Here is a 42825-nt window from a genome sequence, read left to right on the forward strand (position 1 = left end):
GGCCGCGCGGGCGCGCCCGCCGCCCGCGGCTCCGCTCTTCCTGCCCCCGCGGCGGGGCCGCCCCCCCCGCGGCCGCCCCCGCGCCCCCCCCCCGCCCCCCCCGGCGACGGGCCGCCCGCCCCGGAAGTCCCGGGGTGGACGGCCCGTCGCCGTGCGTGGAGCGTGGATCAGCCGGTCAGACCGGGGAGCGCCGGGAGGGTGCTGGTCAGCCCGCCGATCGGGGTCTTGTCCAGGCCGGGGACGGTCGGGAGGGCACCGCGCTGCTGGGTGACGCCGGCCAGCGGGGTGTCGCCGGCCGGGACGGCCTGGCCGACGGTCGGGGCGAGGGTGCCCAGCGTCTCGGTCACCTTGCCGGTCGCGGGCAGCTTGGCGGCGGTGTCGGTGACCGCACCGGTCACGGCCGGGTTCGTCAACGCGCCGGTGGGCAGCCCGAGGCCGCCGGCCGCCTGGCCGTCGACCGCGGAGGCGGTACCGGCGCCGACCGCCGCGATGGCGATGCCGAGCGCGGCGGTGCCGGCGGCCTTGAGAGCCTGCTTCATGGTTGGTCCCCTTTGGGTCCTCGTCGGTGGCCGAGTTTCACGCACGGGACCGGCGCACGGGCGACCGCCGCCGCGACGTGTCGGCAATGACGGGCACACCGTAGTGAGCCGGTCGCGCGGGGACCAAAGGGCGTTCACTCACCCGAGTGAGTAGTCGGATGAACGCCAACTCTCTTGCAGGAGAGCGGTGTTCATCCGACCGGAAGGACCGGAAGGAGCGGCCGCGCCGCCCCGGCGGCTCAGTTCGCGCCGGCGGCCCCGCTGAACAGCCACTCCGCCTTCAGCTCGGCGTAGCCCGGCTTGATCACGTCGTTGATCATCGCCAGCCGCTCGTCGAAGGGCAGGAACGCCGACTTCATCGCGTTCACCGTGAACCACTCCAGGTCACCCAGGGTGTAGCCGAAGGCGTCCACCACGTGGCCGAACTCCCGGCTCATGCTGGTGCCGCTCATCAGCCGGTTGTCGGTGTTCACGGTGACCCGGAACTTCAGCCGGCTGAGCAGGCCGATCGGGTGCTCGGCGTACGAGGAGGCGGCGCCGGTCTGGATGTTGGAGGTCGGGCACATCTCCAGCGGGACGCGCTTGTCGCGCACGTACGCGGCCAGTCGGCCGAGCTCGACCGTGCCGTCCTCGCCCACCGTGATGTCGTCGACGATCCGCACGCCGTGGCCGAGCCGGTCGGCGCCGCAGCACTGCAGGGCCTCCCAGATCGACGGCAGGCCGAAGGCCTCGCCCGCGTGGATGGTGAAGTGGTTGTTCTCGCCCTTGAGGTAGTCGAAGGCGGCCTGGTGGCGGGTGGGCGGGAAGCCGGCCTCGGCGCCGGCGATGTCGAAGCCGACCACGCCGCGGTCCCGGTAGCGGTTGGCCAGCTCGGCGATCTCGGTGGAACGGGCGGCGTGCCGCATCGCGGTCAGCAGGGTGCCGACGCGGATCCGGTGGCCGGCCTCGCGGGCGTTGGCCTCTCCGAGCCGGAAGCCCTCCTGGACGGCCTCGACGACCTCGTCCAGGCTCAGCCCGGCCTCCAGGTGCTGCTCGGGGGCGTAGCGGACCTCGGCGTACACCACGCCGTCGGCGGCCAGGTCCTCGGCGCAGTCCGCGGCGACCTTGATCAGCGCGTCACGGGTCTGCATCACGGCGCAGGTGTGCGCGAAGGTCTCCAGGTAGCGGACCAGCGAGCCGGAGTCGGCGGCCTCGCGGAACCACTCGCCGAGCTCCTTGGCGTCGGTGGTGGGCAGGCCCTGGTAGCCGCAGGCGGCGGCCAGCTCGACCACGGTCTCGGGGCGCAGCCCGCCGTCCAGGTGGTCGTGCAGGAGGACCTTCGGCGCGCGGCGGATCTGGTCGGCGGTGGGGATGCGCGGGCCCGTGCCCGCGGTGGTGACGGGGATCTGCTGTTCCATTGCGGAAATATAGCCCCTACGCGCGTAGACCCACCACCGCGGACAACACCTGATGGTCCAAACTCCACCCGGAATTCCACCGACCGGTCCATACGATCCGCCAAAGCGCCGACCGGCCGCCGCGAAGCCGTCAGTCGTGCTGCACCAACCGCCCCCGCCGGGACAGCACGAAGTCCCGGAAGGCCCGCGCCGGCGGGGTCAGCGGCCGCCCCGCCGCCCAGGCCAGCCCGATCGCCCGCCGGGTGCGCGGCGCCGTCACCTCCAGCTCCACCACCCCCGGCCTCGGCACCAGGGCCGGCGGCAGCAGCGCCACCCCCAGCCCGGCCGCCACCAGCCCGCGCAGCGTCTCCGCCTCCTCCCCCTCGAACGCCAGCCGGGGGACGAACCCGGCCTGCGCGCAGAACCCCTCCGTGATCGCGCGCAGCCCGTACCCCTGCTCCAGGCCGACGAACGGATCCTCCGCCACCTCCGCCAGCCGGATCCGCCGCCGCCCCGCCAGCCGGTGGTCCCCCGGGACGACCAGGTGCAGCCGCTGCTCGTCCAGCGGACGGGCGACGAACGCCGGATCGTCCGGCAGCGGCGCGACCAGGCACAGGTCCAACTCCCCCGCCCGCAACCGCTCCAGCATCGCCGCGCCGTAGTCCTGCACCAGCTGGAACCGCACCCGCGGGTGCTCCGCGCGAAAGCCCCGCAGCAGCGCCGGCACCGTGTCCGGCCCCATCGTGTGCAGGAAACCGAAGGCCACCAGGCCCACCTCCGGGTCCGCCTCGGCCCGGGCCGCCGCCGCACCGCGCTCCACCTCGGCCAGTGCCCGCTCCACCGAGGCCAGCAGCAGCCGGCCCGCCCGGGTCAGCCGGACGGTGCGACCCTGACGGGCCAGCAGGTCCACCCCCAGCTCCTCCTCCAGCCGGGCCACCGCGCGCGACAGCGTCGGCTGCGGCACCCCGAGCAGCGCCGCCGCCTGGGTCACATGCTCCAGCCGCGCCACCGCCGCGAACTGCGCGAGCCGGGGCGCCAGCAGCACGGCCGGCTCCTGCGGCCCCAACTCGGCCGCCCGGTACCGCTGCTCGCCACCGTCCACCGCCTCCGGACCGGACATCCCCGCACCACCTCGACTCATACGCCAGTGCATCGATCATCCACTGTTCATGCATTGGACGCATCAAAGGCGGCGGGCCTACCGTCGACGCCATGCAGCCCTCCGATACCGGGGCATCCGTGACCACCCCGGATGCCGCCGCCCCCGCCACCCCCCGCACCACCGCGGACGACCGCCACCGCCCCGGCCAGCGCGCCTTCCGCCGCGCCAACCTCGCACTGTTCGCCGCCGGGGTCGCGACCTTCGTCCTGCTCTACTCCACCCAGGGCCTGCTGCCGATCCTCTCGGCCGACCTCGACCTCACCCCCGGCCAGGCCAGCTGGACGGCCTCCGCCGCCACCCTCGGCCTCGCCCTCGGACTGCTCCCGGCCAGCGCGCTCTCCGACAGGTACGGCCGCACCGCGGTGATGACGGCCTCCACCCTCGCCGCCTCCGCCTTCGCCCTCGCACTGCCCTTCGCGCCGGACCTCACCACCCTCGTCACCCTGCGGGTCCTCCAGGGCGCCGTGCTGGCCGGGCTCCCCGCCACCGCCATGGCCTACCTCGCCGAGGAGGTCCACCCCAGCGCCCTGCCCTCCGCGATGGGCCTGTACGTGGCCGGCAACAGCATCGGCGGAATGGGCGGCCGGCTGCTTTCCGGCTGGACCGCCGCCGGACTCGGCTGGCGCTGGGGCCTCGCCGCCTCCGCCGTCCTCGCCCTGCTCGCCACCCTCGCCTTCCGGCTGCTGATCCCCGCCGCCCGGCACTTCACCCCCGCCCCGGTGGACGCCCGCGCGCTCGCCCGGACCGTCGGACGGCACCTGCGCAACCCCCTGCTGGTGCGGCTGTACGCGCTCGGCCTGCTGTTCATGGCGGTGTTCGGCGCGGTCTACAACACCGTCGGCTACCGGCTGATCGCCGCGCCGTTCCACCTCCCCGAGTCGATCGCCGCCTCGATCTTCGTGGTCTACCTGGTCGGCACCGGCACCTCCGCCGCCGCCGGACGGCTCTCCGGCCGACTCGGCCGGCGCGGCGCCCTCTACGTCTCCATCGGCGTGACCACCGCCGGCCTGCTGCTCTCCCTCGCCGACTCCCTGGTCTGCGCCCTGCTCGGCCTGGTCCTGATCACCGCCGGCTTCTTCGCCGGCCACGCGACCGCCTCCTCCTCGGTCGGCCGCACCGCCACCGAGGGCCGCGCCCAGGCCTCCGCCCTGTACCTGATCGCCTACTACCTCGGCAACAGCCTCGGCGGCACCCTCGGCGCCGACGCCTACCACTCCACCGGCTGGCCCGGCGCCGCCACCGTCGGCCTCGCCGCCATGGCCCTCGCCGCCGCCGTCACCCTCTACGCCACCCGCCGGGCCCACCTGGCCGGCCGGCGTTCGAGTCGGCTGGGCGGACTTTCCGCCAGGTAGACTTTCCCTATGGCAGACCTCAAGCGCCGCCGTCGCCCCCACCTGGTGTCCACGCCCGTGCGGAAGAAGGGCGTGGTCACCATTCCCCAGGAGATAAGAGAGCAGCTGGACCTCCAGGAGGGCGACCAGCTGGTGGTCGCGGTGGAGGACGGCCGCATCGTCCTGACCCCCGCCTCCGTCGTCCCGGACGACCAGGCGTGGTTCTGGAGCGGCGCCTGGCAGGAGAAGGAGCAGGAGGTCGACGAGGCGGTCGCCGCGGGCGAGCGGGGCGAGGTGTTCGAGGACGGGGACGCCTTCCTGCAGTCGCTCGCCGACGAGGCCGGCCTCGACCTGGGGGAGATCAAGCGCCGTGCCGACGTATGAGTCACTGGCCCACTTCCTGCGCGACTGGAAGGGCCTGACCGCCGCCCAGAAGACCGCGTTCCTGGTCGCGGTGGCCCAGTTCGTCGCCGACCTCCGAGCCGGCCAGGGCTTCCGCCGCGGCCTGCGGGTGAAGAAGATGCAGGGCCTCCCGGACATCTGGGAGATGACCTGGGCCCCGGACGGCCGGGCGACCTTCAGCTACGGAACCCCGCTCCAGGACGGCGAGCCCCACATCGTCTGGCGCCGGATCGGCACCCATGACATCTTCGGCCGCCCCTGAGCGGTGAGAAACGTCGAGCCGCCCGCCGGTGCACCGGTGGGCGGCTCGTTCACGACCGCGCTCAGGCGATGCGGTCGAGGACGATCGGGTTCGGGGTGAAGGCCGTGCCCGCCGGGGCGACCTCGATGCCGCCGGCCAGGGCCTCGACGGCGTAGTCGAAGCGCTCCGGAGTGTCGGTGTGCAGGGTCAGCAGGGGCCGGCCGGCCACCACGGTGTCGCCGGGCTTGGCGTGCATCTCGACGCCGGCTCCGGCCTGGACCGGGTCCTCCTTGCGGGCGCGGCCGGCGCCGAGGCGCCAGGCGCAGACGCCGATCGCGTAGGCGTCCAGCGTGGTGAGCACGCCGGAGGCGGGCGCCGGGATGACGTGCTGCTCGCGGGCGACCGGGAGCGGGGCGTCGACGTCGCCGCCCTGGGCGGAGATCATGCGGCGCCAGTGGTCCATGGCGGAGCCGTCGCGCAGCGCGTCCGCCGGGTCCTTGCCCCGGACGCCGGCCGCGGCGAGCATCTCGCGGGCGAGCGCGAGGGTGAGCTCCACGACGTCGGCCGGGCCGCCGCCCGCGAGGACCTCCAGGGACTCCCGGACCTCCAGCGCGTTGCCCGCGGTGAGGCCGAGCGGGGTGGACATGTCGGTGAGCAGGGCGACGGTGTTGACCCCTGCGGTGGTGCCCAGGCCGACCATGGTGCGGGCGAGTTCGCGGGCGTCGTCCAGGTTCTTCATGAACGCCCCGGAGCCGACCTTGACGTCGAGGACCAGTGCGCCGGTGCCCTCGGCGATCTTCTTCGACATGATCGAGGAGGCGATCAGCGGGATGGCCTCGACGGTGCCGGTGACGTCGCGCAGCGCGTACAGCTTCTTGTCGGCCGGGGCGAGGCCGTCGCCCGCCGCGCAGATCACCGCGCCGACGGAGCGCAGCACGTCCATCATCTCCTCGTTGGAGAGCAGGGCGCGCCAGCCGGGGATGGACTCCAGCTTGTCGAGGGTGCCGCCGGTGTGGCCGAGGCCGCGGCCGGACAGCTGCGGGACGGCGGCGCCGCAGGCGGCGACCAGCGGGGCGAGCGGCAGGGTGATCTTGTCGCCGACGCCGCCGGTGGAGTGCTTGTCGCTGGTGGGCAGCGGCAGCGAGGAGAAGTCCATCCGGACGCCGGAGCGGATCATGGCGTCGGTCCAGCGGCTGATCTCGCGCGGCCGCATCCCGTTCAGCAGGATCGCCATGGCCAGCGCGGACATCTGCTCGTCGGCGACCTCGCCTCGGGTGTAGGCGTCGATGACCCAGTCGATCTGAGCGTCGCTCAGCTCTTCGCGGTCGCGCTTGGTCCTGATGACGGAGATGGCGTCCATGCGTGCTCCAAGAGGGGTTTCAAAAGCGAAGAGTGTCGCGAGATGACCGGGTTCCGGCCCACTCGCGACACTCTACGCGCGTAACAGAAAGGGAGGCCAGAGCCTTCCAGGCGGAGTTGCGGAAGCTAGAGCCGCTCCGGCCCGAAGGCGTCGGGCAGGACCTCGCTCATCGGCTTCACGCCCGAGGCCAGCTCGACGAGCAGCTCCGGTCCGCCGTGCTCGTACAGCAGTTGGCGGCAGCGTCCGCACGGCATCAGCAGTTCGCCGGCGCCGTCCACGCAGGTGAAGGCGACCAGCCGGCCGCCGCCGGTGGAGTGCAGCGCGGACACCAGCCCGCACTCGGCGCACAGCCCCAGCCCGTACGAGGCGTTCTCGACGTTGCAGCCGGTGACCACCCGGCCGTCGTCCACCAGCGCGGCCGCGCCGACCGGGAACCTGCTGTACGGCGCGTACGCGCGGCCCATGGCCTCGCGCGCCGCCGCGCGCAGCAGCTCCCAGTCGATCGCGGACGACGCCGCGGAGGCCGCGGCCGTCACTTGCCCTGGCCCTTGCGGTAGATCTGGCCGTCCGCCTTGGGCATCCGCAGCCGCTGCGAGGCCAGCGCGAGCACCACCAGGGTGATCACGTACGGCGTGGCGACGATCAGCGGGCGCTGCACCGCGTCGGTGAGCGAGTACCAGGCGATCAGGCCGCCGGCCACCACGAAGGACACCACCGTCGCGGTGTACTTGCGGCGGTACAGGTGCCAGAGCGCGAGCAGGATCATCGCGATGCCCACGATCAGGATCAGCACGTGCACCGACTCCGGGTCGCGCAGCTGGAGGCTGTCGGTGAAGCCGAACAGGCCGGCGCCCATGGCGAGGCCGCCGGGCATCCAGTTCCCGAAGATCATCGCGGCGAGGCCGATGAAGCCGCGGCCGAGGGTCTGGCCGTCCTTGTAGAAGTGCGCCGCGACCAGCGAGAGGTACGCCCCGCCGAGGCCGGCGAAGGCGCCGGAGGCGATGACCGCGAGGTACTTGTACTTGTAGACGTTGACTCCCAGCGACTCGGCGGCGGTCGGGTTCTCGCCGCAGGAGCGCAGCCGCAGGCCGAACACCGTGCGCCAGAGCGCGAAGTAGCTGACCACGATCAGCGCACCGGCCAGCAGCACGACCACCGAGATGTTGGTGACCAGGCCGCCGAGCACGCCCGCGAGGTCCGAGACGAGGAACCAGTGGTGGCCCTCGATGCTCTTCAGGCCGGAGGACAGGCCCGGGACGGTGATGTACGGCAGCGGGTCCGCCGGCGGGGACTGGTTCTGGCCGGCACCGGCCGAGACGTAGTCCTTGTAGTAGATCCGGTTGACGTACGCGCAGATGCCCGGGATCAGCAGGTTGATGCCGACGCCGGAGACGATGTGGTCGACGCCGAAGGTGACGGTGACGACCGCGTGCAGCAGGCCGCCGAGCGCCCCGCCCAGCATGCCGGCCAGCAGGCCGACCCACGGGTTGACCAGGTAGCCCGCCCAGGCACCGCAGAAGGTGCCGGCGACCATCATGCCTTCGAGGCCGATGTTGACCACACCGGCCCGCTCGGACCAGAGACCGCCCAGACCGGCCATGCCGATCGGCACGGCGGCGCCGAGCGCGGCGGTGACCTGCCCGGAGGAGGTCAGCGAGTGGTTGCCGGTGGCCATGCCCACGGCGGAGAACAGCACCAGGGCGCCCGCGATCAGCAGCAGGACGACCGGCCAGGACAGCTTGCGCTTCTTCGCGGGTGCGCCCGGAGCCTTCGGACGCGCAGCGGTCGCCGTGCTCATGCGGAGACCTCCTTCTTCTCGCTGTTCGCGGCGGCCTGGGCGGCGAGCTGGGCGCCGACCTTCTGCTGCTGGCGCTTCAGGCCGTAGCGGCGCACCAGCTCGTAGGCGACGACGACGCAGATGACGATGGTGCCCTTCATGACGTCGACGATCTCGAAGGGGAAGCCGCCCTGGAGCGGCAGCACCGAGCCGGTGACGTCCAGGAAGGCGAACAGCAGCGCCGCGAAGGCGATGCCGATCGGGCTGTTCCGGCCGAGCAGGGCGATCGAGATGCCCAGGAAGCCCAGACCGGGCTGGAAGCTCTGGCCGAAGTAGTACGAGTTCTGCAGGAGCTCCGGCAGGCCGATCAGACCGGCGATGGCACCGGAGACCACCATCGAGATGACCACCATGCGCTTGACGTTCACGCCGGAGGCGGTGGCCGCGGACTCCGAGCGCCCGGTGGCGCGCAGGTCGAAGCCGAAGCGGGTGCGGGTCAGCACGAACTGGAAGACCACACCGACCAGGGCGGCGACGAAGATGAAGCCCCAGAGCGTTCCGCCGGCCGTCTCCATCGAGAAGAAGTGGCTGGACTGCGAGATCCGCTCGGTCTGGATGGAGTTGGTGGTGCCGCTGGTCTTCGGCGCGAAGACGCCGGGGACGAGCAGCAGGCCGATGATCGCGGTCGCGATCGAGTTCAGCATGATGGTCGAGATGACCTCGCTGACCCCGCGGTAGACCTTCAGCAGACCGGCGACGCTCGCGTACAGACCGCCGACCAGCATGGCGGTGATCAGCAGCAGCGGGATCTGGACGAAGGACGGCAGGTCCAGCTTGGCACCGACGAAGGCCGCGAACAGCGCCGCGACCTTGTACTGGCCCTCGACGCCGATGTTGAACAGGTTCATCCGGAACCCGAACGCGGCGGCCGCGGCGGCCAGGTAGTAGGTGGTGGACCGGTTGAGGATGCCCACCTGGCCGTCCGACTTGCCGGCGTACGTGATCATCACGTTCCAGGCGTCGAACGGGTTCTTGCCCGAGGTCGCCAGCAGGACGGAGCAGATCGCGATGGAGAGCAGCACCGCGAGCACCGGCGCGGCCAGTGCGAGCACGATCCGCTCGCCGCTGAACCGCTGGGCCAGGCCGGGCTTCGCGGCGGCGGGGTTGGGACTGGTCATGGGTTACTCCCCCGCCTGCGGGTCGTCGGCGGTGTCGGTGGGCTGGTGCCCGGCCTCGGCCTCGGTGCCCTCGGCCGCGGCGGTCTGCGCCTCGGCGACGGCCTCCGGCTCGGACTCCAGGTGGCCGCTGGCGGCACCGGTCATCGCGGTGCCGAGGTCCTCGGCGGTGACGGTGGCCGGGTCGGCGTCGGCGACCAGGCGGCCGCGGTAGATGACCCGGATGGTGTCGGACAGGCCGATCAGCTCGTCCAGGTCCGCGGAGATCAGCAGGACGGCCAGGCCGGCCCGCTGGGCGACCCGGATGTGCTCCCAGATCTGCGCCTGCGCGCCGACGTCCACACCGCGGGTGGGGTGGGCGGCGATCAGCAGCTTGGGCTGGTGGCTCATCTCGCGGCCGATGATCAGCTTCTGCTGGTTGCCGCCGGAGAGCGAGGAGGAGGTGACCTCGATGCCGGGGGTGCGGACGTCGTACTGCTCGACGATCCGCCAGGTGTCCGCCCGGGCGGCGGCCGGGTCCAGCAGCACGCCCTTGGAGTTGGGCGCCTCGGTGACGTGGCCGAGGATGCGGTTCTCCCAGAGCGGGGCGTCCAGCAGCAGGCCGTGCTTGTGGCGGTCCTCGGGGATGTACCCGATGCCGGCCTCGCGGCGGGCCCGGGTCTGGCTGCCGGAGAGGTCCGTGCCGTCCAGGGTGACGACGCCGGCGTTCAGCGGCAGCATGCCCATGACGGCCTCGACCAGCTCGGCCTGGCCGTTGCCCTCGACACCGGCGATGCCGAGGATCTCACCCTTGTGGATGCGCAGCGAGATGTCGTCCAGGACGACGCGCTCGATGCCCTCGGCGTCGGTCTTGGCGATCCGCAGGCCCTCGACGTCGAGCATCACGGTGTCGGTGACGGTCGACTCGCGGCTCTCCGGGGAGGGCAGCTCGGCGCCGACCATCAGCTCGGCGAGCTGGCGGGCGGTGACGGCCTTCGGGTCGGCGTCGCCGACCGTGGTGCCGCGCCGGATGACGCTGATCGCGTCGGCCACCGCGAGCACCTCGTGCAGCTTGTGCGAGATGAAGATGACGGTGACGCCCTCGGCCTTCAGCTCCCGCAGGTTGTCGAACAGCGCGTCGACCTCCTGCGGGACGAGCACGGCGGTGGGCTCGTCGAGGATCAGGATCTTGGCGCCGCGGTACAGCACCTTGAGGATCTCGACGCGCTGGCGGTCGGCGACGCCGAGGTCCTCGACCAGGGCGTCCGGGCGCACGCCCAGGCCGTACTGGTCGGAGATCTCCTTGATCTTCGCCTTCGCCCTGGCCCCGATGCCGTGGAGCTTCTCGCCGCCGAGGACGACGTTCTCCCACACCGTGAGGTTGTCGGCGAGCATGAAGTGCTGGTGCACCATGCCGACGCCGCGGGAGATGGCGTCACCGGGGGTGTTGAACTCGCACAGCTCGCCGTTGATCGCGATGGTGCCCTCGTCCGGCTTCTGCATGCCGTAGAGGATCTTCATCAGCGTCGACTTGCCGGCGCCGTTCTCACCCATCAGGGCGTGCACGGTGCCGGTGCGGACGGTGAGGTTGATGTCGTGGTTGGCCACGACACCCGGGAAGCGCTTGGTGATGCCGCGCAGCTCGACGGCCGGTGTCGCCGTCCCCGCGCTGGGGATGCCGTCCTCGCGCGGGGGGACGGGGTCGGATGCGGTGATGGCGATCTCCTGGTGGTCTGGAGGCGCGTCGTCGCGCACGGAGGGCCAAGGGGGCTACGTGAGGGGACGGAACGGGGCCCGGGGGTACGCGTTGAGCGCACCCTGCCGGGCCCCTCCCGTGAACTGTGTCGTGTTGCGTCGCGCTGCCGGGCAGGCGGCAGGCGCTGCGGCGTCCGCGGACGCGCGGTCCTTACTGGCCCGGCGCGGTCGGGATCGTGGTGGCGCCGGACTTGATCGCGTCGGCGGCGGCCTTCAGCTTGTCCTGGATGTCGTCGATCTTGCCGCCGGTGGTGGCGAGCGAGACGCCGTCGGCCTTCAGGTCGAACAGCTTGATGCCGGTCGGGTTCTGGCCCTGCTTGACCGACTGGATGTACGAGAACACCGCGGTGTCGACGTTCTTGACCATCGAGGTCAGGATGCTGTTCTTGTACTTCGCCAGGGCCGGCTGGCTGGCCTGGTCGGAGTCGACACCGATGGCCAGGGCGCCCGCCTTGTTGGCGACGGCCTCGATGGCGCCGTTGCCGGAGGAGCCGGCGGCGGTGTAGATGACGTCCGCGCCCTTGTCGAGCTGGCCCTGCGCGGACTCCTTGCCCTTGTCGGGCGCGGCGAAGCCGGTGAAGTCCGGCGGGGTGGACAGGTAGGTGGTCTCGACCGTGATGTTCGGGTCGACGGACTTCACACCCGCCTTGTAGCCGGCCTCGAACTTCTTGATCAGCTCGGACTCGACACCGCCGATGAAGCCGACGTGCTTGGCCTTCGACTTGTTCGCGGCGGCGACACCGGCCAGGTACGAACCCTCCTGCTCGGCGAAGAGCAGCGAGGTGACGTTGGACGGCTGGTCCTTGTCGTTCGAGTCGATGATCGCGAACTTGACGTTCGGGTTGTCCTTGGCGATCTTGTTGACCGCCGGCTGGTACACGAAGCCGACCGCGACGATCGTCTTGTAGCCCGCGTCGATCAGGTTCTTGAGGCGGGTCTCCTTGTCGGCCTCGGCCTCGCCCTGCTTGGCCTCGGCCTCGGTCACGGAGACGCCCAGCTCGGACTTGGCCTTGTCGAGGCCTCGGGCGGCGGAGTCGTTGAACGACTGGTCGCCGCGGCCGCCGATGTCGTAGGCCATGCCGACCTTGAGCGAACCGTCGCCCGAGCCGGCGGAGGAGGAGTTGTCGGTGCTCTTTGCGCCGCAAGCGGCGAGCGAGGCCATGCCCAGGGAACCCGAGAGCACAACCGCGGCGAGCTTCATTGAACGGCGCAAGGGGATATCTCCTTCTACACGCAACCGTTTGGCGTGGTCGGACGCCACCGTAACGCGCGTAGAACACGGTTGTGTTACGGGGTGCCAGAGCGTTCGGGTTGTTATCAAACCGTGGTCTGATGTTCTTCCTGAGGCTCTATCCCATGCGCGGACGGTGATCCGGGGGTCGGTTTCGGCCCAGTTTACGGAACCGTTCCCGAGCCCCGGATCCGGCCGTTTCGGCACTCGCGCCGACCGCGCCGCCCCCCGGATCCGCCGTCAGCTGCCGTCCGGCTCCAGGGCCAGCGTCGAGAACAGCTCCACGCCGATTCCGATCGCCCGTTCGTCCACGTCGAACCGGCCCTGGTGCAGGTCCCGGACGGTGGCGTCGCCGGGGGCGCGGACGCCCAGCCGGGCCAGTGCGCCCGGGGCGTGCTCCAGGTACCAGGAGAAGTCCTCGCCGCCCAGGCTCTGCTCGGTGCCCTCCACCACCACGGCGCCGTCCCCGGCGAACCGGGCGTTCATCGCCTCGTCCAGCAGGGCGACCGAGACCGCCTCGTTGACCACCGGCGGCACCCCGCGGTGGTAGTCCAGCGTCCACTTGGCCCGGTACGTCTCGGCGAGCTTGGCGATCAGCTCGTGCAGCAGGTCCGGCGCCTCGCGCCAGCCGTCCAGCTCCAGGCAGCGGACGGTGCCCTCCAGTTCGGCGTGCTGCGGGATGACGTTGGGCGCGGAGCCGGAGGCGATCCGCCCCCAGACCAGGCTGACGCCCCAGCGCGGGTCCATCCGGCGGGCCAGCGCGCCCGGGAGGTCGGCGGCCGCCCGGGCGACCGCGGTGACCAGGTCGGTGGTCAGGTGCGGACGGGCGGTGTGCCCGCCGGGGCCGTCCAGGTGGAGCACCAGGCGGTCGCAGGCCGAGGTGATCGCCCCGACCCGCAGGGCGATCCGGCCGACCTCCACCTTCGGGTCGCAGTGCACCGCGAAGATCCGCCCGACGCCCGCCATCCCGCCGGCCTTGATCACGTCCAGCGCGCCGCCCGGCATGACCTCCTCGGCGGGCTGGAACACCAGCCGGACGGGGCGGCGCAGCTCACCCGTCCGGGCGGCCTCGGCCAGCACCAGGCCGGTGCCCAGCACCACCGAGGTGTGCACGTCGTGGCCGCAGGCGTGGGCCCGGCCGGGGACGGTGGAGCGGTACGGCACGTCGGTCTTGGCGTCGTCGATCGGCAGCGCGTCGATGTCGGCGCGGAAGGCCAGGAGCTCCGTGCCCGGGGTGGTGCCGGGCGGGACGATGTCGACGAGCAGGCCGGTTCCGCCGGGCAGCACCCGGGGTTCGAGGCCGGCGGCGACCAGCCGGTCGCGCAGCAGCCCGGTGGTGCGGAACTCCTGGCGGCCCAGCTCCGGGTGCCGGTGCAGATCACGGCGGAAGGCGATCAGCTCGGGCTCCAACGCCCGCACCCGGTCGCGCAGATCGGCGGCTGGGCGTGCGGGGGCGAGAGTGGTGCCCGGCTGAGCGGGCTCAGGACGGTTCATCTCGCCAATCGTAGGCCTGTTGGGGGGATTTGGCCCGACTTCCGGAAAACTTGTCCCCGGATGGGCGCATACCGGCCGGACACGTGGGTATGACATCTTGTTTCAGCCGCCTTCCCCGGGTTGCGTGCCCTGTGCAACGATCCCCCCGGCCGGCGGTCACGGGCACCGATCCCCGGGCCGGCACCTGCGGGTTGACGGATGTTCAGCTCCAGGTCAGAAGCGCTCCACCGGGTCGTACGTCCCCCACACCCCGCGCAGCGCGTCGCACACCTCGCCGACGGTGGCCCGGGCGGCCAGCGCCTCCTTCATCGGGTACAGCACGTTCCCCGTCCCCCCGGCCGTGCGTCGCAGCCCGTCCAGCGCCCGGGCGACGGCGCCGGCGGAGCGCTCGGCCCGCAGCCGGGCCAGCCGCCGCGCCTGCCGCCGCTCGATCGCCGGGTCCACCCGCAGCGGCTGGTAGGGCTCCTCCGTGTCCGACCGGAAGCGGTTGACGCCGACCACCGTCCGCCGACCGGAGTCGACCTCCTGCTGGAGCCGGTAGGCGGTGCGCTCGATCTCGCCCTTCTGGTAGCCGCGTTCGATCGCGGCCACCGCGCCGCCCTGCTCCTCGATCCGGTCCATCAGCGCCAGCGCGGCGGCCTCCACCCCGTCGGTGAGCGACTCGACGGCGTAGGAACCGGCGAACGGGTCGACGGTGGCGGTCACGTCGGTCTCGTGCGCGAGCACCTGCTGGGTGCGCAGGGCGAGCCGGGCCGCCTTCTCGGTGGGCAGCGCGATCGCCTCGTCGAAGCCGTTGGTGTGCAGCGACTGGGTGCCGCCGAGCACCGCGGCGAGCGCCTGCACGGTGACCCTGGCCAGGTTGACCTCGGGCTGCTGGGCCGTGAGCTGCACCCCCGCGGTCTGGGTGTGGAAGCGCAGCATCTGCGAGCGCGGGTTCCGGGCACCGAATCCGTCCCGCATGATTCTGGCCCAAATCCTGCGGGCGGCGCGGAACTTGGCCACTTCCTCCAGCAGGGTCGCGCGGGCCACGAAGAAGAAGGAGAGCCGGGGGGCGAAGTCGTCCACGGCCATCCCGGCGGCGAGCGCGGTGCGCACGTAGGCGATCCCGTTGGCCAGGGTGAAGGCGATCTCCTGCGCGGGATCGGCCCCGGCCTCGGCCATGTGGTAGCCGGAGACGGAGATGGTGTTCCAGCGCGGGATCTCGGCCCGGCAGTACCGGAACACGTCGGCGGCCAGCCGCAGCGAGGGCTGCGGCGGGAAGATGTAGGTGCCGCGGGCGATGTACTCCTTCAGCACGTCGTTCTGGACCGTGCCGGTGAGCGCCGCCGGCGCCACCCCCTGGGCCTCGCCGACCAGTTGGTAGAGGAGCAGCAGCAGGGCGGCGGGCGCGTTGATGGTCATCGAGGTGGACACCCCGTCGAGCGGGATGCCGTCGAACAGCACCGCCATGTCCTCGACGCTGTCCACGGCGACGCCCACCCTGCCGACCTCCCCGGCGGCGGGCGGCGCGTCCGAGTCGTAGCCCATCTGGGTGGGCAGGTCGAAGGCGACCGACAGGCCGGTGCCGCCGCCCGCGATCAGCCGGCGGTAGCGGGCGTTGGACTCGGCGGCGGTGCCGAAGCCGGCGTACTGGCGCATCGTCCAGGGGCGGCCGGTGTACATCGTCGGGTGGACGCCCCGGGTGTAGGGGTACTCCCCCGGCCGGCCCAGCCGGGCGCCGGGGTCCCAGCCGGCCAGGGACTCGGGGCCGTACAGGGGCTCGATCTCGAAGCCGGACTCGGCGCGGCGCGGCTCGGCTGCCATGGGGTCCTCCGGAGCTGGGGGGCGCGGTCCTCGCACTATCGGCGCCCCCGCCCCGCCGAGGGCGCCCGGCCCGCCGGGGCGGCGGCGCGGTTGAGATGATCGGGTGAACGACCGATGAGCCCCAGGGAGTGGCAATGACCGAGCAGAAGGTGGCCGTGGTCACCGGTGCCAGCAGCGGGATCGGCGCGGCGACCGCCCGCCGGCTGGCCGCCGAGGGCTTCGACGTGGTGCTGACCGCCCGCCGCACCGACCGCGTCACGGCGCTGGCCGAGGAGATCACCGGCCGGGGCGGTTCGGCCCGGGCCGTCACCCTGGACGTCACCGACCGGGCGGCGGTGGACGCCTTCGCCGCCTCGGTCGGCCGGGTGGACGTCCTGGTGAACAACGCCGGCGGCGCGATCGGCGCCGAGACCGTCGAGCACGGCGACCCGGACGACTGGCGGGCCATGTACGAGGTGAACGTGCTGGGCGTGCTGCACGTGACCCAGGCGCTGCTGCCCGCCCTGCGGGCGACCGGCGACGGTACCGTGCTGGTGCTCTCCTCGACCGCCGCCCTGGCCGCGTACGAGGGCGGCGGCGGGTACGTCGCCGCCAAGCACGCCGCGCACACCATCGCCGCCACGCTGCGGCTGGAGCTGTGCGGGGAGCCGATCCGGGTGATCGAGATCGCGCCCGGCATGGTGAAGTCCGAGGGCTTCGCGGTCACCCGCTTCCGCGGCGACGAGGAGAAGGCCGCCGCGGTGTACGCGGGCGTGGCCGAACCGCTCACCTCCGAGGACATCGCGGACACCGTGGCGTGGGCGGTCACCCGGCCCTCGCACGTGAACATCGACCTGCTGGTGGTCCGCCCCCGGGCCCAGGCCGCCAACCACAAGGTCCACCGGGCCTGATCCCGCCGGGCCCGCGCGCCCCGGTCGGCCGGTGCGGCCGGGGCGCGTTTGCGCAGGCGGGAGGGGGAGGGCGTGACACGAGAGCGTCAACGTCACAACTTGATAGCTCGTCCGGATGAATTCGGCGCGCGCTCTCCACAACTGATGACCGCTCAACTACCTTGGAGGCGCAGCACGACCGGCGCCGACGCGCCCCTCGGCAGCCCCTCATCCGCCTGTTCACCACCCCACTCCACCGGCACCTTCCCGCCCTCACGAGGAGGACCCGCTGGCCAGCGACATCCCGTCACAGCGGCTCGACGTCAGAACAGAGCCGACCCTCCTCGGGTTGCACCGCTTCAACGAAGCCGACGCCGGCGCGGCCGAGGAGGCCCTGCTGGCCTGCTGCGGCAGCCACCGCTGGGCCTTGCGGCTCACCGCGCACCGCCCCTACCCCGACATCGAGTCCCTGCTGGCCGCCGCCAGCGAGGCCTCCTACGACCTCCGCCCGGCCGACCTCACCGAGGCGCTGGCCGACGAGAGCTGGATGCCGCAGCCGCTGCTCGGCATGCGGGCTCCCGGCAGCCAGGCCGCGCACACCGCGCTGAGGGCGGCCCACGCCGCCTACGAGGCCCGGTTCGGCCACGTCTTCGTGGTCTGCCTGGACGGGGTCGCCCCGGAGGAGATGCTCGACACCGTGCTCTCCTCCATCCGCACCCGCCTCGCCAACGATCCGGACGAGGAGCGGCTGATCGCGGCCGACGAACTCCGCCGGATCGCCCTCCACCGACTGGCGCACCTGGTCGCGACCCCCTCGGAGGCCGCGGCGCGCTGAGCACGCGTCACGAACCGCTCTTCACTCGTCCGGGTGAGTCCGCCCACGGATCCACCCGGACGAGTGAGGCCGGGCCGCCACCCGGCCGCAACCGCCGCCGAGTCGGCACCGCCACGCCCCGCCCCCTCCGGTGCGGGGCGTGAGCACGCCGTCACCCATCGCGACGCCGGCGGCTTTGGTTCCCGCCCCGCTAGGCCAGAAGTGCCTGATTGATCACACCTGGGGCCCCCGGAGGCGGTTCACGACAAGGCGTCGATAGGATGCTGGCGGCCGGTGGACCGTACCCGGCCGGGCTGACCGACACCGAAGCCGGCCGAGCCCCCAATCGCTTCCGGAGGGTTTTTCCGTGCCGGCTGGAACGCTGTACCGCGGCCGGGAAGGCATGTGGAGCTGGGTGGCTCATCGAGTCACCGGCGTCCTCATCTTCTTCTTCCTGTTCGCCCACGTCCTGGACACCGCCCTCGTGCGAGTGTCGCCGGAGTCCTACGACACCGTCATCCAGACGTACAAGACTCCGCTCGTGAACCTGATGGAGTACGGCCTGGTGGCCGCCATCCTGTTCCACGCCCTGAACGGCCTGCGCGTCGTCGCGGTGGACTTCTGGTCCAAGGGCCCGAAGTACCAGAAGCAGATGCTCTGGACCGTCGTCGGCGTCTGGGTCGTCCTGATGGCCGGTTCCTTCTACGGGATCCTCCAGCACACGCTGATCTCCTGGTTCGGGAAGTGAGCCGAGACATGTCCACGGAAATCTCCGACGCCATCGTCGTCCCGTCGAAGCAGGCGCACACCGGCAAGGGACTGGGCACCGGCAACCCCGCCGACGCGTTCGTCATCGAGCCTCCGCGCAAGCGGACCAAGAAGACCCCGCGCCGCACCCGCACCAACTTCGAGATGCTGGCCTGGCTCTTCATGCGCCTGTCCGGTGTCGTTCTGGTCGTGCTGATCCTCGGCCACCTGCTGATCATGCTGGTGCTCGACGGCGGCGTCTCCAAGATCGGCTTCGCCTTCGTGGCCGGCCGCTGGGCCTCGCCGTTCTGGCAGGGCTGGGACCTCCTGATGCTCTGGCTCGCCATGCTGCACGGCGCCAACGGCATGCGTCAGGTGATCAACGACTACGCCGAGAAGGACTCGACCCGGCTCTGGCTCAAGGGGCTCATGGGTACCGCCACGGTCTTCACCGTGCTGCTCGGCACCCTGGTGATCTTCACCTTCGACCCCAACATCTGAGCCGCGAGCACCATCGACCATCGGCAGAGGCCAGAGGCGAGTTAACCCCCCATGCAGATTCACCAGTACGACACCGTCATCGTCGGCGCCGGCGGCGCCGGCATGCGCGCGGCCATCGAGTCGACGCAGCGCAGCCGCACCGCCGTCCTGACCAAGCTCTACCCGACCCGGTCCCACACCGGCGCGGCCCAGGGCGGCATGTGCGCCGCCCTGGCCAACGTCGAGGAGGACAACTGGGAGTGGCACACCTTCGACACGGTCAAGGGCGGTGACTACCTGGTCGACCAGGACGCCGCCGAGATCATGTGCAAGGAGGCCATCGACGCCGTCCTCGACCTGGAGAAGATGGGCCTGCCCTTCTCCCGCACCGAGCAGGGCCGGATCGACCAGCGCCGCTTCGGCGGTCACTCCCGCAACCACGGCGAGGCCCCGGTCCGCCGCTCGTGCTACGCGGCCGACCGCACCGGTCACATGATCCTCCAGACGCTGTTCCAGAACTGCGTCAAGCACGGCGTCGAGTTCTTCAACGAGTTCTACGTCCTCGACCTGCTGATCAACGAGGGCAAGACGGCCGGCGTCGTCGCCTACGAGCTGGCCACCGGCGAGATCCACGTCTTCCAGGCCAAGTCGGTCGTGTTCGCCTCCGGCGGCACCGGCAAGTTCTTCAAGGTCTCCTCCAACGCCCACACCCTCACCGGTGACGGCCAGGCCTTGGTCTACCGCCGCGGCCTGCCCCTGGAGGACATGGAGTTCTTCCAGTTCCACCCGACGGGCATCTGGCGCATGGGCATCCTGCTCACCGAGGGCGCCCGCGGCGAGGGCGGCATCCTGCGCAACAAGGACGGCGAGCGCTTCATGGAGCGCTACGCCCCCGTCATGAAGGACCTCGCGTCCCGTGACGTCTGCTCCCGCGCGATCTACACCGAGATCCGCGAAGGCCGCGGCTGCGGTCCCGAGGGCGACCACGTCTACCTGGACCTCACCCACCTGCCGCCGGAGCAGCTGGACGCCAAGCTGCCGGACATCACCGAGTTCGCGCGCACCTACCTCGGCATCGAGCCCTACACGGACCCGATCCCGATCCAGCCCACCGCGCACTACGCCATGGGCGGCATCCCGACCAACGTCGAGGGTGAGGTCCTGCGCAACAACACCGAGATCGTCCCGGGCCTGTACGCGGCCGGCGAGGTCGCCTGCGTGTCCGTGCACGGCGCCAACCGCCTGGGCACCAACTCGCTGCTGGACATCAACGTGTTCGGCCGTCGCGCGGGCATCGCCGCCGCCGACTTCGCCAACGCGAACGAGTTCGTCGAGCTGCCCGAGAACCCGGCCGAGAAGGTCCAGGCCCTGGTCGACGGCCTGCGCGAGGGCACCGGCACCGAGTCCGTGGGGCAGATCCGCAAGGAGCTGCAGGAGACCATGGACGCCAACGCCATGGTGTACCGCACCGGCGCCACCCTGAAGCAGGCGGTCGAGGACATCGCCGCGCTGAAGGAGCGCTACAAGAACATCTCCATCCAGGACAAGGGCTTCCGGTACAACACGGACCTGCTGGAGGCCGTCGAGCTGGGCAACCTGCTCGACCTGGCCGAGGTGCTGGCCGTCTCCGCGCTGGCCCGTGAGGAGTCCCGCGGCGGCCACTACCGCGAGGACTTCCCGACCCGTGACGACGTGAAGTTCATGCAGCACACCATGGCGTACCAGGAGGTGGCCGCCGACGGCACCACCTCCATCCGCCTCGACTACAAGCCGGTCGTCACGACCCGCTACCAGCCGATGGAGCGTAAGTACTGATGAGCACTCCGACTGTGGAGAAGCACTCGGCCGCTCTGGACGCGGTCGAAGCCGGTGCGGTCCAGCCGATCACCGTCACCTTCCGGATCCGCCGGTTCAACCCGGAGGAGCACCCGGACCCGGTGTGGGTCGACTACCAGCTGACGATGGACCCGAAGGAGCGCGTCCTGGACGCGCTCAACAAGATCAAGTGGGAGCAGGACGGCACCCTCACCTACCGCCGTTCCTGCGCCCACGGCATCTGCGGCTCCGACGCCATGCGGATCAACGGCCGCAACCGGCTGGCGTGCAAGACCCTGATCAAGGACGTCAACCCGGAGAAGCCGATCACGATCGAGGCCATCAAGGGCCTGACGGTCCTCAAGGACCTGGTCGTGGACATGGACCCGTTCTTCCAGGCGTACAAGGACGTCATGCCGTTCCTCATCACCAAGGGGAACGAGCCGACCCGCGAGCGCCTGCAGTCCGCCGAGGACCGCGAGCGCTTCGACGACACCACCAAGTGCATCCTGTGCGCCGCGTGCACGTCGTCCTGCCCGGTGTTCTGGAACGACGGCCAGTACTTCGGCCCGGCCGCCATCGTCAACGCGCACCGCTTCATCTTCGACTCGCGCGACGAGGGTGCCGAGCAGCGCCTGGAGATCCTGAACGACCGTGAGGGCGTGTGGCGCTGCCGCACCACCTTCAACTGCTCCGAGGCCTGCCCCCGCGGCATCGAGGTCACCAAGGCGATCCAGGAAGTGAAGCGGGCCCTGGTCACCCGCCGCTTCTGATCCCACCCGCCGTACCGAAGGCCCCCGGCCCGATCCTCCGATCGGGCCGGGGGCCTTCGCGTTCGCCGTACGGGGTCAGCGCAGGGCGCCGAGGTCCTTCGGCACGGACCAGCCGCTGAAGGTCACCAGGTGCCGGTCGGGGGTGACGGCCCACAGGTCGGGCTCGCCGTCCGCGTCACCTTCGCCCGAGCTGCCGAGCGTCGGGTAGGCGGCGGTGGTGAAGCCGGTGGCCACGACGTCCGCCTTCGGGTCGGCGAGGGCGGAGTAGTCGAAGCTGCCGTCCGCCTGCTTCGGGACCGGGTACGCGTGCAGCTCACCGGTGGCCCGGTCGCGCGCCCAGAGGGCGAGGTTTCCGGCCGCGTCCGGACCGGGCGCGACCAGGTCGTAACCGGCCCAGTCACCGGTGGTGGTGAGCTTTCGGGCCTTCGCCCGGCCGAATGCGAAGTCGCCTCCGGCGTGCAGCCAGAGGTTGCCGTCTTCCAGCGTCAGCAGAGACGGGTCGAAGCCGCCGGCCGCCGGGCCGAACGCGACGATCTGCTCCGCCTTCGACCAGTCGTCGGCGAAGTCCGCGGGGCATGCCGTCTGCGCGCCCGCCCCGTCCACGCAGGTGCTCGGACGCTGGGCGCCGACCATGTTCCCGGCGAGGGCGCCGTAGTCGAAGTTCCGGTACAGGTAGAGGTAGTCCGAACCGGGCTGGTGGAGGAAGAGGTCGTCCGAGGACGGCGCATGGGCGTTCGACCAGCCGCGGTGGACGATCCGGTATGAATCCCAGCCGTTGTGGTCGGGCGAGGCGAGCGCCCGGATCGTCGCGTTGGGCGTGGTGTCGGACGCGTTCACGCCGATGTACTGCAGATTGCCCTGCGCGTCGGGCAGCAGGATGTCGGCGACACCGTCCCCGTCGACGTCACCGAGGGTCTTCGGCGGATTGGGGTTCGAGGGGGCGTAGAAGGTGTAGGACGCGTTGGCGACGTTGCCCACCTTGTCCAACACCTGGACGTTGAGGGTGTTGGTGCCCCATCTCGGGATCTTGAGGGCGAGCGTCGCCGTCCCGTCGGCGGCCGGATTGACCGCGTCCCGCGAGTCGCAACCGCCGACGCCGAGGTAGTCGAAGCCGTACCGGACGCAGGCGACGCCGGAGCCCGTCCCACCGGTCGGGGCCTGGTCGGCGGTCCTGATGACGAAGGTCGCCTTCTGGCCCCCGTACTTGGCGGCGGGACCGCCGTTCGGGAAGTCCGGCGAGGAGACCGTGGCGGTCGGCGGGGTGGTGTCCACCGTGAAACGGCAGTCCGCCGACGAGGCGGAGACCTGCTGCCCCTGGAGGGCCCAGGCGTGCCAGGCGTAGCTGTGCCCGTCCACCAGACCGCGGACCACGGTCTTGGCCTGCTGGGCGTACGCCTGGGCCTCGCCGGTGAACACCGGGTCGGTGCCCGTGGTCTCGTCCCGGACGGCGAACCGGGCGCCGGTGCCGTCGACCTTCGCGGTGAGCGTCGGACCGTAGTTGGTCCAGCCGACCCAGCCCGGAGCGGTGGTCGAGTCGCAGGCCTCACTTCGGTAGTCGCCGCCCTGGCTGGTGCCGAGGACGGCCGGCGCCGTGTCGGCCACGGCCGCCGTGGGCGTGGTCAGCAGACCTGCGGCCACGGCGACCGCGGCCACCCCGCCGAGTTTGCGCACGTACGTGTTCCTCATCGAATCCCCACCCCTGGTGTCGTCCTGTGGCTCTTCTGTGCGAGCCGTGAGGATCCTGCCAGTGGGGTCCGACAGCGGCAACGGAGATTTTTCAGTCGGCGGCAGGGGCCCGGCGGGCGGCGCGCAGACCGCGCAGGCCGACGGTGCCGACCGCGATGCCGAGGACGAACGAGGTGATCGCGAGCAGGAGGTGCACCCAGAAGAAGGCGGTGGGCTGGGAGTGGTCGCCACCGGTGAAGGCCTGGCCGCCGGAGTCCTTCCAGAGGTTCTTCACGAAGGTCGTCCAGATGATGATCGACCAGACCCCGAAGGCGGTCAGGAACCAGGAGGTGCGGCGGCTGAGCTTCATGGGGGTCCTCGGCGTGTGAAGGCGGTGTGCGTCCCAGTATGCGCGGGCCGCCGATCGGCGTACGGCGGGCCCCTCCTGCGGAGGACGGCGCCCCGGGGGAGGGCGCCGGGAGCCCCGAGTGGGTACGGTCTGCTGGTGCCCACACCCCGTCTCACGTTCGCGCGCCTGTGCGCCGCGCTCACCGCGGCCCTCCCGGTCCTGCTCGCCGTCCCGGCGGGCGCGGCCCCCCGGCAGCCGCCCCCGCCGGCCGCGGTCGGCGGCGAGCGGCTCGGACTCCCCGGGGTGCAGGTCGCCCCGATGGCGGGCGCCCCGCCGCTGCCCGGAGACCTCACCGGCCAGTCCTGGATAGTCTCCGACCTGGCGTCAGGAGAGGTGCTGGCGGCCAGCAACCCGCACCTGCGGCTGCCCCCGGCGAGCACCCTGAAGATCCTCTTCGCGGACACCGTGCTGCCCAAGTTCGACCGCGACGCGGTGCACCGGGTGGCCGACGAGGAGATCCAGGGGATCGGCCCCGGCAGCAGCCTGGTCGGCATCAAGGAGAACCTGGACTACCGGGTCGAGGACCTGTGGCGCGGGGTGTTCCTGAGCTCCGGCAACGACGCGGTGCACGTCCTGGCGCACATGAACGGCGGCGTCCCGCAGACCGTCGCCGAGATGCAGTCCCGCGCCGACGCGCTCCAGGCCCGGGACACCCGGGTGATCTCCCCGGACGGCTACGACATGGACGGCCAGGTCTCCTCGGCCTACGACCTGTCGCTGTTCGCCCGGGCCGGCCTGCGCAACGCGGACTTCCGGATGTACTGCGCCACCCGGGACGCCATGTTCCCGGGCGGCATCGACCGGAACACCGGCCAGCGCGGCAGCTTCGGGATCGCCAACACCGACCGGCTGCTGGGCAAGTACCCGGGCCTGATCGGCGTGAAGAACGGCACCACCACCAACGCGGGCTCGACCTTCGTCGGCGCCGCCGAGCGCGACGGCCGCACCCTGCTGGTGACGGTGATGCACCCGGCGAGCTACCAGCGGGTCTACGACGAGACGGCCGCCCTGCTGGACTGGGGCTTCGCCGCCGCCGGCAAGGTCCAGCCGGTCGGCAGGCTGGTCGACGAGCTGCCGCCCGCCGGCGCCGAGCCGACCGGCCAGGCCGACGGCACCGCCGCCGCCGCACCCGCGCCGCCGCCGAACCCCTCGGCCACCGCCGCCGCAGCACCCGCCGCGTCCGGCGGGCACGGCGCCGTCGGCTGGTCGGCCGTGGTGGCGGCCGGGGCCGTCGTCGGGGGCGGCGCGCTGCTGCTGCGCCGGCGCCGCTCCGCCGGCTGACCGACCGGCGGGAGGGCCCGGCCTCAGTCCCCGGGCCGGGCCCTCCGCTTCGACCTCTCCCGTTCCTTCTCCGCCTTCTCCGCCCGCTTCGCCCGCGCCGCCGCGGCCCGCTCCGCCTCCTCCGCCGCCTGCGCCTCGTCGGCCGCCTCCAGCAGCGCCCGTCCCTGCGCCCTGGCCCGCTCCCGGGCGGCCTCCGGATCGGCCGTCGCCGTCCAGGCCACGCAGTACATCAGCAGCCGGGAGACGAAGTTGATCCACAGCAGCAGCGCCACCGGGGTGGCGAACGCCCCGTACAGGTTCCGTCCGGCGACCGAGCCCAGGTAGGAGGCGAGCAGCAGCTTCAGCAGCTCGAAGCCGACCGCGCCGATCAGCGCGCCCTGCACGAGGTCCCGGCGGCGCTGGTCGGTGATCCCGGGGAAGGGCGCCAGCAGGTAGGCGAACAGCAGCATGTCGCACGCTATGGCGATCAGCACCCCGACCGCGGTCAGCAGGTATCCGCTGGTGAGGCCGCTCGCCTCGGCGATCCACCCGGCGAGCGTGGTCCCGGCCGCGGAGGCGGCCAGCGAGAACAGCGACACCAGGCCGAGGCCGGCCAGCACCGCCACGTCCCAGGCCTTGCGCAGCACCGGGTTGCCCTCGTCGTGGGGCAGCTGCCACAGGTCCCGGATCGAGGTGCGCATGGTGTCCACCCAGCCGAGGCCCGAGACCAGCAGCAGTGCCCCGCCGACCAGTCCGACGGTGCCCGCGTTGGACACCAGGGCGGGCAGGTTGAGCGCGTCCGCGAGCCCCGGCAGCTGGTCGGCGATGTGGCCCTGCAGGTCGTGCACCCGGCTGTCGCTCAGCGTCGCCGCGGCGATCGCCAGGCCCACCGTGAGCAACGGGAACAGGGCGAGGAAGCCGAAGAAGGTGACGGCGCCCGCCAGCCGGTTGCCCCGGGCGGCGGCGAAGTACTCGTACACCCGGTACGGACGGCTGCGCAGCACCCGGGCCACGAGCGGGCCGACGACCGGCAGGCGGGTCAGGAAGTCCACCTACCGGTTATACCGGCCCATCCCCCGAACGGGTGTCAGATCGCGTCTACCGCTTGACGAGTCGGCGGGCCTTGGCGAGGGCCCGGACGGCCTGGTACGCGCCGTAGCGGCCGTGGCCGAGCAGCTCGGTGCGCACGCCGTCCACACCGGCCGGCGGCCGGTAGCCGGCCGGCCGCAGCCGGGCGCAGTGCTCGGCGGCCCGGCGGAAGTACTCGCGGCGGTCGCCGGGCGGGACCCGGCCGGGCTTGGAGACCACGGTGTTGAGGTGGTGCAGCATCCGCCCGTAGACGACCGGGCGCCAGCGGTCCAGGTCGGGGCGGCCGTCGAGGAAGGCGAAGACCAGGTCGTACTGGGCGAAGACGTCGAAGTGCTTGCGGCTCGCGGTGGCCAGGATGTTGCCGCCCTCCTGGCGCTGGCGGTAGTGCACGCCGACCCGGTCGAGCAGGGTGATCCGGGCGGCGGCGAGCAGCGCCGGGTACGTCCAGGGGGTGTCCTCGTAGTAGCCGGCCGGGAAGACCAGCCGCTGCTCGGTGACGAAGCCCCGGCGGTAGGCCTTGTTCCAGACGACCTGGAGCAGGTCGAGCAGGTCGGGGCGGGTGTCGAGGTCGAAGACGTCCGGGGAGTCGGCGCCGAAGACGTGCGCGGAGGCGGCCCGGGTGATCCGGCCGTCGGCGTAGGTGCGGGCGTAGTCGTAAACCAGGACGTCCGGGTCACTCGTGGCGGTGAGGCGCTCGTCGACGGCCTTCAGCAATCCGGGGGTCAGGGTGTCGTCGCTGTCGAGGAAGATCACGTAGTCCCCGGTGGCGACCTCCAGGCCGGCGTTGCGGGCCCGGCCGAGGCCCACGTTCTCCGGCAGGTGCAGCACCCGGACCCGGGCGTCGGCGGCGGCGAACCCGTCCAGGACCGCGCCGCAGCCGTCCGGGGAGCGGTCGTCCACCGCGATCAGTTCGAAGTCCGGGCCGTCCTGGGAGAGCACCGAATCGAGGCACTCGGCGAGGTAGTCCTGGACCTTGTACACGGGGACGATCACGCTGAAACGGGACACGGACCCAGAGTAGTGGTCCCCGGGTGGGCCGAGTCCCCGGAGGTAGGATCGGGGGCGCACGTACGCACCGATCCAAGTGCGGTCAGGCCCCGTACGGGCTGCCACGCTCCTCCAGAGAAAGGCCTGCGTAGCCGATGGCTCCCCGCCTCTCCATCGTCGTCCCGATCTACAACGTCGAGCGCTACCTCGTCGAATGCCTCGACTCGATCGCCGCCCAGACCTTCACGGACTTCGAGTGCGTCATGGTCGACGACGGTTCGAAGGACGGAAGCGCGGCGCTCGCCGAGGCGTACGCGGCCGAGGACTCCCGGTTCCGGCTGGTCCGGCAGGTGAACAAGGGCCTCGGCGCGGCCCGCAACACCGGCATCCGGCACATCGACCCGGACTCCGAGTTCCTGTGCTTCGTGGACAGCGACGACTCGATGCCGCCGAGTGCGTACGAGCTGATGATCAACACGCTGGACGAGACCGGCTCGGACTTCTGCACCGGCAACGTGCTGCGCTTCCGCGCCGTGGGCTACTACCAGTCCGGCGGCCACCTGAAGCCGTTCAAGGAGACCAGGCTCAAGACCCACATCACCGAGATCCCGGCGCTGGTCACCGACCGCACCGCGTGGAACAAGGTGTACCGCCGCTCGTTCTTCGACGCGGCCGGCCTGCTCTACCCCGAGGGCATCCTGTACGAGGACGCGCCGGTCAGCGTCCCGCACCACTACCTGGCCAAGAGCGTCGACGTGCTCTCCGAGCCGATCTACCACTGGCGCGAGCGCGAGGTCGGCGAGATGTCGATCACCCAGATGCGCACCAACCCCAAGGGCCTGATCGACCGGGTCTCCTCGGTCGAGCTGGTGCGCGCCTGGCTGATGAAGCAGACCGAGCCCCGCTTCGCCGAGTACCTGCGCTCCTACGACGAGAACACCCTCGTCGAGGAGATCCCGATGTTCTTCTCCTCCCTCGTCGAGGGGGACAAGGAGTACCGGGACGCCTACCTCCAGCACGTCGGCCGGCTGCTCCGGGCGATCGGCGCCGAGCAGGTCGGCAAGGGGCGCGCGCCGCTGCGTCTGAAGTACCACCTGACCCTGTCCGGCCGGATGGACGAGCTGGTCGAGCAGATCACCTACGAGCGCGAGAGCGGCGGCGGCGTCCAGGCCCGCGGCCTGCTGCGCCCGTACGCCGACTACCCGTTCCTGCGCGGCGGGCGCAAGAGCGTGCCGGCCGGGGTCCTCAAGCTGGACAACTCCCTGGTCATCCGCAGCCGGCTGTACGACAGCGTCTGGCAGGACGGCAAGCTCCGGATGACCGGGCACGCGTACCCGGAGCAGCTGGGCGCGGCCGGCAAGCACGACATGGTCCGCACCCTGGTGCTGCGCGAGGCCAAGGGCCGCCGGGTCATCGCGGTGCCGATGAAGACGACGTACAGCCCCGAGGCCACCGCCAGCTGCCAGCACGACCTGTACAGCTGCGACTGGTCCGGCTTCACCGTGGCCATCGACCCGAAGAAGCTCAGGCACCGCGGCCAGTGGAAGGACGGCAACTGGCGCGTCCTGGTGGCCGGCGCGGGCAAGGGCGGGGTCTACAAGGGCCGGATCTCGGCCGGGTGGAGCGACAGCGCCCAGTTCCTCCCGTCGCACTGGGTCGAGCCGGACGTCCGGATCGTGCCGTGGATCCGGGACAACTTCGTCTACCTCCGGGTGGAGACGGTCAAGGCCCGGGTGACCGGCCTGGCCGCGCGGGGCGACCGGCTGGAGGTCTCGGGCGCGGCCCGCTCCGGCCCGAACTTCGCCGGGGCGCGGCTGCGGCTCACCCACACCGAGTCGGACCGCCAGGTGACCTTCCCGCTGGAACTGGGCACCCCGGTCGGCACGCTCCAGCCGTTCACCTCGGCCCTCCCGGTCGCCGAGCTGACCGCCGTCCGCGAGGCCTGGGCCGAGCTGGACCCGGTGGCCGCCGAGCGCAGCCGCGACCACTGGGACACCGCCCTCCTGCTGGCCGACGGCAGCACCGTCCCGCTGGCCTGGGACGACCGCAACGCGCCCGAGCGGCTGCACCTGGCGCTGAACCCGCAGGCCCCGGTCGCCGAGCGCCGGGCGCTCTACTCCAAGCCCTCCCCCGACGGGCACCTCCAGTTCACCGACCAGGTGCTCCAGCCGCTGGTGGACGAGGTGGCCTCGCGCGGCGCCGACGGCTTCCTGCTGAGCGGCTCGTTCCCGCTGCCCGGCGCGCACCGCTGGGAGCTGGTGGTCCGCCACAAGTGGCGCGAGGAGGAGCACGCCTACCCGGTGGAGATCTCGGACGGCCGGTTCCGCACCGCGCTGCCCGCCGTGCCGACGGCCTCCTTCGCCGGCCGGGTGCCGCTCTCCCGGGGCACCTGGCACGTCGTCTTCCGGCCGGTCGGGGTGCCGGTGCCCGAACTGCCGGACGCCTCCGCCCTCGTCACCCCGGACTGCTTCGACGTCCTGCCGGTCGTGGTGGAGTCCCGTGGCAAGCGGATACTGCTGGAGCGCCGCAACCACGACGGCCTGTCGCTGGAGTCGGACTCGGTGCTGCTGCCCGAGGAGCGGGCCGGGTTCCGCCAGCGCCGGCTGCAGAACGTGGACTACCCGGCCGCCCGCCGGCTGCCGGTGCGCGACACGGTGGTGTACCACACCGGGAAGTACGGCACGTACTCCGGCTCGCCCCGGGCGGTCCACGAGGAACTGGTCCGCCGCGGCCTGCCGGTCGAGCACCTGTGGGGCAACGACGACATGCAGGCCGAGCTGCCGCAGAGCGCGACCGCGCTCCGCTACCGCAGCCCGGAGTGGTACGAGGCGCTGGCCACCGCCAAGTACGTCGTGGCCAGCACCCACCTGCCCGAGTTCTTCGTCCGCCGCCCCGACCAGGTGGTCGTCCAGACCTGGCACGGCACCCCGCTGAAGCAGATCGGCTTCGACTTCGAGAAGGTCTGGTTCACCGACTCCAAGTACCTGAAGAGCCTGGCCCGCGAGGTCCCGAACTGGAGCCTGCTGGTGGCCGGCAACCGCTGGTCGGCCCCGGTGCTGCGGCGCGCCTTCGACTTCAAGGGCGAGATCCTGGAGAGCGGCTCCCCCCGGAACGACCTGCTGTTCGCGACCGACCGGGAGAAGACCGCCGAGCAGGTCCGGGAGCGGCTCGGCCTGCCCGAGGGCAAGAAGGTCGTGCTCTACGCGCCGACCTGGCGCGAGGACCGGCGCCGGCCGCAGGGCGGCTACCAGATCGACCTGCGGATCGACCTGGCGGCGGCCAAGGCGGCGCTCGGCGACGACCAGGTGCTGCTGGTGCGCCGGCACCACCTGATGTGCGGCCAGATCCCCGGCGCCGGCAACGGCTACATCTGGGACGTCGGCAGCTACCCCGACATGGCGGAGCTGCTGCTGATCGCCGACGTGCTGGTGACCGACTACTCGGCGAGCGTGTTCGACTTCGCGTCGACCGGCAAGCCGATCGTGTTCTTCGCCCACGACCTGGAGCACTACCGGGACAACCTGCGCGGCTTCAGCCTGAACTTCGAGGCCGAGGCGCCCGGCCCGATGCCGACCACCTCCGAGGAGCTCGTCTCCGTGCTCGGCCGGATGGACGAGGTCGCCGCGGAGTACGCGGACCGGGCCACCGCGTTCCGCGAGGCGTACTGCGACCTGGACGACGGCAAGGCCGCCGCCCGCGTCGTCGACGCGATGCTCCGCAAGGAATAGCCTCCGCGCACGGATCCGCGGGCGCCCGGCACCGGTGGTGGTGCCGGGCGCCCACGCTTTTCCGGGAACGCGCGGGAAAGCACCGGAACGCACCGGAACGCGCGGACCCGGAAATCCTGGAACACCGGATCCGCATTCGAACCGGAGTTCCCGGAAACGCATTCCAGGGAGCATTCGAAAAGTCGTGCAATTGACCCCGGAGCCATTTCTGGATGGGATGTTGACTTCCCTTCCGAAGGGCTCCCACTGCCATGCCTGTGCTCACGCGGCTGGTCCTGCCGCACGCCGCTCCCCGGGTGACCGGCGAGCGCCCCGCCGCCGACGAGGACGTCGTCTTCGGCCTGCTGCGCGCCCGCTGGCACGGCCGCGGCCTGGAGCTCACCGGCTTCGCCCGACCGGCCGGCCAGGACACCGCCCGGCCCGGCTCCGCCTGGACCTGGCTGACCCTGCGCCACCAGGATCCGGCCCAGCCCCCGGTTCACCTGCGCTCCCGCCCCCGCCGGATGCCCGAGGTCACCGACGACAGCGCCCAGCCCGCGCACAACCACGACTGGTCCGGCTTCACCGCGCTGATGGTGCCCGGCCGGCTGCGCCGCGACGGCCACTGGCTGCTCGGCGACTGGCGGATCGAGGCCACGCTCTTCACCCGCCCCAGCCCCACCCGGGTGCGCCGCCGGTACGGCGCCCTCGCCCCGCACTGGTGCGGTTCCGGCGAGTACCCGCCCGCCCACTGGGTCGACCGGGACGTCCGGCTCCAGCCGTTCTTCGCCGACGACCGGCTGCACCTGCGGCTGGAGCGCCCGGCCGTCCTCATCGACCGCGCCGCCCCCGCCCCCGACGGCCTGGAACTGGGCGGCGTCGCCGACACCTGCCCCTCCGGCACCGTGCTGCGGCTGCGCCACCGGGAGAGCGACGCGGTGGTCGAACAGCCGCTCGCCCGCACCGGCAATACCTTCGCCGTCCGGGTGCCGTACCGGCCGTTCACCGCCGACGGGCGGGGCCGCGGCGGGCTGGAGCACTGGGACGCCGAACTGCTGCACCCCGACGGCGGCACCGAGCCGCTCTGCCTCGACGAGCGCGACGGCCCGGTAGCCGGTCAGCACCCGCTGCCCGGCGCCCCGGACCGGGTGCTCTACCTCAAGCACCTCGCCGACGGCCGGCTCCAGCTCTGCGTCCAGCCCGCGGCCGGCCTGGTCGACCGGATCGCCGTCCGGGACGGCGGCTTCGAACTGGCCGGCCACTGCCCGGACCCGGCCGCCGACCGGCTGGAGCTGGTGCTGCGGCACTCCGACTCCGCGCACGAGGTCCGCAGCCCGGTCGGCACCGGCCCGGACGGCCGCTTCCGGGTCCGGGTGCCCGCCACCCGGACCGGCTCGGACGGCGTCGCGCTGCCGCTGCGCAAGGGCGTCTGGGCGGCAGTGCTGGAGCCGGTCGGCCGCCCCGGGGAGGGCCGCCCGCTGCTCGCCGCCCCCACCGCGCTGTCCGCCGTACCCGCCGCCGCCACCGCCGGCGGCAAGCGGATCCTGCTGCAACGCCGGTGGCACGACACCCTGGTGGTGGACTCCACCCCGGTGCTCGGCGCCGCCGAGCGCAGCGCCTGGACCCAGCACCGGCTGCGCACCGAGCGCTACCCGGCCGCCCGCCGCGCGCCGCTGCGCGAGGCGGTGCTGTACGACGTGTTCGGCGGCCGCGGCTACGCCGACTCACCGCGCGCGGTGCACGCCGAACTCGCCCGCCGGCAGGCCCGGTTGGAGCATCTGTGGGTGGTCGACGACGCCCAGGCCGAGCTGCCGGCCGGGGTCGTCCCGGTGCGCAGCTGGAGCCCGGAGTGGTACCGCGCGCTGGCCACCTGCCGGTACCTGGTCGGCAACACCCACTTCCCGGACTTCCTGGAGCGCCGCGCCGGCCAGGTCGTCGTGCAGACCTGGCACGGCTCCCCGCTGAAACGCATCGCCCACGACGTCGAGAGCCCCTGGCTCGCCGACCGCGGCTACCTGCGGGCGCTCGACCGGGAGACCCCGCAGTGGAGCCTGCTGCTCTCCCCCAGCCCGTTCGCCACCCCGATCCTGCGGCGCGCCTTCCGCTACGGCGGCGAGCTGCTGGAGTCCGGATACCCGCGCAACGACGTGCTCGCCCGCCCGGACCGGCGGACCGCCGCGTCGGTGCGCCGCCGGCTCGGCGTCCCCGAGGGCCGGCGCATCGTGCTGTACGCGCCGACCTGGCGCGAGGACCGGCAGCGCGGCGACGGCGACGGGTTCCGGCTCGACCTGCGACTGGACCTCGACCACGCCCGGCGCCTGCTCGGCCCGGACCACGTGCTGCTGGTCCGGCCGCACGCGCACGTGCGCGAGCCGCTGCCCGGCGCCGGCGACGGCTTCCTGTACGACTGCGGGGACTATCCCGACCCGCAGGAGCTGCTGCTGGTCGCGGACGTGCTGGTGACCGACTACTCGTCGATCATGTTCGACTTCGCCATCACCGGCCGCCCGATGTACTTCTTCACCTACGACCTGGAGCACTACCGCGACACCCTGCGCGGCTTCACCTTCGACTTCGAGTCGGACGCCCCCGGCCCGCTGGTGCCGACCTCGGCCGAACTGCTCGGCGCGCTGCGCGAACTCGCCGACGGCGACGGCGGACTGCCGCCCGGCTACGCCGAGCGCTACCGGCGCTTCCGGGCCGAGCACTGCGGGCTGGACGACGGCGGCGCGGCCCGCCGGGTGGTCGACCGGATGCTCGAACTCGGCGGCCGGGGAGGCTAGACCACTCCCCGGACCGTCCTGCGGTCCGTGCCCCGGACCGTGCCCCGGTTCACCCGAACGGGTAGCTCCGCCAGGGCCGCCAGACCTCGTCCGTGTCGAAGCGGGACAGGCCGAACCCCGGCACCGTGAAGTCCGCCCGGAAGTCGCGCGCCTGCTCGTACGCCTGGTCCAGCACGTCGTCGGGCAGGCCGTGGGCGACCGTCACGTGCGGGTGGTACGGGAAGGCCAGCTCGCGGGCCAGCGGGCCGGAGCGGACGTCCGCCTCCAGCAGCCGGCACTCCTGCGCGCCCTCCTCGACCCGGACGTACACCACCGGGGAGACCGGGCGGAAGGTCCCGCTGCCGTGCAGCAGCATCCGGAACGGCCGGTGCGCGGCCGCCACCGCCGCCAGGTGCTCCTCGATCTTCGGCAGCAGTTCGGCGGGGACCTCGGTCGGGGGCAGCAGGGTGACGTGCGTCGGTATCGACCGGGCCAGCGGATCGCCGTGCCCTGCCCGGGCGTCCTGGACCGCCGTGCCGTACGGGTCCGGGACGCTCACGGACACGCCGATGGTGACGACCTCGGGGAGGTCGCCACCACCGGGCAGGCGCGTGAGCGGAGTCACCGCTTGGCGGCCGGGAGGAAGCCGATCCGGTCGTACACCGTCTCCAGCGTCACCGACGCCACCTCACGGGCCTTGTCGGCGCCGATCGCCAGCACCCGGTCCAGCTCGGCCGGGTCGTCCAGGAAGCTGCGGGTGCGCTCCTGGAACGGCGTCACCCACTCGGTGAACAGCTCGGCCAGCTCGGTCTTCAGGGCGCCGTACATCCTGCCCTCGAAGTGCGCGACCAGCTGGTCGATCGTCTGACCGCTGAGCGCGGAGTGGATGCGCAGCAGGTTGGAGACGCCGGCCTTCTCCTGCTCGTCGTAGGAGACGACGGTGCCGGTGTCGGTGACGGCGCTCTTGAACTTCTTGGCGCTGGCCTTCGGCTCGTCCAGCAGGCTCACCAGGCCCTTGGGCGAGGAGGCCGACTTGCTCATCTTCACGCCCGGGTCCTGGAGGTCCTGGATCTTCGCCGTCTCCTTGAGGATGTACGGCTTCGGGACGGTGAAGGTCGGGCTGTAGCGGGTGTTGAAGCGCTCGGCGATGTCGCGGGTGATCTCCACGTGCTGGCGCTGGTCCTCGCCGACCGGGACGGCGTCCGCCTGGTAGAGCAGGATGTCCGCGATCTGCAGGATCGGGTAGGTGAACAGGCCGACGGTGGTGCCCTCGGCGCCGTACCGGGAGGACTTGTCCTTGAACTGGGTCATCCGGGAGGCCTCGCCGAAACCGGTGAGGCAGTTCATCACCCAGGCGAGCTGCGCGTGCTCGGGCACGTGCGACTGGACGAACAGCGTGCAGTCGTCCGGGTCCAGGCCGGCGCCGAGCAGCTGGGCGGCGGACACCCGGGTGTTCTCGCGCAGCGTCGCCGGGTCCTGCGGCACCGTGATCGCGTGCAGGTCGACGACCATGTAGAAGGCGTCGTTGGCCTCCTGGAGGTCGACCCACTGGCGCACCGCACCCAGGTAGTTGCCGAGGTGGAACGAGCCGGAAGTGGGCTGGATGCCGGAGAGCACCCGGGGACGGTCCTTGACCGGACCAGTGACCGCTGCGTTGACCATGCGGGCCATTCTTCCAGTTCCACCACTCGCTCAGGAAACCTCCGCCCCCGCGGGGTCGACCAGTGTGACCGCACTCACCCCCACCCGGGCGATCCGCCGGCCCTCGACCTTGGCCACCGTCAGCAGCACCCCGCCGCCGCCCTCGACCGGGACCCGCACCTGGTCGCCGTCCCGGGGCAGCCGGCCGAGCGCGGCCACCAGACAGCCCGCCACCGTCTCGTACGGGCCCTCGGGCAGGGTGACGCCGGTCTCCTCGGCGAAGTCGCCGAGGTTGAGCAGGCCGTCCAGCTCCACGCCGCCGCCGGCCAGTCGGCGGGTGGGGGCGGACTCCGGGCGGTCGTACTCGTCCCGGATCTCGCCGATCACCTCCTCGACCAGGTCCTCCAGGGTGACGATCCCGGCCGTGCCGCCGTACTCGTCCACCACGATGGCCAGGTGGTGGCCCTCCCGGCGCATCTCGCCCATCGCCTCCAGCACCCGCTTGGTGCCGGGCAGCAGCTTGACCGGGCGGGCCAGGTCGCGGACCTTGGCGGCCTGCTCGCCGCGCGCGCCGTAGAGGTCGCGGACGTGGACGAAGCCGACCACCGCGTCGGCGCTGCCCTCGACCACCGGGTAGCGCGAGTGCGGCGAGGTGTCCGCCTGGTGCCGGACGGCGGCCAGCGGGCGCTCGGCGTCCAGGAAGGTCACCTCGGTGCGCGGGACCATCACCTCGCGCAGCTGGCGCTCCCCGGCGGAGAACACGTCGGCGATCAACGCCCTTTCGTCGCTTCCGAGTTCGGTGTTGGCGGCGACCAGGCCGCGGAGTTCCTCGGAGCTCATCGAGCCGCGGCCCGCCGTCGGGTCGCCGCCGAGCAGTCTGACCATCAGGTTGGTGGAGTGGCCGAGCAGCCAGATCACCGGGCGCAGCACCACCGACATCACGTCCACCACCGGGGCGGCGACGACCGCGATGGACTCGGCGCGCTGCAGGCCGATCCGCTTGGGGGTCAGCTCGCCCAGCACCAGCGAGGCGTAGCTGATCACCAGGGTGAGGCCCACCAGGGCCACCGCGCCGGCCACGCCCTCGGACAGCCCGGCCCGGACGAACAGCGGGGCGACCTTTCCGGCCAGGGTGTCCGCGCCGAAGGCGGCGGACAGGAAGCCCATGCAGGTCACCCCGACCTGGACGGCGGCCAGGAAGCGGTTGGGGTCGGCGGCCAGGTGCGCAGCGCGGGCCGCGCGCCGGGTGCCGCGCCCCTCCAGCGTCCGGATCTGGCCCTCGCGCAGCGAGATCAGCGAGATCTCGGCGACATTGAACAACCCGCCCAGCAGGATGAAGACGAGGACGAGCGCGGCGTCCCCGAGTGTTTCGTTCACAGCGGGCCAGTGTAGGACGGCCGGTACCGGCCGGGGCCGGACACGACGGCGGTTCCCGGGGCCGGACACGGCGGCGGGGCGGGGCCGGGAACGACCGGGGCTCCTCCCCGGACACGACGGCGGCCCGCCGCTTCCGGGGAGGAAGCGGCGGGCCGCCGGCCGAGCCGTGCGGGGCGGGGCTCAGATGAGGCCCAGCTCCTGGACCGCGTCGCGCTCCTCGGTCAGCTCCTTGACCGAGGCGTCGATGCGGGCGCGCGAGAAGTCGGAGATCTCCAGGCCCTGGACGATCTCGAACTTGCCGTCCTTGGTGGTGACGGGGAAGGAGGAGATCAGGCCCTGCGGAACGCCGTACGAGCCGTCCGAGACGACACCCATGGAGGTCCAGTCGCCCTCGGCGGTGCCGTTGACCCAGGTGTACACGTGGTCGATGGCGGCGTTGGCGGCCGAGGCGGCCGAGGAGGCGCCGCGGGCGTCGATGATGGCGGCACCGCGCTTGGCGACGGTCGGGATGAAGTCGTTCTCCAGCCAGGCCAGGTCGCTGCCGACGGCCTCGAAGGCCGGCTTGCCGGCGATCTCGGCCTGGAAGACGTCCGGGTACTGGGTCGCGGAGTGGTTGCCCCAGATGGTGACGCGCTTGATGTCGGAGACCTGGGCGCCGGTCTTGGCGGACAGCTGGCCGAGGGCGCGGTTGTGGTCCAGGCGGGTCATCGCGGTGAAGCGCTCGGCCGGGACGTCCGGGGCGTTGCGCTGGGCGATCAGGGCGTTGGTGTTGGCCGGGTTGCCGACGACCAGGACCTTGATGTCGTCCGCGGCGTGGTCGTTGATGGCCTTGCCCTGCGGGCCGAAGATGCCGCCGTTGGCCTGCAGCAGGTCACCGCGCTCCATGCCCGCGGTGCGCGGACGGGCACCGACCAGCAGCGCGACGTTGGCGCCGTCGAAGGCCTCGGCCGGCTTGTCGGTGATCGTGATGTCGCGCAGCAGCGGGAAGGCGCAGTCGACGAGCTCCATGGCGGTGCCCTCGGCGGCCTTGAGGCCCTGCGGGATCTCCAGGAGGCGCAGGTTCACCGGCACGTCGGCGCCGAGCAGGTGGCCCGAGGCGATGCGGAAGAGCAGCGCGTAGCCGATCTGGCCGGCCGCGCCGGTGATGGTGACGTTGACGGGGGTGCGGGTCATTTCTACCTTCTCCAGCAAATCGCCAGGCGCCCCAGGCACACCGGCACTGGAGCCAGGATGATCTCTCGATATCGAGAGACCGGCGTCAGGTTATCGCAAAGGGAAGCGTACGCCGGGTGTCCCGGCATGGCTGATGCGTCACAAAAGAAAGGCGGCCCCCGCCCGGGCCCTGGGTTTCCACGGGCCGGGCGGGGGCCGTCACGGCCCCGCGCGGAATCAGTGCCTCGGCCGGCCCATCAGCTGGCCGATGTTGTCGAGCAGCGGGATCTGCAGCCACGGGTTCGGCTGCGCCACCAGGGTCAGCAGCACGATCGACAGGCCCAGGAAGCTCAGCACGATCACGTCGGTGAAGCGGCTGCGCACCGCGAGCATCCCGACCTCGGGCAGCACCATCCGCAGCACCGCGCCGAGCAGCACGCCGGCGCCGAGGATCAGCAGCCCGTACTTGAAGCCGTCCTTGAAGTCGGCGAACCAGGTGACCGCGAGGCCGGCACCGACGACCAGCAGGACCAGCGTGATCGGCCACTGCCGCACCGGCAGGGTGTGATCGCGTCCGAGGGCGGCGGCCGAGCCCTCGGGCGGCAGGGTGCCGGTGGTCTTGACCGGCCTTCGGCGGGACTCCGCCGGTCGCGGTTCAGTCATGCTCGCCGTCCCTGGGGTGTCAGATGCCGGCGCGGCGCTCGGCCGCCTCGACGATGTTGTTGAGCAGCATCGCGCGGGTCATCGGGCCCACGCCGCCGGGGTTCGGGGAGATCCAGCCGGCCACCTCGGCCACGCCCGGGTGGACGTCGCCGACGATCTTGCCCTCGCTGCGGCTGACGCCCACGTCCAGCACCGCCGCGCCCGGCTTGACGTCCTCCGGCTTGACCAGGTGCGGCACGCCGGCGGCGGCCACGATGATGTCGGCCTTGCGCAGGTGGGCGCCGAGGTCCCGGGTGCCGGTGTGGCACAGGGTGACGGTGGCGTTCTCGCTGCGGCGGGTCAGCAGCAGGCCGATCGACCGGCCGACGGTGATGCCACGGCCGACCACGACCACCTCGGCGCCGTCGATCTCGACGTCGTGGCGGCGCAGCAGCTCGACGATGCCGAGCGGGGTGCACGGCAGCGGGCCCTCGATGCCCAGGGCGAGCCGGCCGAGCGAGGTCGGGTGCAGGCCGTCGGCGTCCTTGTCCGGGTCCATCAGCTCCAGGACCGGGTTCTGGTCCAGGCCCTTGGGCAGCGGCAGCTGGACGATGTAGCCGGTGCAGGACGGGTCGGCGTTGAGCTCGCGGACGACGTTCTCGACGTCCTCCTGGGTGGCGGTGGCGGGCAGCTCGCGCTGGATCGAGGCGATGCCGACCTCGGCGCAGTCCTTGTGCTTGCCGTTCACGTACCAGCGGCTGCCCGGGTCGTCGCCGACCAGGACGGTGCCGAGGCCGGGCGTGACGCCCTTCGCCTTGAGGGCCGCCACGCGGGCGGCGAGTTCGGACTTGATCGCGGCGGCGGTGGCCTTGCCATCGAGAATCTGGGCAGTCATGACCCCATTCTCCCGGATCCCCGGGGGTCTCCGTACCGAGGGCGGCCGACCGCTGCGGCGGCGGTTCCGGGGCGGCCCGACGGGCACCGGACGGGGGCCCCGGCAGGGGTCCGGACCGGGGCCCCGGCGGAGGGCCGGGCGGGGTGGCCGACAGGGTCCTGGCGTGGGCCGGACAGGTGGACGGGCGGGTGAACGGACGGGTACGAAGGTCCGCCGCACGTTGCGGTTGCGCCACAGTCTTGGCGCGGCGCGCGGAACCGGCTGGACAGCGCCCCGTCGTCCGGATGACGATAAGTGCGCATTCCCGCCGCAACACCGGCCCGGTGACGGGCCGACGGACCCCGCGGCGGGGCGTAACCGGGGGAAAGAGCCAGTGAGCCGACCACAGCAGAGCGAGCAGTCCGATCGCGGGGGCACCGTCCCGCCCGCGCCGTTCCGGTCCGCCGCCTCGCACCTCTGACGCTCACCGCTCCGTCGATCCGCGGCGCCCGTCACCGCCGCCGGGCTGTCACCCCGCTCCGCTGACGTCCCCCCTCCGGACGGTGGCCCGACCCACCGCCCGGCACCGGGCCGTCATCGTCCCGTCCCCGCGTCCCCGTAACTGCCCGGAGGCATCCATGAGTTACCCGCCCGACCCGAACAACCCCTACGGCCAGCCGCCGGCCGCCCCGGGCTACGGCTACCCCCAGCAGGCCCCGCCCCCGCCGCCGCAGGCCGCCGCGTACGGCTACCCGCAGGCCGCCCCGGCCTACGGATACGCCCCGATGGCCCCGCAGCCGTCCATGCCGGGTCTGGTGACGACCGCTCGGGTGCTGCTGTTCATCGTCGGCGGCACCCAGGTCCTGATGGCGCTGCTCTGCCTGCTCGGGGCCGTGGCCGCCAAGGGCGTCGTCAACCAGGAGAGCACGAGCAACGACGACATGATCGCCGCGATCGGCAACGCCGCCGCCGGCGTCGCGGCCGTCCTCGGCGTCGTGTTCGCGCTGGCCGCCGCGCTGTCCATTACCCTCGGCGTCAAGTTCGGCAAGGGCGGCAACGGCGTCCGGGTCACCACCATCGTCTACGGCTCGATCGGCGGCCTGCTCGGCCTGCTCGGTCTGCTCGGCTCGTTCACCGCCAAGGAGGGCCAGGCGGCGAACCTCGTCGTCGCCCTGCTGTGGGTGGCGATCAGCATCATCTGGATCACCGCCATGTGCATCCAGGACGGCGTCAACTGGTTCAACCGGCCGAAGTACTGACCGGTCGGCGAACCGACGGCAGAGCGGCCCGGCTCCCTCCTCGGAGGGGGCCGGGCCGCTCTGCCGTTCGGTCACGTCATCAGTGGAAGAAGTGCCGCGCGCCGGTGAAGTACATGGTCACGCCGGCCTCGGCGGCCGCCGCGACGACCTCCTCGTCACGGATCGAACCACCGGGCTGGACGATCGCCCGGACACCGGCCGCGATCAGGATCGCCGGGCCGTCCGCGAACGGGAAGAAGGCGTCCGAGGCCGCGTAGGCGCCCTTGGCGCGCTCGCCGGCCCGCTCGACCGCGAGCTTGCAGGAGTCCACCCGGTTGACCTGGCCCATGCCGACGCCGACCGAGGCGCCGCCCTTCGCCAGCAGGATCGCGTTGGACTTGACGGCCCGGCAGGCCCGCCAGGCGAAGGCCAGCTCGGCCAGCTCGTCGGCGGTCAGCGCCTCACCGGTGGCGAGGGTCCAGTTCGCCGGGTCGTCGCCCTCGGCGTGCACCCGGTCGGCGTCCTGGAGCAGCACGCCGCCGGAGATCGGGCGCACCTCCCGGCGGTTGGCCGGGGCCTCGGGGGCGAGCAGCACCCGCAGGTTCTTCTTGCGGGTGAGCACCTCCAGGGCGCCCTCCTCGTAGCCGGGGGCCACGACGACCTCGGTGAAGATCGGGGCGATCTGCTCGGCCAGCGCCACGGTGACCGGGCGGTTGACGGCGATCACGCCGCCGTACGCGGAGACCGGGTCGCACTCGTGCGCCTTGCGGTGCGCCTCGGCGACGTCGGCGCCGGTCGCGATGCCGCACGGGTTGGCGTGCTTGATGATCGCGACGGCCGGCTCGGCGTGGTCGTAGGCGGCGCGGCGGGCGGCGTCGGTGTCGACGTAGTTGTTGTACGACATCTCCTTGCCGTGCAGCTGCTGCGCTCCGGCCAGGCCGCCGGTGCCGTCGCTGTACAGCGCGGCGCCCTGGTGCGGGTTCTCGCCGTAGCGCAGCACGTTCTGCCGCTCCCAGGTCGAGCCGAGGAACTCGGGGAAGCCCGCGGTGTCGCTGGGCGCGTAGCCGTCCTCGAACCAGGAGGCGACGGCCACGTCGTAGGCGGCGGTGTGGGCGAACGCGGCACCGGCCAGACGCTTGCGGGTGGCCAGGTCGAAGCCGCCCTCCTGAGCCGCCTTCAGCACGTCGGCGTAGCGGGCCGGGTCGACCACCACGGCCACCGAGGGGTGGTTCTTGGCGGCGGCGCGGACCATGCTCGGGCCGCCGATGTCGATCTGCTCGACGCACTCGTCCGGGGTGGCGCCGGAGGCGACGGTGGCCTTGAACGGGTAGAGGTTCACCACGACCAGGTCGAAGGGCTCGACGCCCAGCTCGGCCAGCTGCGCGCGGTGCGACTCCAGCCGCAGGTCGGCCAGCACGCCGGCGTGCACGCGGGGGTGCAGCGTCTTCACGCGCCCGTCCAGGCACTCCGGGAAGCCGGTCAGCTCGGAGACCTCGGTCACCGGGACGCCGGCGGCGGCGATCCGGCCGGCGGTGGAGCCGGTGGAGACGATGGCGACCCCGGCGGCGTGCAGGCCCTGGGCCAGCTCCTCCAGACCGGTCTTGTCGTACACGCTGATCAGCGCGCGACGGATCGGACGAACGTTCTCCGAAACGGGCGTGGTGGTGGAGCTGGCACTCATGCCGGAATCCATACCTTTCGGTCCTCGATGCGGTGACCTTCGCGGGCCAGCCGGCCCACGACGTCGACGAGCAGCTTGCGCTCGACAGTCTTGATGCGCTCGTGGAGCGCGTCGCCGCCATCGGCGTGGTCGGCGTCGACGACCTCGACGACGCCCTGCGCGATGATCGGCCCGGTGTCCACGCCGGAGTCGACCAGGTGGACGGTGCAGCCGGTGACCTTCACCCCGTACGCGAGCGCGTCGGTGACGCCGTGGGCGCCGGGGAAGGAGGGCAGCAGCGCGGGGTGGGTGTTGACGATCCGCCCGGCGAAGGAGGCGATGAACTCGGGGCCGAGGATCTTCATGAAACCGGCCGTGACCACCAGGTCCGGCTGGTACTCGGCGACGGAGGCGGTCAGCGCACCGTCCCAGGCCGCCCGGTCCGGGTGGTCCTTCACCCGGTGCACGAAGGTCGGCAGGCCCGCCTTCTGGGCGCGCTCCAGGCCGACGATCCCGTCCCGGTCCGCGCCGACGGCGAGGATCTCGGCGCCGTACGCCGGATCGGCCGCGGCGTCGATCAGCGCCTGCAGGTTGGTGCCGGAGCCGGAGACCAGCACCACCAGGCGGGCCGGTCCGGGCGTACGGGGCGGGAAGTGCTGGGCGGGGGCGGCGGCCACTGCGCGTTTCTCCGTAGGTCGGGCGCCGTCCGCTGGTACGTCCACCGGCGGTGGGGCCACTACGAACGGCAGGTCGAGCGAGGGGGAACTCCGGGAAAACCCGCCGCGACGCGGACCCCGGGGAACCTCTGTGGGCTGCTGACCGTCACCACGATAACGGCTGGTCGGAGGGCCTCCGCACCCTCCCGGCGGCGCTACGCGCGTAGTTGAGACGGGGATCTCCTCCGGCCCGCCGCACCGCGGTTGCCCCGGCCCGCACCGGCCCGCCGGCCCACCCGTCCGGCCCCGCGGCACGGGCCGCCGGTGGCCCGACGGACGGCTGCGGGATCATGGGGGACGCGGGAGACCGCTCCGACGCGAGCCCCTCCGCACGAGCCCCGACCGAGAAGGAATGGCCGAACCCATGAGCAGCGGCGACGACACCGGCGAGCGCAACCCCTTCGCGCCGCCGCCGGCGGATGCCCCGGCTCGTCGAACGTCACCATGGGGGCAGGGTAGGGCAGGGCGCCGACAGCGTGCCGCAGGGGCGCGGACCGATCGGCCCGCGCCCCTGGTGCGTCCT

General features: G+C 72.3%; 35 protein-coding genes and 1 pseudogene. 13 read left to right on the forward strand and 23 right to left on the reverse strand.

Translation table 11 applies throughout. The features are described from left to right. Window positions 1-167: 167 nt before the first annotated feature. The 3 genes from AB0E96_RS07155 to AB0E96_RS07165 all read right to left on the reverse strand — a co-directional run bounded on the left by AB0E96_RS07155 (window position 168) and on the right by AB0E96_RS07165 (window position 3035). On the reverse strand, window positions 168-539 hold the full coding sequence (locus tag AB0E96_RS07155) for an ATP-binding protein (protein WP_359819601.1): 372 nt from the start codon (window positions 537-539) through the stop codon (window positions 168-170). A gap of 239 nt (window positions 540-778) precedes the next feature. Next, window positions 779-1936, reverse strand: a complete 1158-nt coding sequence (locus AB0E96_RS07160) for an adenosine deaminase (RefSeq protein ID WP_359819604.1) — start codon at window positions 1934-1936, stop codon at window positions 779-781. Window positions 1937-2066: 130 nt separating this feature from the next. Then, on the reverse strand, window positions 2067-3035 hold the full coding sequence (locus tag AB0E96_RS07165; RefSeq protein WP_359819606.1) for a LysR family transcriptional regulator: 969 nt from the start codon (window positions 3033-3035) through the stop codon (window positions 2067-2069). A 92-nt stretch (window positions 3036-3127) separates the two neighbouring features. Here AB0E96_RS07165 and AB0E96_RS07170 point away from each other — a divergent pair, with 92 nt between their 5' ends. From AB0E96_RS07170 to AB0E96_RS07180, 3 genes are read left to right on the forward strand one after another with little or no spacing between them, the layout of a single operon-like run. After that, complete coding sequence (locus AB0E96_RS07170) at window positions 3128-4429, forward strand: MFS transporter (RefSeq protein WP_359819608.1); 1302 nt, start codon at window positions 3128-3130, stop codon at window positions 4427-4429. 9 nt (window positions 4430-4438) lie between these two features. After that, window positions 4439-4792 (forward strand): AbrB/MazE/SpoVT family DNA-binding domain-containing protein, encoded by a 354-nt coding sequence (locus AB0E96_RS07175; RefSeq protein ID WP_359819610.1) that lies wholly within the window; start codon window positions 4439-4441, stop codon window positions 4790-4792. Beyond that, window positions 4779-5072 carry a hypothetical protein gene (locus tag AB0E96_RS07180; protein ID WP_359819613.1) on the forward strand — a complete coding sequence of 98 codons (294 nt, stop codon included), beginning with the start codon at window positions 4779-4781 and terminating at the stop codon, window positions 5070-5072. Before AB0E96_RS07175 ends, AB0E96_RS07180 begins: the two co-directional genes overlap by 14 nt. A gap of 61 nt (window positions 5073-5133) precedes the next feature. Here the strand turns inward: AB0E96_RS07180 and AB0E96_RS07185 are convergent, their stop codons facing one another. From AB0E96_RS07185 to AB0E96_RS07220, 8 genes are all read right to left on the reverse strand, one after another. Continuing rightward, entirely contained in the window at window positions 5134-6411 is a 1278-nt protein-coding gene (locus AB0E96_RS07185; RefSeq protein ID WP_359819616.1) for a thymidine phosphorylase, read from the reverse strand. A 125-nt stretch (window positions 6412-6536) separates the two neighbouring features. Next, the gene (locus tag AB0E96_RS07190; RefSeq protein WP_359819619.1) at window positions 6537-6947 is read right to left on the reverse strand and encodes a cytidine deaminase; all 411 of its coding nucleotides are present in this window, start codon (window positions 6945-6947) and stop codon (window positions 6537-6539) included. Beyond that, window positions 6944-8209, reverse strand: coding sequence for an ABC transporter permease (locus AB0E96_RS07195; protein ID WP_359819622.1), 1266 nt, complete (start codon window positions 8207-8209; stop codon window positions 6944-6946). The genes AB0E96_RS07190 and AB0E96_RS07195 overlap by 4 nt, the downstream gene beginning before the upstream one ends. Further along, window positions 8206-9366 (reverse strand): ABC transporter permease, encoded by a 1161-nt coding sequence (locus AB0E96_RS07200; RefSeq protein ID WP_359819625.1) that lies wholly within the window; start codon window positions 9364-9366, stop codon window positions 8206-8208. The genes AB0E96_RS07195 and AB0E96_RS07200 overlap by 4 nt, the downstream gene beginning before the upstream one ends. A gap of 3 nt (window positions 9367-9369) precedes the next feature. Further along, window positions 9370-11019, reverse strand: a complete 1650-nt coding sequence (locus AB0E96_RS07205; RefSeq protein WP_359819686.1) for an ABC transporter ATP-binding protein — start codon at window positions 11017-11019, stop codon at window positions 9370-9372. Window positions 11020-11248: 229 nt separating this feature from the next. Next, window positions 11249-12310, reverse strand: a complete 1062-nt coding sequence (locus AB0E96_RS07210) for a BMP family ABC transporter substrate-binding protein (protein ID WP_359819628.1) — start codon at window positions 12308-12310, stop codon at window positions 11249-11251. Window positions 12311-12568: 258 nt separating this feature from the next. Then, window positions 12569-13822 carry an amidohydrolase gene (locus tag AB0E96_RS07215; protein ID WP_359819631.1) on the reverse strand — a complete coding sequence of 418 codons (1254 nt, stop codon included), beginning with the start codon at window positions 13820-13822 and terminating at the stop codon, window positions 12569-12571. Window positions 13823-14035: 213 nt separating this feature from the next. Further along, window positions 14036-15625: a methylmalonyl-CoA mutase family protein gene (locus tag AB0E96_RS07220; RefSeq protein WP_359819634.1), complete on the reverse strand. Its 1590-nt coding sequence runs from the start codon at window positions 15623-15625 to the stop codon at window positions 14036-14038. Between the two features lie 134 nt (window positions 15626-15759). On the opposite strand from AB0E96_RS07220, the gene AB0E96_RS07225 reads away from it, so the two are divergent. From AB0E96_RS07225 to AB0E96_RS07250, 6 genes are all read left to right on the forward strand, one after another. Beyond that, a complete protein-coding gene (locus AB0E96_RS07225; protein ID WP_359819637.1) occupies window positions 15760-16515 on the forward strand; it encodes an SDR family oxidoreductase in 756 nt (251 codons plus the stop codon). 328 nt (window positions 16516-16843) lie between these two features. Continuing rightward, window positions 16844-17329, forward strand: coding sequence for a 2-oxo-4-hydroxy-4-carboxy-5-ureidoimidazoline decarboxylase (locus AB0E96_RS07230; protein WP_359819639.1), 486 nt, complete (start codon window positions 16844-16846; stop codon window positions 17327-17329). A 346-nt stretch (window positions 17330-17675) separates the two neighbouring features. After that, a complete protein-coding gene (gene sdhC / locus AB0E96_RS07235; protein WP_033332398.1) occupies window positions 17676-18056 on the forward strand; it encodes a succinate dehydrogenase, cytochrome b556 subunit in 381 nt (126 codons plus the stop codon). An 8-nt stretch (window positions 18057-18064) separates the two neighbouring features. After that, window positions 18065-18556, forward strand: a complete 492-nt coding sequence (gene sdhD, locus AB0E96_RS07240) for a succinate dehydrogenase, hydrophobic membrane anchor protein (RefSeq protein ID WP_359819642.1) — start codon at window positions 18065-18067, stop codon at window positions 18554-18556. 51 nt (window positions 18557-18607) lie between these two features. Further along, window positions 18608-20350 carry a succinate dehydrogenase flavoprotein subunit gene (sdhA, locus tag AB0E96_RS07245; RefSeq protein WP_359819644.1) on the forward strand — a complete coding sequence of 581 codons (1743 nt, stop codon included), beginning with the start codon at window positions 18608-18610 and terminating at the stop codon, window positions 20348-20350. Next, complete coding sequence (locus tag AB0E96_RS07250; RefSeq protein ID WP_224277932.1) at window positions 20350-21123, forward strand: succinate dehydrogenase iron-sulfur subunit; 774 nt, start codon at window positions 20350-20352, stop codon at window positions 21121-21123. Before sdhA ends, AB0E96_RS07250 begins: the two co-directional genes overlap by 1 nt. A gap of 75 nt (window positions 21124-21198) precedes the next feature. On the opposite strand, the gene AB0E96_RS07255 is transcribed toward AB0E96_RS07250, so the two are convergent. Further along, window positions 21199-22809, reverse strand: coding sequence for a hypothetical protein (locus AB0E96_RS07255; RefSeq protein ID WP_359819647.1), 1611 nt, complete (start codon window positions 22807-22809; stop codon window positions 21199-21201). A gap of 91 nt (window positions 22810-22900) precedes the next feature. After that, on the reverse strand, window positions 22901-23158 hold the full coding sequence (locus tag AB0E96_RS07260) for a hypothetical protein (RefSeq protein ID WP_359819650.1): 258 nt from the start codon (window positions 23156-23158) through the stop codon (window positions 22901-22903). A gap of 198 nt (window positions 23159-23356) precedes the next feature. Here AB0E96_RS07260 and AB0E96_RS07265 point away from each other — a divergent pair, with 198 nt between their 5' ends. After that, window positions 23357-24478, forward strand: a complete 1122-nt coding sequence (locus AB0E96_RS07265; protein ID WP_359819689.1) for a D-alanyl-D-alanine carboxypeptidase — start codon at window positions 23357-23359, stop codon at window positions 24476-24478. Between the two features lie 23 nt (window positions 24479-24501). On the opposite strand, the gene AB0E96_RS07270 is transcribed toward AB0E96_RS07265, so the two are convergent. Together AB0E96_RS07270 and AB0E96_RS07275 are read right to left on the reverse strand one after the other, a co-directional pair. Further along, on the reverse strand, window positions 24502-25509 hold the full coding sequence (locus AB0E96_RS07270; RefSeq protein WP_359819652.1) for a YihY/virulence factor BrkB family protein: 1008 nt from the start codon (window positions 25507-25509) through the stop codon (window positions 24502-24504). Between the two features lie 160 nt (window positions 25510-25669). After that, window positions 25670-26554: pseudogene (locus AB0E96_RS07275) on the reverse strand (glycosyltransferase family 2 protein); the annotation flags it as partial. 134 nt (window positions 26555-26688) lie between these two features. Here AB0E96_RS07275 and AB0E96_RS07280 point away from each other — a divergent pair. Continuing rightward, the gene (locus AB0E96_RS07280) at window positions 26689-30261 is read left to right on the forward strand and encodes a bifunctional glycosyltransferase family 2 protein/CDP-glycerol:glycerophosphate glycerophosphotransferase (protein ID WP_359819655.1); all 3573 of its coding nucleotides are present in this window, start codon (window positions 26689-26691) and stop codon (window positions 30259-30261) included. Between the two features lie 251 nt (window positions 30262-30512). After that, a complete protein-coding gene (locus AB0E96_RS07285) occupies window positions 30513-33023 on the forward strand; it encodes a CDP-glycerol glycerophosphotransferase family protein (RefSeq protein WP_359819658.1) in 2511 nt (836 codons plus the stop codon). A 49-nt stretch (window positions 33024-33072) separates the two neighbouring features. On the opposite strand, the gene AB0E96_RS07290 is transcribed toward AB0E96_RS07285, so the two are convergent. The 6 genes from AB0E96_RS07290 to AB0E96_RS07315 form a co-directional block, all read right to left on the reverse strand. Next, on the reverse strand, window positions 33073-33627 hold the full coding sequence (locus AB0E96_RS07290; protein ID WP_359819660.1) for a 2'-5' RNA ligase family protein: 555 nt from the start codon (window positions 33625-33627) through the stop codon (window positions 33073-33075). Beyond that, window positions 33624-34664 (reverse strand): tryptophan--tRNA ligase, encoded by a 1041-nt coding sequence (gene trpS, locus AB0E96_RS07295; RefSeq protein WP_359819663.1) that lies wholly within the window; start codon window positions 34662-34664, stop codon window positions 33624-33626. Before trpS ends, AB0E96_RS07290 begins: the two co-directional genes overlap by 4 nt. 30 nt (window positions 34665-34694) lie before the next feature. Next, window positions 34695-36020 (reverse strand): hemolysin family protein, encoded by a 1326-nt coding sequence (locus AB0E96_RS07300; protein ID WP_359819666.1) that lies wholly within the window; start codon window positions 36018-36020, stop codon window positions 34695-34697. 180 nt (window positions 36021-36200) lie between these two features. After that, window positions 36201-37193 (reverse strand): malate dehydrogenase, encoded by a 993-nt coding sequence (locus tag AB0E96_RS07305; protein ID WP_359819669.1) that lies wholly within the window; start codon window positions 37191-37193, stop codon window positions 36201-36203. A 216-nt stretch (window positions 37194-37409) separates the two neighbouring features. Then, complete coding sequence (locus tag AB0E96_RS07310; RefSeq protein ID WP_359819672.1) at window positions 37410-37835, reverse strand: DUF3017 domain-containing protein; 426 nt, start codon at window positions 37833-37835, stop codon at window positions 37410-37412. Window positions 37836-37854: 19 nt separating this feature from the next. Continuing rightward, window positions 37855-38709 (reverse strand): bifunctional methylenetetrahydrofolate dehydrogenase/methenyltetrahydrofolate cyclohydrolase, encoded by an 855-nt coding sequence (locus AB0E96_RS07315; protein ID WP_359819675.1) that lies wholly within the window; start codon window positions 38707-38709, stop codon window positions 37855-37857. Window positions 38710-39326: 617 nt separating this feature from the next. Between AB0E96_RS07315 and AB0E96_RS07320 the strand changes: the two genes are divergently transcribed. Continuing rightward, window positions 39327-39947: a hypothetical protein gene (locus tag AB0E96_RS07320; RefSeq protein WP_359819678.1), complete on the forward strand. Its 621-nt coding sequence runs from the start codon at window positions 39327-39329 to the stop codon at window positions 39945-39947. A gap of 79 nt (window positions 39948-40026) precedes the next feature. Here AB0E96_RS07320 and purH read toward each other — a convergent pair whose 3' ends face one another. Together purH and purN are read right to left on the reverse strand one after the other, a co-directional pair. Further along, a complete protein-coding gene (purH, locus tag AB0E96_RS07325) occupies window positions 40027-41607 on the reverse strand; it encodes a bifunctional phosphoribosylaminoimidazolecarboxamide formyltransferase/IMP cyclohydrolase (RefSeq protein WP_359819681.1) in 1581 nt (526 codons plus the stop codon). Next, a complete protein-coding gene (gene purN / locus AB0E96_RS07330; RefSeq protein ID WP_359819684.1) occupies window positions 41604-42263 on the reverse strand; it encodes a phosphoribosylglycinamide formyltransferase in 660 nt (219 codons plus the stop codon). The genes purH and purN overlap by 4 nt, the downstream gene beginning before the upstream one ends. Window positions 42264-42825: the final 562 nt, after the last annotated feature.

Origin of the sequence: Kitasatospora sp. NPDC036755, assembly GCF_040636595.1 — a bacterium.
Classification (GTDB): Bacteria; Actinomycetota; Actinomycetes; order Streptomycetales; family Streptomycetaceae; genus Kitasatospora.

Bases quoted from the DNA above. Each gene is read 5' to 3' on its own strand.
- AB0E96_RS07155 (WP_359819601.1), bottom strand. From the start codon at position 539: ATGAAGCAGGCTCTCAAGGCCGCCGGCACCGCCGCGCTCGGCATCGCC.
- AB0E96_RS07160 (WP_359819604.1), bottom strand. From the start codon at position 1,936: ATGGAACAGCAGATCCCCGTCACCACCGCGGGCACGGGCCCGCGCATC.
- AB0E96_RS07165 (WP_359819606.1), bottom strand. From the start codon at position 3,035: ATGTCCGGTCCGGAGGCGGTGGACGGTGGCGAGCAGCGGTACCGGGCG.
- AB0E96_RS07170 (WP_359819608.1), top strand. From the start codon at position 3,128: ATGCAGCCCTCCGATACCGGGGCATCCGTGACCACCCCGGATGCCGCC.
- AB0E96_RS07175 (WP_359819610.1), top strand. From the start codon at position 4,439: ATGGCAGACCTCAAGCGCCGCCGTCGCCCCCACCTGGTGTCCACGCCC.
- AB0E96_RS07185 (WP_359819616.1), bottom strand. From the start codon at position 6,411: ATGGACGCCATCTCCGTCATCAGGACCAAGCGCGACCGCGAAGAGCTG.
- AB0E96_RS07195 (WP_359819622.1), bottom strand. From the start codon at position 8,209: ATGAGCACGGCGACCGCTGCGCGTCCGAAGGCTCCGGGCGCACCCGCG.
- AB0E96_RS07200 (WP_359819625.1), bottom strand. From the start codon at position 9,366: ATGACCAGTCCCAACCCCGCCGCCGCGAAGCCCGGCCTGGCCCAGCGG.
- AB0E96_RS07215 (WP_359819631.1), bottom strand. From the start codon at position 13,822: ATGAACCGTCCTGAGCCCGCTCAGCCGGGCACCACTCTCGCCCCCGCA.
- AB0E96_RS07220 (WP_359819634.1), bottom strand. From the start codon at position 15,625: ATGGCAGCCGAGCCGCGCCGCGCCGAGTCCGGCTTCGAGATCGAGCCC.
- AB0E96_RS07225 (WP_359819637.1), top strand. From the start codon at position 15,760: ATGACCGAGCAGAAGGTGGCCGTGGTCACCGGTGCCAGCAGCGGGATC.
- sdhD (WP_359819642.1), top strand. From the start codon at position 18,065: ATGTCCACGGAAATCTCCGACGCCATCGTCGTCCCGTCGAAGCAGGCG.
- sdhA (WP_359819644.1), top strand. From the start codon at position 18,608: ATGCAGATTCACCAGTACGACACCGTCATCGTCGGCGCCGGCGGCGCC.
- AB0E96_RS07250 (WP_224277932.1), top strand. From the start codon at position 20,350: ATGAGCACTCCGACTGTGGAGAAGCACTCGGCCGCTCTGGACGCGGTC.
- AB0E96_RS07255 (WP_359819647.1), bottom strand. From the start codon at position 22,809: ATGAGGAACACGTACGTGCGCAAACTCGGCGGGGTGGCCGCGGTCGCC.
- AB0E96_RS07260 (WP_359819650.1), bottom strand. From the start codon at position 23,158: ATGAAGCTCAGCCGCCGCACCTCCTGGTTCCTGACCGCCTTCGGGGTC.
- AB0E96_RS07280 (WP_359819655.1), top strand. From the start codon at position 26,689: ATGGCTCCCCGCCTCTCCATCGTCGTCCCGATCTACAACGTCGAGCGC.
- AB0E96_RS07285 (WP_359819658.1), top strand. From the start codon at position 30,513: ATGCCTGTGCTCACGCGGCTGGTCCTGCCGCACGCCGCTCCCCGGGTG.
- trpS (WP_359819663.1), bottom strand. From the start codon at position 34,664: ATGGTCAACGCAGCGGTCACTGGTCCGGTCAAGGACCGTCCCCGGGTG.
- AB0E96_RS07305 (WP_359819669.1), bottom strand. From the start codon at position 37,193: ATGACCCGCACCCCCGTCAACGTCACCATCACCGGCGCGGCCGGCCAG.
- AB0E96_RS07310 (WP_359819672.1), bottom strand. From the start codon at position 37,835: ATGACTGAACCGCGACCGGCGGAGTCCCGCCGAAGGCCGGTCAAGACC.
- AB0E96_RS07315 (WP_359819675.1), bottom strand. From the start codon at position 38,709: ATGACTGCCCAGATTCTCGATGGCAAGGCCACCGCCGCCGCGATCAAG.
- AB0E96_RS07320 (WP_359819678.1), top strand. From the start codon at position 39,327: ATGAGTTACCCGCCCGACCCGAACAACCCCTACGGCCAGCCGCCGGCC.
- purH (WP_359819681.1), bottom strand. From the start codon at position 41,607: ATGAGTGCCAGCTCCACCACCACGCCCGTTTCGGAGAACGTTCGTCCG.